The 57,671-nt window shown below is 57.8% G+C and carries 47 protein-coding genes and 4 pseudogenes (1 of these 51 running past the window's edge); 32 read left to right on the forward strand and 19 right to left on the reverse strand.

Annotated features, from left to right (window positions below; genetic code table 11):
• Nucleotides 1-468: 468 nt before the first annotated feature.
• From EQV90_RS18040 to cfaB, 11 genes and pseudogenes are all read left to right on the forward strand, one after another.
• Entirely contained in the window at nt 469-714 is a 246-nt protein-coding gene (locus EQV90_RS18040) for a hypothetical protein (RefSeq protein ID WP_127196945.1), read from the forward strand.
• Between the two features lie 390 nt (nt 715-1,104).
• On the forward strand, nt 1,105-2,019 hold the full coding sequence (locus EQV90_RS18045) for a LysR family transcriptional regulator (RefSeq protein ID WP_003438040.1): 915 nt from the start codon (nt 1,105-1,107) through the stop codon (nt 2,017-2,019).
• 162 nt (nt 2,020-2,181) lie between these two features.
• Nucleotides 2,182-3,516 (forward strand): annotated as a pseudogene (locus EQV90_RS18050) (serine hydrolase).
• Nucleotides 3,517-3,620: 104 nt separating this feature from the next.
• Nucleotides 3,621-5,558 (forward strand): protease modulator HflK, encoded by a 1,938-nt coding sequence (locus tag EQV90_RS18055; protein ID WP_240878510.1) that lies wholly within the window; start codon nt 3,621-3,623, stop codon nt 5,556-5,558.
• An 11-nt stretch (nt 5,559-5,569) separates the two neighbouring features.
• A pseudogene (locus EQV90_RS18060) lies at nt 5,570-6,596 on the forward strand (protease modulator HflC).
• A complete protein-coding gene (locus EQV90_RS18065) occupies nt 6,593-7,651 on the forward strand; it encodes an SPFH domain-containing protein (protein ID WP_240878511.1) in 1,059 nt (352 codons plus the stop codon). Before EQV90_RS18060 ends, EQV90_RS18065 begins: the two are co-directional and overlap by 4 nt.
• Nucleotides 7,648-9,561 (forward strand): annotated as a pseudogene (locus tag EQV90_RS18070) (cation-translocating P-type ATPase). Before EQV90_RS18065 ends, EQV90_RS18070 begins: the two are co-directional and overlap by 4 nt.
• A 110-nt stretch (nt 9,562-9,671) precedes the next feature.
• Nucleotides 9,672-9,923, forward strand: a complete 252-nt coding sequence (locus tag EQV90_RS18075) for a hypothetical protein (protein ID WP_003438056.1) — start codon at nt 9,672-9,674, stop codon at nt 9,921-9,923.
• Between the two features lie 65 nt (nt 9,924-9,988).
• Nucleotides 9,989-10,834 carry a DUF692 domain-containing protein gene (locus EQV90_RS18080; RefSeq protein ID WP_161720146.1) on the forward strand — a complete coding sequence of 282 codons (846 nt, stop codon included), beginning with the start codon at nt 9,989-9,991 and terminating at the stop codon, nt 10,832-10,834.
• Nucleotides 10,825-11,610 (forward strand): DNA-binding domain-containing protein, encoded by a 786-nt coding sequence (locus tag EQV90_RS18085; RefSeq protein WP_240878512.1) that lies wholly within the window; start codon nt 10,825-10,827, stop codon nt 11,608-11,610. Before EQV90_RS18080 ends, EQV90_RS18085 begins: the two co-directional genes overlap by 10 nt.
• Nucleotides 11,611-11,695: 85 nt before the next feature.
• Complete coding sequence (gene cfaB / locus EQV90_RS18090) at nt 11,696-12,877, forward strand: C17 cyclopropane fatty acid synthase CfaB (RefSeq protein WP_003438061.1); 1,182 nt, start codon at nt 11,696-11,698, stop codon at nt 12,875-12,877.
• Nucleotides 12,878-12,928: 51 nt separating this feature from the next.
• On the opposite strand, the gene cls is transcribed toward cfaB, so the two are convergent.
• The gene (gene cls / locus EQV90_RS18095; protein ID WP_127196936.1) at nt 12,929-14,368 is read right to left on the reverse strand and encodes a cardiolipin synthase; all 1,440 of its coding nucleotides are present in this window, start codon (nt 14,366-14,368) and stop codon (nt 12,929-12,931) included.
• A gap of 138 nt (nt 14,369-14,506) precedes the next feature.
• Between cls and EQV90_RS18100 the strand changes: the two genes are divergently transcribed.
• Entirely contained in the window at nt 14,507-15,031 is a 525-nt protein-coding gene (locus EQV90_RS18100; protein WP_003438065.1) for a DUF3617 domain-containing protein, read from the forward strand.
• Here the strand turns inward: EQV90_RS18100 and EQV90_RS18105 are convergent.
• Together EQV90_RS18105 and folE2 are read right to left on the reverse strand one after the other, a co-directional pair.
• On the reverse strand, nt 15,028-15,588 hold the full coding sequence (locus EQV90_RS18105) for a DapH/DapD/GlmU-related protein (protein ID WP_240878513.1): 561 nt from the start codon (nt 15,586-15,588) through the stop codon (nt 15,028-15,030). The genes EQV90_RS18100 and EQV90_RS18105 overlap by 4 nt on opposite strands.
• Nucleotides 15,588-16,483: pseudogene (folE2, locus tag EQV90_RS18110) on the reverse strand (GTP cyclohydrolase FolE2). Before folE2 ends, EQV90_RS18105 begins: the two are co-directional and overlap by 1 nt.
• 145 nt (nt 16,484-16,628) lie before the next feature.
• On the opposite strand from folE2, the gene zigA reads away from it, so the two are divergent.
• The 3 genes from zigA to EQV90_RS18125 are packed head-to-tail and all read left to right on the forward strand — an operon-like array spanning nt 16,629 to nt 19,490.
• A complete protein-coding gene (zigA, locus tag EQV90_RS18115) occupies nt 16,629-17,837 on the forward strand; it encodes a zinc metallochaperone GTPase ZigA (protein ID WP_003438071.1) in 1,209 nt (402 codons plus the stop codon).
• A complete protein-coding gene (locus EQV90_RS18120) occupies nt 17,834-18,487 on the forward strand; it encodes a DUF1826 domain-containing protein (protein ID WP_240878514.1) in 654 nt (217 codons plus the stop codon). The genes zigA and EQV90_RS18120 overlap by 4 nt, the downstream gene beginning before the upstream one ends.
• A gap of 40 nt (nt 18,488-18,527) precedes the next feature.
• Nucleotides 18,528-19,490, forward strand: coding sequence for a GTP-binding protein (locus tag EQV90_RS18125; protein WP_240878515.1), 963 nt, complete (start codon nt 18,528-18,530; stop codon nt 19,488-19,490).
• A gap of 265 nt (nt 19,491-19,755) precedes the next feature.
• Here EQV90_RS18125 and EQV90_RS18130 read toward each other — a convergent pair whose 3' ends face one another.
• Nucleotides 19,756-20,157, reverse strand: coding sequence for a DUF3301 domain-containing protein (locus EQV90_RS18130; RefSeq protein ID WP_003438076.1), 402 nt, complete (start codon nt 20,155-20,157; stop codon nt 19,756-19,758).
• A 113-nt stretch (nt 20,158-20,270) separates the two neighbouring features.
• Between EQV90_RS18130 and pdxY the strand changes: the two genes are divergently transcribed.
• Nucleotides 20,271-21,143, forward strand: a complete 873-nt coding sequence (gene pdxY / locus EQV90_RS18135; protein ID WP_003438078.1) for a pyridoxal kinase PdxY — start codon at nt 20,271-20,273, stop codon at nt 21,141-21,143.
• A 60-nt stretch (nt 21,144-21,203) separates the two neighbouring features.
• On the opposite strand, the gene EQV90_RS18140 is transcribed toward pdxY, so the two are convergent.
• The gene (locus EQV90_RS18140; RefSeq protein WP_003438079.1) at nt 21,204-21,689 is read right to left on the reverse strand and encodes an acyl-CoA thioesterase; all 486 of its coding nucleotides are present in this window, start codon (nt 21,687-21,689) and stop codon (nt 21,204-21,206) included.
• A gap of 286 nt (nt 21,690-21,975) precedes the next feature.
• Here EQV90_RS18140 and EQV90_RS18145 point away from each other — a divergent pair, with 286 nt between their 5' ends.
• Nucleotides 21,976-23,736, forward strand: coding sequence for a cation:proton antiporter (locus EQV90_RS18145; protein ID WP_003438081.1), 1,761 nt, complete (start codon nt 21,976-21,978; stop codon nt 23,734-23,736).
• Nucleotides 23,737-23,852: 116 nt separating this feature from the next.
• On the opposite strand, the gene EQV90_RS18150 is transcribed toward EQV90_RS18145, so the two are convergent.
• The 3 genes from EQV90_RS18150 to uvrD all read right to left on the reverse strand — a co-directional run bounded on the left by EQV90_RS18150 (nt 23,853) and on the right by uvrD (nt 27,699).
• A complete protein-coding gene (locus tag EQV90_RS18150) occupies nt 23,853-24,260 on the reverse strand; it encodes an SMI1/KNR4 family protein (RefSeq protein ID WP_003438083.1) in 408 nt (135 codons plus the stop codon).
• 134 nt (nt 24,261-24,394) lie between these two features.
• Complete coding sequence (locus EQV90_RS18155; protein WP_127196930.1) at nt 24,395-25,240, reverse strand: Tim44 domain-containing protein; 846 nt, start codon at nt 25,238-25,240, stop codon at nt 24,395-24,397.
• Between the two features lie 275 nt (nt 25,241-25,515).
• Complete coding sequence (uvrD, locus tag EQV90_RS18160; protein WP_003438087.1) at nt 25,516-27,699, reverse strand: DNA helicase II; 2,184 nt, start codon at nt 27,697-27,699, stop codon at nt 25,516-25,518.
• Between the two features lie 206 nt (nt 27,700-27,905).
• On the opposite strand from uvrD, the gene EQV90_RS18165 reads away from it, so the two are divergent.
• The 3 genes from EQV90_RS18165 (at nt 27,906) to EQV90_RS18175 (ending at nt 31,170) form a co-directional block, all read left to right on the forward strand.
• The gene (locus tag EQV90_RS18165) at nt 27,906-29,780 is read left to right on the forward strand and encodes an EAL domain-containing protein (protein ID WP_003438089.1); all 1,875 of its coding nucleotides are present in this window, start codon (nt 27,906-27,908) and stop codon (nt 29,778-29,780) included.
• A 135-nt stretch (nt 29,781-29,915) separates the two neighbouring features.
• On the forward strand, nt 29,916-30,782 hold the full coding sequence (gene hexR, locus EQV90_RS18170) for a transcriptional regulator HexR (RefSeq protein WP_003438091.1): 867 nt from the start codon (nt 29,916-29,918) through the stop codon (nt 30,780-30,782).
• Nucleotides 30,783-30,957: 175 nt separating this feature from the next.
• The gene (locus EQV90_RS18175; RefSeq protein ID WP_003438094.1) at nt 30,958-31,170 is read left to right on the forward strand and encodes a hypothetical protein; all 213 of its coding nucleotides are present in this window, start codon (nt 30,958-30,960) and stop codon (nt 31,168-31,170) included.
• Here the strand turns inward: EQV90_RS18175 and EQV90_RS18180 are convergent.
• Nucleotides 31,127-32,074 carry a LysR family transcriptional regulator gene (locus tag EQV90_RS18180; protein WP_003438097.1) on the reverse strand — a complete coding sequence of 316 codons (948 nt, stop codon included), beginning with the start codon at nt 32,072-32,074 and terminating at the stop codon, nt 31,127-31,129. The genes EQV90_RS18175 and EQV90_RS18180 overlap by 44 nt on opposite strands.
• A gap of 190 nt (nt 32,075-32,264) precedes the next feature.
• On the opposite strand from EQV90_RS18180, the gene EQV90_RS18185 reads away from it, so the two are divergent.
• Together EQV90_RS18185 and oadA are read left to right on the forward strand one after the other, a co-directional pair.
• Nucleotides 32,265-33,680, forward strand: coding sequence for an acetyl-CoA carboxylase biotin carboxylase subunit (locus EQV90_RS18185; RefSeq protein ID WP_003438098.1), 1,416 nt, complete (start codon nt 32,265-32,267; stop codon nt 33,678-33,680).
• 11 nt (nt 33,681-33,691) lie between these two features.
• Entirely contained in the window at nt 33,692-35,500 is a 1,809-nt protein-coding gene (gene oadA / locus EQV90_RS18190) for a sodium-extruding oxaloacetate decarboxylase subunit alpha (protein WP_003438100.1), read from the forward strand.
• A gap of 240 nt (nt 35,501-35,740) precedes the next feature.
• Here oadA and EQV90_RS18195 read toward each other — a convergent pair whose 3' ends face one another.
• Genes EQV90_RS18195 through EQV90_RS18205 form a run of 3 tightly spaced genes read right to left on the reverse strand, consistent with a single transcriptional unit; the run spans nt 35,741 to nt 37,520 of the window.
• Nucleotides 35,741-36,421, reverse strand: coding sequence for a GNAT family protein (locus EQV90_RS18195; protein WP_003438102.1), 681 nt, complete (start codon nt 36,419-36,421; stop codon nt 35,741-35,743).
• A 12-nt stretch (nt 36,422-36,433) separates the two neighbouring features.
• The gene (locus EQV90_RS18200; RefSeq protein WP_240878516.1) at nt 36,434-36,886 is read right to left on the reverse strand and encodes a GNAT family N-acetyltransferase; all 453 of its coding nucleotides are present in this window, start codon (nt 36,884-36,886) and stop codon (nt 36,434-36,436) included.
• 4 nt (nt 36,887-36,890) lie between these two features.
• A complete protein-coding gene (locus tag EQV90_RS18205) occupies nt 36,891-37,520 on the reverse strand; it encodes an FMN-binding negative transcriptional regulator (protein WP_003438106.1) in 630 nt (209 codons plus the stop codon).
• An 89-nt stretch (nt 37,521-37,609) separates the two neighbouring features.
• Between EQV90_RS18205 and EQV90_RS18210 the strand changes: the two genes are divergently transcribed.
• Nucleotides 37,610-39,157 carry a PLP-dependent aminotransferase family protein gene (locus EQV90_RS18210; RefSeq protein WP_240878517.1) on the forward strand — a complete coding sequence of 516 codons (1,548 nt, stop codon included), beginning with the start codon at nt 37,610-37,612 and terminating at the stop codon, nt 39,155-39,157.
• A gap of 53 nt (nt 39,158-39,210) precedes the next feature.
• On the opposite strand, the gene EQV90_RS18215 is transcribed toward EQV90_RS18210, so the two are convergent.
• The 5 genes from EQV90_RS18215 to aspA form a co-directional block, all read right to left on the reverse strand.
• The gene (locus EQV90_RS18215; RefSeq protein ID WP_003438110.1) at nt 39,211-40,242 is read right to left on the reverse strand and encodes a histone deacetylase family protein; all 1,032 of its coding nucleotides are present in this window, start codon (nt 40,240-40,242) and stop codon (nt 39,211-39,213) included.
• 205 nt (nt 40,243-40,447) lie between these two features.
• Nucleotides 40,448-41,431, reverse strand: coding sequence for an AraC family transcriptional regulator (locus tag EQV90_RS18220; RefSeq protein WP_240878518.1), 984 nt, complete (start codon nt 41,429-41,431; stop codon nt 40,448-40,450).
• 172 nt (nt 41,432-41,603) lie between these two features.
• Entirely contained in the window at nt 41,604-42,608 is a 1,005-nt protein-coding gene (locus tag EQV90_RS18225) for an asparaginase (protein WP_003438114.1), read from the reverse strand.
• Between the two features lie 57 nt (nt 42,609-42,665).
• On the reverse strand, nt 42,666-44,087 hold the full coding sequence (locus EQV90_RS18230) for an alanine/glycine:cation symporter family protein (RefSeq protein WP_003438116.1): 1,422 nt from the start codon (nt 44,085-44,087) through the stop codon (nt 42,666-42,668).
• 493 nt (nt 44,088-44,580) lie between these two features.
• Nucleotides 44,581-46,005, reverse strand: coding sequence for an aspartate ammonia-lyase (aspA, locus tag EQV90_RS18235; protein ID WP_003438118.1), 1,425 nt, complete (start codon nt 46,003-46,005; stop codon nt 44,581-44,583).
• Nucleotides 46,006-46,185: 180 nt separating this feature from the next.
• On the opposite strand from aspA, the gene EQV90_RS18240 reads away from it, so the two are divergent.
• The 5 genes from EQV90_RS18240 to EQV90_RS18260 all read left to right on the forward strand — a co-directional run bounded on the left by EQV90_RS18240 (nt 46,186) and on the right by EQV90_RS18260 (nt 49,905).
• Complete coding sequence (locus EQV90_RS18240) at nt 46,186-47,103, forward strand: LysR substrate-binding domain-containing protein (RefSeq protein WP_003438119.1); 918 nt, start codon at nt 46,186-46,188, stop codon at nt 47,101-47,103.
• Between the two features lie 239 nt (nt 47,104-47,342).
• A complete protein-coding gene (gene purE, locus EQV90_RS18245) occupies nt 47,343-47,834 on the forward strand; it encodes a 5-(carboxyamino)imidazole ribonucleotide mutase (protein ID WP_003438120.1) in 492 nt (163 codons plus the stop codon).
• Between the two features lie 11 nt (nt 47,835-47,845).
• A complete protein-coding gene (locus tag EQV90_RS18250; RefSeq protein WP_003438122.1) occupies nt 47,846-48,931 on the forward strand; it encodes a 5-(carboxyamino)imidazole ribonucleotide synthase in 1,086 nt (361 codons plus the stop codon).
• A 105-nt stretch (nt 48,932-49,036) separates the two neighbouring features.
• Nucleotides 49,037-49,285: a GlsB/YeaQ/YmgE family stress response membrane protein gene (locus EQV90_RS18255; protein WP_003438124.1), complete on the forward strand. Its 249-nt coding sequence runs from the start codon at nt 49,037-49,039 to the stop codon at nt 49,283-49,285.
• Between the two features lie 83 nt (nt 49,286-49,368).
• Nucleotides 49,369-49,905, forward strand: coding sequence for a DUF3299 domain-containing protein (locus EQV90_RS18260; RefSeq protein WP_240878519.1), 537 nt, complete (start codon nt 49,369-49,371; stop codon nt 49,903-49,905).
• Nucleotides 49,906-49,988: 83 nt separating this feature from the next.
• On the opposite strand, the gene EQV90_RS18265 is transcribed toward EQV90_RS18260, so the two are convergent.
• Together EQV90_RS18265 and EQV90_RS18270 are read right to left on the reverse strand one after the other, a co-directional pair.
• Entirely contained in the window at nt 49,989-50,888 is a 900-nt protein-coding gene (locus EQV90_RS18265; protein WP_003438128.1) for a D-hexose-6-phosphate mutarotase, read from the reverse strand.
• Between the two features lie 58 nt (nt 50,889-50,946).
• Nucleotides 50,947-51,348, reverse strand: coding sequence for an acyl-CoA thioesterase (locus EQV90_RS18270; RefSeq protein WP_003438129.1), 402 nt, complete (start codon nt 51,346-51,348; stop codon nt 50,947-50,949).
• Between the two features lie 376 nt (nt 51,349-51,724).
• On the opposite strand from EQV90_RS18270, the gene EQV90_RS18275 reads away from it, so the two are divergent.
• From EQV90_RS18275 to pstA, 4 genes are all read left to right on the forward strand, one after another.
• Nucleotides 51,725-53,014: an MFS transporter gene (locus tag EQV90_RS18275; protein ID WP_240878520.1), complete on the forward strand. Its 1,290-nt coding sequence runs from the start codon at nt 51,725-51,727 to the stop codon at nt 53,012-53,014.
• A gap of 165 nt (nt 53,015-53,179) precedes the next feature.
• On the forward strand, nt 53,180-54,166 hold the full coding sequence (locus EQV90_RS18280) for a phosphate ABC transporter substrate-binding protein PstS (RefSeq protein ID WP_003438133.1): 987 nt from the start codon (nt 53,180-53,182) through the stop codon (nt 54,164-54,166).
• A gap of 215 nt (nt 54,167-54,381) precedes the next feature.
• On the forward strand, nt 54,382-56,667 hold the full coding sequence (locus EQV90_RS18285; RefSeq protein ID WP_161720132.1) for an ABC transporter permease subunit: 2,286 nt from the start codon (nt 54,382-54,384) through the stop codon (nt 56,665-56,667).
• Nucleotides 56,668-56,682: 15 nt separating this feature from the next.
• On the forward strand, nt 56,683-57,671 hold the 5' portion of the coding sequence (gene pstA, locus EQV90_RS18290; protein ID WP_003438137.1) for a phosphate ABC transporter permease PstA. 682 nt of this gene lie beyond the right edge of the window; the window shows 989 of its 1,671 coding nt (coding positions 1-989); its start codon is at nt 56,683-56,685; its stop codon lies beyond the right edge, outside the window.

Here is a 57,671-nt window from a genome sequence, read left to right on the forward strand (position 1 = left end):
GGTCTGCTTACGTTTGCCTGCGTACTCGGCATCAGCGAAAGACATTTGCTTCATCGGGGCTCAACCGTTCAGTTCGTGGGACAGGCGTATTTCACCAGATTTGGAAGTCCTTTTCAGAGTTTCCTTAAGGATTTTCAAAAACAAGTCCTGAGCTGTGCTGAATCCTGGCCTCACCCTCCCGGCCAGCCATGCTCCGGATGACGCTTTTCTGTCATCGAATACGCCAGCCCGCACTAACCCGGGGTGGCGAACGGTTCCTCGTCGAGGCGGATCCGGTCGTGCCGTTCCTTGCCAAGGCCGCCGGGAAGCGAAAACCTGAGCAACTGCAAACCAGTCTGCACCTTCACCCGTTGCAGCACGGGTTCTGCCTGCGTCATCCGACGGCTGGCAAGTGCTCCAGAAGATTGTCGCCATGGCTCCATGCCCGCGCCCGGGGCTGTTCGCATCGATCGCGAAGACAGGGCCTGCATGGATATCCAGCCGCCGCTGGAGACAGTTGTTTTGGGCCAGGAATCCCGCATCAATTATTCTGGCCTTCGTGATACAGGAACACGCGGTCGTTACTTTATTGACAACACTCATCCTCTTGGCACAGGCGCCAGTTATCTGGATCGATCGATTGAAGCCACAACTAAAAACGAAGACCTGCTTCAAGAGCCCGCAAACAGTTTTCAAAGTACAGGGCTCTTCGGGGGCGAGGGTATCGATCAATAACTTGAACAATCTTTGTATACAGCGCCTGCTAATAGTTGCCTTGCCATCATGCTCGGCCTGCTCTAATGAGTAGTTATAGGGGGGGCTGAAGTTTATTATAAACTTGCCAGCTTAAAGGCTTGGAGGAACAGCTCTATTATGTGCATCTCTAGAACTCACGTTTCTCCGGGTTATCGCAGGTGCCGGAAAAAGAAATATATGAATTATCGCGACTGTCTTTTATTCGGGCAACAAAGGCAGGCATCAATCAGGTTGATTTCTTTCACCGCCGGCAGTTGCACGCCACAAGCGATCCGGCACTTTATTGTGTAATAATTGGTATAGCCCACTTGACCGGCAATACGGGTTGAGTTGTTTTTGGCACGAGGATTACACCGTCAGGGAGTCGACATGCTTTATACCAACGCACTGAAGCAATTGGATATGCAGGACATTTCGATTGTTTTGTTGCTGATTGAAAACCGCAGCGCCAAGCGGGTCTCGGAAATACTCAACTTGAGTCAGTCGAGCATCAGTTACAGCCTGAAAAAACTGCGCAATTGTTTCGACGACAAATTATTTGAAAGCTGCGAAGGCGCCATGCAGCCCACCGCACGGGTATTGGCCATGCAGCCTTACCTGCAAAATATTGTCCAGTGCATTAACCAGTGCGCCAAAGAGGGGGTTGCCCAGACATCGGCGACCCGGCAGTGGAACATCACTGCCCCCGAGTATTTCGAAATATTGATGCTGCCCGCGCTCTTGCAGTCAGTCCGTTCGGCAGGGCGTAACTGGTCATTGGGTGTGAGCCGCCTGGGTGAAGATTTACCGATCAATGGGGTACTGGAAGGGGAGACCGATGTATGTTTCGGTTTCGGCGCGGGCTATCACCAGCGTCATCCGCTTTTGGACTATCGAAGCATCAGTGAAGATTCTTTTGTGTGCTTATCCAGTGTGCAAAAGCATCAGCCGAAAACGACACTGAATATTGATGAATTCTGTGAAACACCCCAGGTATTTCCAACGCCATGGTTATCGGAAAAAAACATGGTGGATGATTGGCTGGGCAAGCAGGCACGCAGCAGAAAAATAGTTACCCGCGCCAATTCCTACCACGCCGGGGTCAATATTTTATTGTCGGTTCCGTCACTGATCGCGATTCCGAAAAAAATATTGCCGACGTTGCCCATACCGCCGCAGATAAAAATTCTTAACCCCCCTGCAGGTTTTCCGACCTTTACGCTGGATATGATCTGGCGCAAAAAAAGAAATATCCATAGCGACTTTCACCAACTGGAAGCTCTGATCGGGGAAATAAAAATATAAATTGCCCATGCCGACCCAGGACCTGTAGCTGCCGGCTCCCGGATCAGATTCAAGCTATGCAAAGTAGCCGGCATGCCGCAAGGTGATGCGCGGCCAGGAATTGAAAAGGAACATTCAGTTCTGTCGTTGGCCCGAGTCTCGTTCCTTTACTGAGGCGTATGCATGTTTAAGCATCTTCTGAATCCCGCCCGCACCGGTGCGGTTTTTTTACTCTCGTGCCTGGCAGCTTCCATTGCCTGCGCAGCCGACAAAACCACTTACCCCGATGCCGCCGCCAGTGATCCCAAGACCATGGGCTGGATGGTCGGCGCGCCACCACCGGCCGATCGTATCGTGCGTTTTGCCGATGGCAGTTATTTCAATTTTCCGGCAATGCGCTGGAGCGTTTCCAACTTCCGCCAACTGATGCCTACCACCAATGTATCCCGTGGCCTGGGAGCACCGGTGCCGCTGGCTCGGGCGTTGCGCAGTGATATCGACAAGCTGACCTTTGTGCCCCTGGGCAGCCAACAGCCAATGACCTGGGAACAGTCCCTGGCGGCCAATTACACCGATGGCATCGTGGTACTGCATCGCGGGCAAGTGGTCTACGAGCGTTACTTCGGTGTGCTCAACCCCGAGGGTCAGCATGGCGCCATGTCGGTCACCAAATCGGTGGTCGGGACCATGGGTGCCATGCTGGTGGCCGATGGCACTCTGGATGCCAATAAAAAAGTCGCGGACTATGTTCCGGAACTGGCCACATCTGCTTTTGGCAACGCCACCCTGCGCCAGGTGCTGGACATGACCACCGGGCTTAAATACAGCGAAGACTATGCCGACCCGAATGCTGAAGTCTGGCAACACTCGGCAGCGGGCAGCCCACTGCCAAAACCCAAGGACTAAACCGGCCCGCGCACGTATATGGAGTTTTTGCTGACCGTCAAACCGCTGGGCGAACACGGCCAGGCCTTTGCTTATAAAACCGTCAATACCGATGTCCTGGGCTGGGTAATTGCCCGGGTGACAGGGCGTAACGTTGCGCAACTGATGTCTGAAAGAATCTGGCAACGCCTGGGTGCTGAACAGGATGCCTACTTCACCGTCGACTCCATCGGTACTCCATTTGCTGGCGGCGGGTTGAACACCGGGTTGCGTGATCTGGCGCGGTTTGGCGAGATGATCCGCAATGATGGCCAGTACCTGGGCCAGCAGATTGTGCCCAAGGCCGTGGTCGATGATATCCGTGCCGGTGGTGATAAAGCCGCCTTCGCCAAGGCCGGTTATGACCTGCTCAAGGGCGGCAGCTATCGCAACATGTGGTGGGTCACCCATAACGCGGACGGTGCCTTTATGGCGCGTGGGGTATACGGCCAGCGGATCTATATCGATCCCAAAGCCGAGATGGTGATCGTACGTTATGCCTCCAATCCGATCGCCGGCAATGCGGCCAACGATCCGGTAACCATTCCGGCATTTGAAGCCCTGGCCAAGCAGTTGATCGCACACCCGGAGTAACGCTACGAGCGGTCTTTGTAGAAAGATGAAGATCGCCTCCGGCCGACAGAAGTTTCACTGATTTTGTTTTATCGTAACTAGATATTTCAAAATATGGAGCTTCCATGCGTGTCGATTTAGATGCCGAGGAGGGCGGTCTTGAGTCTTTGTCTCGTTTTCAAAGTGCCTCTGCTCAGGCTCGTCAGCTTTTTCAATTAGGGGTCGTACTGGCGGCTTTGGCATTGATGGCGTGGGCAGTGGCTTTTTTTATCAGCCTGTTTTCGTCAGAGTCTTTATGGCCGGTATTGCTCAACAACAATGCGGCGGCGTTGCTGGTTCTGGCGGCAGGTGCGCAATCCGCGTTCTGGGTCGCCAGTTGGCGCAATAGCGCATTACACCCCGTACCACCCGAGGCCATTGAGGCTCAACCCGACGAAGAGTTGAGTGCCTACGAGCGCTTTTGCCAGGGCCTGAGCCGCGAGTCGTACCGCTTGATAGTCAATATCGGTGCGCCTGCGCTGTGGCTGGCAGGCCTCGGCGGGTTGGCATGGTGGAGTGTGCAACACACCTGGAACCTTGGATTGCCGGGTGTTGCCCTGGGTACTTGGGGCAGTATCGCGGCAGGTTGTGCGGTGCTATTGGCATTTGCCCTGTTGGTGCTGGAACGCTACCTGGCACAACAAAAACCCGCACAATGGCCTGAGGCCCGGTCTTTGGCGCCGCTGGTGCGGGTACCGATCATCACCTTTTTGCTCAGTGCGCTGTGTTTGCTGTTCAGCAGCGCCGAGGCCCTGTGGCCGGCGCGATTCGCGGTATTGATCGGCCTGTTGCCTGCGGCGGTTGCGATTGAACTGATGTTGCGGGCAGTGGCGGCATTGTTCAGTCCGCGGCGTGACAAGCTTGAGCCGCGCATGATTGCGCAAAGTTTTATCGCCGGCATGCTGCGCTGGCCGCCGCAACCATTGCTGGCCCTGCAGCATGAATTGCACAACCGGTTTGGCATCGATCTGCGCCAGATCTGGGCGTTCACCTACATGCGCAAAGCATTCTTACCGGTATTGGCCCTGGTGGTTGTCGTCGGTTGGGTGCTGAGTGGCGTGAATGAAATCCCCCTGCAGGGGCGTGGGATCTATGAGCGCTTTGGCAAGCCGGTGGCCGTATTGGCACCGGGCCTGCACGCCGGTTTGCCCTGGCCGCTGGGCCGGGTGCTGGCGGTGGAAAACGGCGTCGTGCATGAACTGGCCACCGCTACCGAATCGGCTGGCGAGCCAGTACTGACTCCCGCAGACGGGGCGCCGCCGGTCACGGCCAACCGGTTGTGGGATGCCACCCATGTCAATGACAAGTCCCAGGTCATTGCCAGCGACAACCACGATAAACAGGGCTTTCAGATCGTCAACATGGACGTGCGTTTCGTGTACCGCATTGGTTTGAGCGACCAGGCGGCGATTGCCGCCACCTATCACAGCGACGATGTGCCGACCTTGATCCGCAGTACTGCCAGCCGAATTCTGGTGCATGACTTTGCCTCGCGCACCCTGGACGGCGTGCTTGGCGAGCAACGCATCGCACTGGCCGCCGACATCGGGCGTGCAGTGCAAAAGGATCTGGATACCCTCGACAGCGGGGTGGAAATTCTCGCCACCGTGGTTGAGGCCATCCATCCGCCTGCCGGTGCCGCCAACGCTTATCACGGGGTACAGGCCGCGCAAATCAGCGCGCAGGCCCTGATTGCCCGCGAACGCGGGGCGGCCAGTGAGCAAAGCAACGTTGCGCAAATGCTTGCCAGCGCCGCTCTGGATCAGGCCCATGCCAGCGCCCATGAAGTGAATGCCACGGCACAGACTGCCGACCTGCGTTTTGATGCTGAACAAAAAGCCTATGCCCGTGCCGGATACGCCTTTGTCCTGGAGCAGTACCTGGGCCAGTTGAGCACGGGCCTGAACAACGCAAAATTGCTGATCCTCGACCATCGCCTTGGGGGCAGCAGCGCGCCGACCCTCGATCTGCGTTCTTTCACGCTGCCGGCCGATCCTGTCGCGCCGCGTAAAGCTGTTCAGTAAGGAGCCCTCTTTTGACTCAGTCACATTCACCCGAGCAACACGATCACAGCGGCCATCACCATGGCTGTTCACATCACGGCCATCATCATGGCGCGGGCCATGAACCGGGCCCGTTTCCGTGGCGGCGCATGGGTTGGGCGACATTGCTGGTGCTGTTTGCCGTAGCCGCGGCAAGTCTGGTGCAAGTGCGATCCGGCGAAGCGACGGTAATCACCCGCTTTGGCAACCCGGCACGGGTGCTGCTCGAACCCGGGCTAGGCTGGCGCTGGCCGGCTCCGTTTGAAATCAGCGTGCCGGTGGATTTACGTCTGCGCACTACCTCCAGCGGCTTGCAGGACGTTGGCACCCGGGATGGTCTGCGGATTATCGTTCAGGCCTATGTGGCCTGGCAGGTACAGCCCGATACCGAAAACGTGCAGCGTTTTATGCGTGCAGTGCAGAATCAGCCAGACGAAGCGGCCCCGGCAAATCCGTACGTTTGTGGGCTCGGCGCTGGAAACCACCGCCGCCAGTTTTGATCTCTCAAGCCTGGTGAATACGGATGCCAGCCAAGTCAAAATCGCCGATTTTGAAGCGCAGTTGCGCCAGCAGATCGAACAGCAATTGCTCAGTACCTACGGGGTTCGTGTGCTCCAGGTAGGTGTCGAGCGGTTGACACTGCCCTCGGTCACGCTCACCGCCACGGTTGACCGGATGCGCGCCGAGCGCGAAACCATCGCCACAGAACGTACCGCGGCAGGCAAGCGTGAAGCGGCGCAAATCCGTTCCGCCGCCGAGCGTGATGCGCGGATTCTGCAAGCGGATGCCAGTGTTAAAGCAGCCGCTATCGAGGCCCAGTCGCGGGTGGAAGCAGCGCAGATTTATGGCCGGGCTTATGCCAGCTCGCCGCAGCTGTACAACTTGCTGCGTTCGCTCGATACCTTGGGAACCATGGTTAATCCGGGCACAAAAATTATTTTGCGCACCGACGCCGCTCCCTTCCGGGTGCTGGTGGATGGCCCACCGACCCTGGACCCCAAGGCTGGATCGACGCCATGAGCCAGACACCTGATGAGATTCCGGGGCGCAGCAGCCCGTGGCAGCAGGCCGGGCGCCTGGCTTTTCTGGGGCTGTACGCGGTCACTGTGTTTGCAGCCATCGCCTGGGGCGTTTCCAACGTACGCCAGATCGATCCGCAAAATCGTGCGGTGGTGTTACGCATGGGCGCACTGGACCGGATTCAAAATGCCGGGCTGCTGCTGGCCTGGCAAAGGCCTTTCGAACAAGTGGTCATCGTGCCTGCGGCAGATCGGGTGAGCGAGCGCCGCATCGAAAACCTGTTGCGCTCGGATGTGGCGCAGCAGGCCGATCGCGTGGCCTCGTTTGCCACACCGATCAATGATGCCCTGGCTGGCTCCGGGTATTTATTGACCGGCGACGCAGGGGTGGTGCAACTGGATGTGCGGGTGTTTTACAACGTCACCCAACCCTATGGGTTTGTGCTGCAGGGCGAACACGTTTTGCCGGCGCTGGACCGATTGGTGACCCGCAGCGCGGTAGCCCTTACGGCGGCGCGGGACCTGGACACTATTCTGGTGGCGCGCCCTGAACTGATCGGCAGTGACAGCCAGGCCGCAGAAAGACGCGAGCGCTTGCGTGGCGATTTGGTCCAGGGCATCAACCAGCAACTCGCGGCATTGAGTGCCACCGGGCAGGGGCTGGGACTGGAAGTGGTACGGGTTGATGTGCAATCGAGTTTGCCGGGCCCTGCGGTGAATGCGTTCAACGCGGTACTGACGGCCAGCCAACAAGCGCAAAAGGCCGTGGCCAATGCCCGCAACGATGCCGCCAAACTTTCCCAGGCCGCGACCCAGCAAGCCGATCGCACCGTCGAGCAAGCCCGGGCTCAAGCCAGTGAGCGCTTGGCCAAGGCGCAGGCCGACACGTCGGCCATTGCCAGTCTGGCCAAGGTGCAACAGGCCGGGAGTGATCCGGGTTTGCTGTTACGTCTGTACCGCGAGCGCTTGCCGAACATTCTGGGGCAGGCGGGTTCTGTCACCAGCGTTGACCCGAAAGATGATTCCCGTCTGATTATTCAGGGAGCCGGACAATGAGTACCTCTGCCACACAGCCCGCCGTCGGTATGCTGACCAGCGCTGAACAACGCAGCGCCGCCCGCCAGCTCACTCTGGCCATGCTGGCGCTGGGTCTGTTGGGGCTGGGCCTGGTCTGGCGCTGGTTCATGCCACTGCAAGTCGGTACCAGTCAGTTGCTGCTGGGGTTTGCATCGCTGCTGGTCGCGGTGCCGGTCATGCGTTCGGCGTGGTACAGCCTGCGCTATCCGAGCCTGCACGGGATCACCGATCAGCTGATTGCACTGGCGATGCTCGGTGCATGGGCCACCGGCGATTTGCTGACTGCGGCATTGCTGCCGATCATCATGATTTTTGGCCACGTACTCGAAGAGCGCAGTGTCATCGGCTCCCAGTAAGCGATTCACGCCCTAGGCAAATTAACCCGCAGCCAGGCGCGTTTATTTCAAGCAGACGGCAGTTTGCAGGAAGTCGACAACGCCAGTCTGAAGCGCGGCGATCAGGTTGAAGTGCGCGCCGGTGACCGGGTCCCGGCCGATGGCGTGGTGCTGTCGGGCCAGGCCAGTCTGGACACCGCTTCGATTACCGGTGAGTCAGTACCCCTGGAAGTGAGCGCGGGGATGCCGATCTTTGGCGGGGCGATCAACCTGGATGGGTTGTTACGGGTAGAGGTCACGCGAACCGGCGATGAATCGACCCTGGGCAAAGTGATCGCTCTGATGCAAAACGCCGAGCGCTCGAAACCGCCCATCACCCGGTTGCTGGAGCGGTATGCCGGTGGCTACATGGTGTTGGTGTTGATGATCGCGGCGGTCACATGGTTTATCACCAACGATGCACAAGCGATGCTCGCCGTGCTGGTCGCGGCGTGTCCCTGCGCTTTGGTGTTGTCGGCACCGGCGACGGCCATTGCCGGGATTGCGGTGGCGGCGCGCCACGGGATATTGATCCGCAGCTCGGCGTTTCTTGAAGAGCTGGCCGACCTCACGTCGCTGGTGGTGGATAAGACCGGCACCCTGACGTACGGCACCTTGCGCCTGCAAACCATTGAATCTGATCTGACCGGGCACCAGCCTCTGCTGCAACTTGCCGCCAGTTTGGGCGCGGCCAGCAGTCATCCGGTAAGCCGGGCGCTGGCCGGGTTGGTGAGTCACGAGCAGATGCTGGCGCTAACCGAGGTTCGTGAGCGCCAGGGGTTGGGCGTTGTCGCCAGTACCGGGCAGGGTGAGGCTGCGTTGGGGCGCCCCGAGTTGTTCAAGCAATTGGGCATCGTCACTACCCCGGTACCCGGGCACGACGGACCCATTGCCGGCCTGTCCCTGGGCGGGGAATTTCTGGGCTGGTTGTTGCTCGCCGACAGCGTCAAGCCTGAGGCCCGGCAAGCCTTGAGCGAGTTGCGTGAACTGGGGCTCGGGCGCCAGGTGTTGCTGACCGGTGACCGTCAGAGTGTCGCAGAGCATTTGGCCCGGGTGGTGGGCATCAGCGAGGTTCAGGCCCAGGCTTTGCCTGAAGATAAATTGACCCGGGTGTTGAGCGAAATCGAGCGGGGCTTTCGTCCGATGGTGGTGGGCGATGGCATCAACGATTCACTGGCACTCAAGGCTGGTGTGGTGGGTGTGGCCATGGGCGCGGGCGGCGCCGACATCGCTCTGGCCTCATCCGACATTGTGCTGATTGGCAGTGATTTACGGCGCCTGGGCACGTGCGTGCGGTTGAGCCGTGCATGCCGGCACACTCTGCAGGTCAATGTGGTCATAGGTCTGGGCTGGACCCTGGCCATCGTTGCCGCTGCTGCGTTTGGTTGGCTGGGCGTGGCGGGGGCAATGATTGCCGCGCTGTTGCATAACCTCAGTACGTTGTTGGTATTGGGCAATGCAGGGCGATTGTTGAGGTTCCACGAGCCTTTGCAGGCATTGGTCGATGAGCGTTGAAATATTTCGGGTGGCCGCTGTAACAAGTTTGCCCGGTGGATCTCTAGTGGTACGTCGCAGCTGACATTGTGTTTGCCCGACGTACCATGACGCTCATCGAGGATACAAAAATGACTATCAAATCCGCAGCGGCGGGTGCCGCTCTTGCTCTTGCCGCCGCCTCCCTGTTTGCCGGTGTTGCCACTCAAGTGTCAGCCGCCGATGCGCAAGTGCATTGCTATGGTGTGACCTCGTGCAAAGGCATGAACGATTGTAAAACCGCCGACAATGCCTGCAAGGGGCAGGGTGCCTGCAAAGGCCAGGGCTTCAAGGCCATGACTCAATCAGCGTGTATGGAAGCAGGTGGCACGGTCGGAAAATAATCCAACAGCCATGTGCCCGCGGCAGTACTGATGGTTGCTGCGGGTACTTCAGCGAGAATGCCGTGATGCAAAAAAACCTTCCCCGCCCGGGCTACGGCCTCGGATTACGCAGTGAGTACTATCAACCGATACTTGAACAGTCGCCGGCGGTGGACTGGTTCGAAATAATTTCCGAAAACTATATGGTCGAGGGTGGCAAAGCGCTGTTTTATCTCGAGGCGATTGCCGAGCAATACCCTGTGGTCATGCACGGTGTATCGCTATCGATCGGCGGCCCCCATGGGTTGGACTTCGAGTATTTACGCCAGCTCAAAAAGCTCGCCGAACGGGTGCAGCCGGTCTGGATTTCAGATCATTTGTGCTGGAGCCGGGGCAATGCGCATCAGCTCCATGACTTGCTGCCTTTGCCCTATACCGAAGAAAGTCTGCATTACATCGCCGGGCGAGTACGCCAGGTTCAGGATTTTTTGGGCCGGCCGTTGATCCTGGAAAATGTCTCCAGTTACGTGCGTTCGAGTGCTGATGAATTTACCGAGTGGGCATTTCTTGACGCTCTGACTCAACTCAGCGGCTGCGAGTTATTGCTGGACGTGAACAACGTGTATGTCAGCGCGCGCAACCATGGCTTTGATCCCTGGGAATTTATCAGCAGCTTGCCCGCTGAAAAAATCCGCCAGTTGCATCTGGCCGGCCACAGTGATTATGGCGACTACGTGATCGATACCCATGATCAGCCCATAAGCGACCCGGTCTGGGCGCTGTATCAAAAAACCCTGGAGCGCCTGGGCCCGGTTGCGACTTTAATTGAGCGCGATGACCATTACCCGCCCTTTGAAACCTTGATGGCCGAGCTGATCAAGGCTCGCCAATTGGGGCAACAGGTTGTAGAGCGAAGATCGCTATGCGCCTGAATGAATGGCAACTGGCGTTTGAAAATTACCTGCTGAGTGAAGCCGTAGAGGCGCCTTCGTCATGGGTGACCAGCTTGCAGGGGGGGCCGACGCTGGACGTATCCGGCGGGCTGGCGATTTATCACAATGCTTATCGCGGGCGATTGCTTGAAGCCCTGCGGGGCGACTATCCGGCGCTGGTGTATTGGGTTGGCGACGCGGAGTTCGAGCAATGGGCGGTTGCTTACATCCGACAGTGTCCTTCTGCGCATTTCAGCCTGCGCTGGTTCGGTGCAGGTTTCGCCGGGTTTTTATCGGGGTATCTGGATCAACAACAGGCAGCACCTCTGGTTGAAATGGCGACTCTGGAATGGGCCTTCACCCTGGCCTTCGATGCACCCTCCCGGCAGCCTCTAACCTGTGAAGAGATGACTGCTTTGCCCGCGAGTGCCTGGCCCGACTTACAGGTTGAGCTGGTCCCGAGTGCGCAGTGGGTAGAGTGCCGGTTCAACACGTTGATGCTCTGGCAGGCGTACAAAACCGGTGAATCTTTTGTGCCCAGCGAGCGGATTGAAGCCATGGAAGTGTGTCTGATCTGGCGCTCCGGGCAGGTCTGTCAATATCGCAGCCTCGGCGTTGAAGAGGCCAGTGCTTTGCAAGGCATGAACCGCGGGTGGTCTTTTGCCCAACTGTGCTCAGCACTCGAAGTCACCCATGAAGAAGGGGCGGCACTGCAGGCCGTGACCTGGTTCAAGGATTGGTTGAGCTTGGGGTTTCTAAATCGTCGCACGCTCTAGCTTCAACCTTCTGGCCCATGGGGCTGAAAGTTTCTGTTAATCAACTACCCTGTAATCTTACGTCTGAAATGTAGGAGGATTACAGATGCTCGCGCAACTTCCACCGGCCTTACAGAAACTTCAGCTTCCATTACGCCTAAGGCTTTGGGACGGTCACGAGTTCAGTTTTGGCCTGACGCCCAGCGTTACGATTGTGGTCAAGGATCCGGCTCTGGTGGCTGAGTTTACTCACCCGAGCCTTGATCTTTTGGGGAGTGCATTTGTTGAAGGACGACTCGAACTGGAGGGGTCCATCAGTGAAGTCATACGGGTGTGTGATGAATTGAGTCAGGCGCTTATCGAGGAAGAAGACACGGCGCCATCTCGTGTTCACCACGACAAAGCCACAGACGCTGCATCCATTTCCTATCACTACGATCTATCCAACGACTTCTACCAGCTGTGGCTTGACCGTGACATGGCCTATTCCTGTGGCTATTTCGAAACCGGTGAAGAGAGCCTGGACGAAGCACAGCAAGCCAAGTTCCGGCTGCTGTGTCGCAAGTTGCGGCTAAAGCCTGGCGAGTACTTGCTCGATGTTGGCTGTGGTTGGGGTGGCCTGGCGCGATTTGCCGCCCGTGAGTTCGGGGTCAAGGTGTTTGGAATTACCCTGAGCAAAGAGCAATTGAAGCTGGCACGAGAACGGGTCAACGCCGAAGGCCTGCAAGATAAAGTCGACCTGCAACTGCTGGATTATCGGGATCTGCCACAGGATGGCCGGTTCGACAAAATTGTCAGTGTCGGGATGTTTGAACACGTAGGGCATGCCAACCTGCGAGAGTATTGCGAGATTCTGTCCAAAGCCGTACGTGAAGGTGGCCTGGTGATGAACCACGGGATTACCGCCAAACACACGGATGGACGACCTGTCGGCCGTGGAGCCGGGGATTTTATCGAGCGCTATGTCTTTCCCAATGGCGAGCTGCCGCACCTGTCAATGATGACTGCCGAGATCAGTGAGGCCGGGCTGGAAGTGGTCGATGTTGAAAGCCTGCGCCTGCATTACGCGCGCACGCTGGAGCATTGGAGTCAGCGCCTGGAGAGCAATCTTGAAGTAGCAGCAAAAATGGTTCCTGAGCAAATCTTGCGTATCTGGCGCCTGTATCTTGCGGGCTGTGCCTACGCCTTTGCCCATGGCTGGATCAACATAGACCAGATACTGGCGACCAAACCCCGTGCGGATGGCTCGCTGGAATTGCCACCTACCCGTGCGGATATTTATCGCTAAGAGTCTTCGCCGGGCGAAAAGGCCGTGCCGCGCAAAGCGACACGGCCTTTTTTATAGTACGGGGGAAACCAGCCGGGCAACGCGCATGGCCAGTTGCTGGAGACGGTGGGTGGCCTTGATGTCGGCTTCGGTGATCTCCCGGGCCAGGGCGAAGTCATCGAGCAACATGTTCTCCACCTGGCTGGCGAACCCTTGGTCGACGGTGAGCAGCATGACTTCAAAATTGAGGCGGAACGAACGGTTGTCCATATTGGCACTGCCGATGGCGCTGATTTCGTTGTCTACCAACACCACTTTTTGATGCACAAAGCCGGGCTGGTAACGGAAGATCCGCACGCCTGCGCGCACTGCTTCAAAGGCATACAGACTGGAAGCCGCGTAGACAATTTTGTGGTCTGGACGTGACGGTATCAGGATGCGGACATCGACCCCGCGTAGGACTGCGAGGCGCAATGCCGAGAACACCGCTTCATCAGGTACGAAGTAGGGCGTGGTTATCCACACCCGTTGGTTGGCTGCGTGAATGGCTTCGACAAAAAACAGCGAGCAGGTTTCGTAAGGATCTGCCGGGCCGCTGGCCAGGAACTGGCAGAGCACCCCACCGTCCGGATAACTCTGCGGCAGGATCAGGGGCGGTAATTTGCGTGCGGCCCAGAACCAGTCTTCGGCAAATGATTCCTGCAGGCAGGCCACCACCGGACCGCTGACTTCGACATGGGTATCGCGCCACGGCGATAACGGCGGTTTGGCCCCCAGGTATTCGTCGCCGACGTTATGCCCGCCAACGAACCCCGTCACACCATCCACCACCACCACTTTGCGATGGTTGCGGAAGTTTACCTGGAAGCGGCTGATCCATCCGCCACGGGTAGCGAAGGCATAGGTTTGTACACCGCCAGCGCGCAGGCTTTCGCCGTAACTTTTGGGCAAGGAGTGGCTACCAATGCTGTCGTAGAGCAAATAGACAGCAACCCCTTGGGCAGCCTTTTCCAACAGCAGAGCGTGCAACTTCATGCCGATGTCGTCGTCATGGACAATAAAAAACTGAACCAGTACGACCTGTTTCGCCTCGCGTATGGCCTTGAAAATCGCCTCGAACGTGGCGGTGCCATTTATCAGCAAACGCACGCTGTTGTTCGCCAGGCAGGGCATGCGGCCCAACTTGGGCATGGCCCGCAACGAGGTATAAGCTTTGGAACTGCGGGCTGCCAGTGCTTCCTCAACCCAGGGGCGCCAGTTGAGATCGGTGATGGCTTCACGCATTTCCTGATTGGCTTCGCGTCGGGCGCGAATGTAATCGTCGAACGTACTGCGGCCAAATATCAGATAGGGAATAAGTGTGAAGTAGGGGATGAAGAATAATGACATGGCCCAGGCAATCGAGCCCTGCGCCGTTCTCACAGTCAGTACGGCATGCACTGCGGCAATCAAGCCCAGGCTGTGGATTAATAAAATCAGGTATCCGAAAACGTGTGGGCCTAGATAATCCATGCGTATCCTTGCTCCTCAATGTCCGACGTTGTAACTACTAACAGACCATGTTCTGTTATGAATGTCCCTATTTAGTTGCGCGTGCAACGCCCTTCAGTTTTTGACGTCTAATGCGGACAATTCCGTAGGAGTTTCTTGATGAATGTTCGTCTGCTTGGGTTATTTATGGCCTGTGGTTTGTCGATCCCCGTAGCTGCACAGGCCCAGATGCTGCAACCGGGTCTGTGGGAACTTACCTCCAGCAACATGCAGGTAGATGGTCAGCAACTGCCTGACTTGCAGGTAATGCTAGGCCAATTACAGAACATGCTGACCCCGGAACAAAAAGCCCAATTGGAGAATCAGGGACTGACCATGGGAGGCAAGGGGGTTCGGGTTTGTCTCACGCCCGATCAGGTTAAATCGGATGAGATTCCACTGACCGATCCCAAGTCAGGATGTAATCAGCAGATCACTGAGCGTAGTGGAAATAAATGGAAGTTCCGCTTTAGTTGCCCAAAAGCCCAGGGTGCCGGGATAGCAACTTTCGTCAGCGATCGTGAATTCACTACCCAGGTCAATGGCACCTTCAACGCGACGGGCATCCAGCAAAAAGGCAGCATGGATACCCGCGCGGTCTGGCTCGGACAGAACTGTGGAACAGTCAAACCACGCGCTGATTAAAATTCGTTTTGCAGCGCTTTATAGCCGCGCACCAGATCTACGTTGGTGCGCGCTACATCCTCTGAAAACTCCGAGGCACTGACACTGACGGGAGAAAACTGGCTCAGGTCAGTGTTGGGTCCGATACGTGTCGTTGACGGCACATAAAAATTATCCGGCAGGTCGCGGCCATCGACGACCGAGTTATGCCGGACCACGCAACCATCCCCCAGCTCGCAATTGAACAGCACACTGTTGAAACCGATGAACACCCGGTCGCCAACACGGTATGGCCCGTGGACGATGGAGCGGTGGGCAATCGAAGTGTATTCACCAATGGTCACTGCCGCCCCGGACTTTGAATGTATGACTACGCCATCCTGAATATTGGAATTGGCGCCAATGCTGATGGGCTGCATACCGCCGTCATTGTCGACTTCGTCGGCGCGGATAACGGCATATGGCCCGACGAATACGTTCTCGCCAATCACCACCTTGCCGCAGATGATGGCGGTTCTGTCGACGTATGCGGACTCTGCAATTTGCGGTAAATCGCCGGACGGATTTTTGCGGATCATCAGACTCTCCAGTTCCAGCGGCTTTCAGCGACGGCATCATGGCTGTGCAGACTTTCGGCGTGAACCACTTTCAGCATGAAGCCTTTCACCCCGGGAGCTGTCTTCAGTGCCACATTCAAGCGCCGCGCGGCATCTTCACAAAACATTAAATTCTGCCCATTGGCCAGAGCGAAGGCTTGTTCATCTGCGCGCTTCACCGCAGTTTGTACCGCAGTCCCCAGCGCTCGTTCTGCCTCATCAATGATCATTTCGATCGGCAAAGACTGTAGCTCGGAGCTCAGGTTGAGCTGCAGGCAAGCGGTGCTTCTTTGGCTATGGGGTGTTGCGACTATGCCTTGTGAACTGCCAAGCCAGGTTAATACATCGGCGTGATGCAGCGGCTGGTTGGCAAAGTCACTGACGAATTGTTGCTGAATTAACTGCCGGGGGCCAATGCCGCCGAGCACGGGCAGGTGGATGAATAGGTCACCTCAATTTTTAGTTCCACGTGGAACATTCCGTTTTTCAGAGATGCATCGATGCTCACCGGGTAACTCTTCCAGCCGCTTAAAGGGCTGACCAGTGCCGGCCGCTTTAGCAGCAATTGGGTGTGAATTCTCAGGTAGGCACAGATCGATAAATCATTGTGACTGTCGAGAAATCGCTGCAAAATTGTTTTCAAAAGTAGAGGGTTCAGCTCCTGCGACTCTAGAACTTCTAGCGCGAGATAAAGGCGCGACATGTGGATCCCGCGAGCTTCTCCATCATCCAGGCTAACGCCTGCATCGGCTGTTGCGGTGTGTCGCTGAGCGTTAATCAGCACGGGCAATGCGATCCCGCACATGCCGACCCATTCGAGGGGTAGAGATTGTCGGGCGTTTTGCGAGGCGATGTCCGGAAGGGTCAGGGCGTTCATTAGGGCTTCCATCGAGTGAATGGCGAAACGTTACAAGATAACAATTCTAATGCTTTGTATTGTTATAATGTATCATTATCGATGATCGGAAACGGTCGGCCTTAAAGCGGGCGCTTTGACCTGCTAACCCTGGTGAGGAACTCCCATGTCAAAACGTTTGCCGGTGACTGTGCTGTCCGGATTTCTCGGAGCAGGAAAAAGTACCCTACTCAATTACATTTTGCGCAATCGCGACAACTTGCGCGTGGCCGTCATCGTCAATGACATGAGCGAAATCAATATTGATGGTGGTGAGGTTCAGCGCGATGTGAGCCTCAATCGGGCCGAAGAAAAACTGGTCGAAATGAGCAATGGCTGCATCTGTTGCACCCTGCGTGAAGACCTTCTTGAAGAAGTCAGCAAGTTAGCCAAAGAGGGGCGGTTTGATTATTTATTGATCGAATCAACCGGTATTTCGGAACCCCTGCCGGTGGCAGAAACTTTCACTTTTCGCGACGATTCAGGCCAAAGCCTGGCCGATATCGCTCGCCTGGACACCATGGTCACTGTGGTCGATGGCCTGAATTTTTTGCAGGATTACCAGGACTCGGAGAGCCTGGCATCCCGTGGAGAGACCCTGGGTGAAGACGATGAACGCTCAATAACCGATCTGCTAATAGAACAAATTGAGTTCGCAGACGTTATCTTGATCAGCAAAAGTGATCTCATCAGTAGCGCCGACCGCCTGGAATTAATCGCCATTCTTGAGCGCCTGAATGCCCAGGCCGAAATAATTCCGATGGTGATGGGTGAAGTCCCTCTGAAAAAAATCCTCAATACCGGCCGTTTTGACTTCGAGCGGGCAGCCCAGGCACCGGGCTGGTTACAAGAGTTACGCGGCGCGCATGTGCCGGAAACTGCGGAATACGGCATCGCTTCCACGGCTTATCGCGCGCGCCGGCCGTTTCACCCCGAGCGTTTTTTTAATTTTATTGATCGGCCCTGGACCAACGGCAAACTGCTGCGTTCAAAGGGCTTTTTCTGGCTGGCCAGCAAGTACCAGGAAGCAGGCAGTTGGTCCCAGGCCGGGGGCCTGATGCGCTATGGATTCGCCGGACGCTGGTGGCGTTTCGTGCCCCGCGATCAATGGCCAGAAGATGCACAAACCAGGGCTGAAATCCTGCAAAAGTGGTTGCCGGACACCGCAGACTGCCGTCAGGAGCTGGTGTTTATCGGTCAGCACATAGACTTTTTGCTGCTGACGGCGGAACTCGATGCCTGTTTGCTCTCGGATGCAGAAATGAGCTTGGGGGTCGAGGTGTGGAAGCAGCTGAACGATCCGTTTGGGCAATGGCACGAAGAGGTGGCCGGATGATGCAAACGCTCGCTCAAATTGCCCGCCCGGCGGTCGGTGACGTGCGGGGAACAAGCCCGGATGTGATGGCGAAAATTCTTCAGGATGACGTCAATATGACCATTTGGCAGCGTCAGTTGCCGGTCCAGATCACCGATTTTTCAGCTTTGTTACTTTCGCTGGATGAGCCTCTGGCGGACGCATTGGTGCTTGAAATGGCCGATGAAAAGGCCCGGCCGAACCTCAGCGGCCTTGCTTCAAGGTTCAACGATCTGGAGGGCTATGAGAGCTTTATTGCCGACATTTCCTGGCTCGTCAGTGCCTATGCCTGTTTGTTGGGCGCAAAACGCATTGGGCTGCGTCTGAGGGCTCTGGATAAAGCGATGTGCCCAAGATTTCATGTGGATCACGTGCCTGTACGACTTATTACCACTTACGCGGGGATAGGCAGCCAGTGGTTGAAGGAGGGCGTGATGGAGCGCTGTCAGCTAGGACACCCCCAGGCCGAACCACTGGACTGTTGGTTAATTGAGCAAATAAATACCGGCGAGGTGGCATTGCTCAAGGGCGAAAAATGGCAGGGCAATGAGGGGGCTGGCCTGATCCATCGTTCGCCGGCATTGGCTCCGGGAGAGCGGCGGCTGATTTTGACCCTCGATTGGCTGGCCTGAGGCATATTGTTTACTTCGATCAATACAGAAGCCGGCAAAAATGTTGCACAACATTCCCACCCACCTGATTGCCGGTCCCCTGGGGGCCGGCAAAACCAGTCTGCTCCAGCACCTGATGACGCAAAAGCCTGAACACGAACGCTGGGCTGTACTGGTCAATGAGTTCGGTCAAATTGGCCTGGACGCGGCTTTAATGAGCCAGCAGGACGGTGCTGTCGCCATTGCCGAAGTGGCGGGTGGCTGCGTGTGTTGCGTCAATGGCGCGCCGTTTCAGATCGGTTTGAGCCGTCTTTTACGCAAGGCTCGTCCCGATCGATTGTTTATTGAGCCTTCCGGTCTGGGGCATCCGGCCCAAATCATCAAGCAACTCAGCGAGGCTCCGTGGCTGGGGGTTTTGGCGTTGCAGCCCTGTGTCATGGTGCTGGATGCACAAGCACTGGCCCAGGGAAAACCCCTGCCTCAAACCCAGAAAACGGCCCTGGAAATCGCCGGTTTAGTGGTCATGAATAAATCTAATAGTGTGCAAAATGAGCAACGTGAGCGAATTGCATATGACCTGCCAAAGTGCCCGATTGTATGGACCGAACATGGCCGAATCCCTTTAAATACGCTGCCTGCAGCCAATATGAATGTTATTCATGCTGTGGATAACTCGTTGATTTATAAGGATATTAATCAAATTGGCAGGGTGTTTTCCAGTCCCGATACCCCGGTTGTAATGACCCGGCTTGACCCTGAAGGGTGGAGTGCGGGGTGGTGCTGGCATCCGTCCCGGCAATTTGATCTGGGGCGGTTGCAGCAGTGGCTGGAAAGTCTGGATTGGCGTCGCGCCAAGCTGGTTATCCATGGCTCTACGGGCTGGTTTTCAACAAATTCTGTGGATAACTGTGTTGCAGACTGGAAACCAAGTGAGTGGCGCAAGGATTCACGCATTGAACTGATTTTCGATCAGCCACAGGACGTGAATTCATTGCTGTTCGGGCTGAAAAACTGCATCGATTAGTCTTTTGCCCAGGCATGGCTGCCTGTTTGGGTCGAAAACAGGGCGTTTCGGGCACATTTTGTGCTGGTAAAGTTGTCCTACAATCTTCGGCGCGAGCATGAATTATTCCCGGCTAAAATCCGGATCAAGCGTCTATTTCGGGGGTTCAGGGCTGTTTTTTGAAAAGTTATCCACAGGCATTTTGCCTGCGATGTCTTGAAGGTATTGGCTAACGGCAGGAGCAGTTTTCGGCAGCTCTTGCGGGCGCTTCGTCAGCCATCCGGGGTCAGTGACGGGTCTTGCTGTGGTCCTGGCGCCATTGGCTGAGTTCAATCACCTGGGCGCTGGGGATCTCGCTCGGTTCAGGTTCAGTTTTGAACGGGTAGGGCGGCAGTTCGATTTTTGCGCTATGGGCACCGAATTGCGTGATGGTCCCGGTGTGGCGTTGCTCGCCGGTTACCGTGAATTCAAAGTTATACACGCGCGCCAGGCGCTTGCGGCCGTTGGCATCGGCTACCAGACCGATTTTTTTAAGCGCGACGTTCTCATCCAGTAAATCGATATCAAGGTTTTTGCAGTGTTGTTTGACCCGCTCCAGCGCCCGTTCGCGCAGGCCGTGGTTGTGCCACAGCCAGGCAGCGCCAGTTGCCAGCAGCATCAGCACAAACATATTTCCAAGGGTCAGCATTAAGTGCGCTCCAACAGATTAGGTTCAGCTTAACTGCGTCTTCAGCCTGTCGTACAGGCTGCATTTAGCCGCATACTGCGTGGCTTGAATCCACCCGTAGTCTGGAATCCGGCATGAAACGTACACCTCATTTACTCGCCATCCAATCCCACGTGGTTTTCGGCCATGCCGGCAACAGCGCTGCTGTATTTCCCATGCAGCGCGTCGGGGTGAACGTATGGCCTTTGAACACGGTGCAGTTCTCCAATCACACCCAGTATGGTCAGTGGACGGGGGAAGTGCTGGCTCCTGAACAAATTCCTGCACTGGTCGAGGGTATTGCGGCAATCGGTGAGTTGGGCAATTGCGATGCGGTCCTGTCCGGCTATCTGGGCAGTGCCGCGCAAGGGAGGGCGATCCTCAGTGGTGTGGCGCGCATTAAAGCGGTTAACCCGAATGCGCTGTACCTCTGCGACCCGGTAATGGGGCACCCTGAAAAGGGCTGCATCGTGCCCGAGGAAGTCAGTAGCTTCCTGCTCGAAGAAGCTGCCGCGATGGCGGATTTTTTATGTCCGAACCAGTTGGAGCTCGACAGCTTCTGCGGTCGTCATCCGCAATCACTGCTCGACTGTCTGGCGATGGCGCGCAGTTTGCTGGCACGCGGCCCGAAGGCCGTGCTGGTCAAGCACTTGTCATATCCCGGCAAGCCGGCAGAGAGCTTCGAGATGCTGCTGGTGACCGCTGAGGGTAACTGGCACTTGCGCCGCCCGTTGCTGGCCTTCCCGCGTCAGCCTGTGGGGGTTGGCGACCTGACGTCCGGATTGTTCCTGGCGCGAGTGCTGCTGGGCGACAGCCTGGTGGCTGCGTTTGAGTTCACGGCAGCGGCAGTGCATGAGGTGTTGCTCGAAACCCAGGCGTGCACCAGCTATGAGCTGCAACTGGTCAGGGCCCAGGACCGCATAGCCCATCCGCGCGTGCGGTTTGAAGCTGTGCCGATCAATCTGTAGGCACATCACAGATAATTTGTGGGAGCTGGCAAGCCAGCCCCCACCGCGTTCTGTAGCGCGTTATACCCCTTCGTGTTTCAACTCTCTGTAGCGCTGTTCCAGCTCCTGACGGATCTGGCGACGTTGCTTGCCCTGGATAAAACGGCGCCTGTCTTCGCTGTTCACCGGTTGCAACGGCGGTACGGCCGCGGGTTTGCGGTCGTCGTCCACGGCTACCATGGTGAAGAAACAGCTGTTGGTATGGCGCACTGAGCGTTCACGGATATTTTCGGTGACCACCTTGATCCCGACTTCCATCGAGGTGTTGCCGGTGTAGTTGACCGATGCGAGGAAGGTGACCAACTCGCCGACGTGGATCGGCTCGCGAAAAATCACCTGATCCACCGACAGGGTGACTACATAACGACCCGCATAGCGGCTGGCGCACGCGTAAGCGACTTCATCGAGGTACTTGAGCAGGGTTCCGCCGTGAACATTGCCAGAAAAGTTGGCCATATCCGGGGTCATCAGGACCGTCATCGACAGTTGGGCGTTTCCGGGTTCCATAGCAGCAGGCTCGCGGTAGTGTTGCAGCAGTGAAATGGGTATCTCTGTGGATACTTGTCGATTTTTGAAACAGTAAATAACGGGACGCTACGGTTTTGGCTGCCGTCACGCTTATGTCCATCTGTTTCCATATATTGCACTGCCTTTCAGCTCGAAGTCGCAGTGTTAACCTGCAAAAACCCGTCAATCGGGAAATTCCTACATTTAAAACGGTGATTTGCACAGCTTAAGTAGCTGCGTCTGTCGTCTTGTTGCCTGGTGATAATTAAACAAGGAGCGTCAAGCCATGCATGCCATCAGTTTTATTCAGGATTTGGCAGTCATCATGCTGGTTGCAGGCGTGGTGACCATCCTTTTCCACCGCTTCAAGCAGCCCGTAGTTCTGGGGTACATCGTTGCAGGTTTTATTATCGGGCCGCACACCCCGCCATTTGGTTTGATCCACGACGAAGAGACGATCCGGATCCTGGCCGAACTGGGCGTGATTTTTTTGATGTTTTGCCTGGGGCTGGAATTTAGCCTGCGCAAACTGTTCAAGGTGGGGGCCACGGCTTTTATCGCAGCGTTTATGGAAATAACGCTGATGATCTGGATCGGTTACGAAATTGGTCGCTGGTTTGACTGGAACACCATGGACTCGCTGTTTCTGGGGGCCATTCTGGCAATTTCCTCGACCACCATCATCGTTAAGGCGCTTAACGACCTGAAGATGAAAAATGAGCGCTTCGCGCAGCTTATTTTTGGCGTACTGATCGTTGAGGATATTTTAGGTATCGGGATTATCGCGCTGCTTTCCAGTATTGCGGTCAGCGGCAGCGTCAGCCCCGAAGAGGTGTTTTCGACCGTAGGCAAACTGTCGTTGTTTATGATCGTGGCCCTGGTCATCGGGATTTTGTTGGTGCCGCGAGTGCTGGCCTATGTCGCCAGGTTTGAAAGTAATGAGATGTTGCTGATCACTGTGCTCGGGCTGTGTTTTGGCTTCTGCCTGCTGGTGGTCAAGCTGGAATACAGCATGGTACTCGGGGCCTTCCTGATCGGCGCGATCATGGCCGAATCTCGTCAGTTGCTAAAAATCGAGCGCTTGATCGAACCCGTGCGTGATTTGTTCAGCGCCATCTTTTTCGTCGCCATAGGGCTGATGCTCGACCCGGCGATTCTTTTGGAATACGCACTGCCGATCGTGGTGATTACCATCGCGGTGGTACTGGGCAAGATGCTTTCTTGCGGCTTGGGCGCGTTTATCGCAGGTAACGACGGACGGACGTCATTGCGGGTCGGGATGGGGCTGTCGCAGATTGGGGAATTCTCTTTCATCATCGCGGCGCTGGGGATGACATTGCAGGTCACCAGCAGCTTCTTGTACCCCGTAGCGGTCGCTGTGTCGGTGCTCACTACCCTGATGACGCCTTACCTGATTCGCGCCGCAGATCCGCTCTCGCACAAGCTGGCGCAGGTCATGCCGAATCGCCTGTCCCGGGTTTTTGGGCTGTATGGCGAATGGCTGCGCAGTATTCAGCCACAGGGAGAGGGTGCGTTACTGGCGGCCATGATCCGGAAAATACTGCTTCAGGTGGGGGTGAATCTGGCTTTGGTCATTGCCATTTTCTTTGCTGGCGGATATTTCGCTCCGCGAATCGGGCGCTATCTACAGGGCTGGATTCTGGAGCCAAGCTGGCAAAAAGGCATGATCTGGGGGGCGGCCTTATTGCTCTCGCTGCCGTTTTTGATCGCGGCCTATCGCAAGCTTAAAGCGCTGTCGATGTTGCTGGCGGAGATGGGCGTCAAGCCTGAAATGGCCGGGCGGCACACCCAGCGCCTGCGTCGGGTGATCTCTGAAGTGATCCCGATTTTATCGTTGCTGGTGATTTTTCTGCTGTTGTCAGCACTGTCGGCGAGCATCTTGCCGACCAATGAATTGCTGATGGTGATTGCGGTAGTGGCGGCGGGGGTTGCAGCAGTATTGTGGCGCTGGTTTATCCGGATTCATACGCGCATGCAGGTGGCGCTGCTGGAAACTCTGGATAATCACAAGGAGGGGGGGCACTAGACAGTCGGTCTCTGCAGGAGCGAGCTTGCCTCGCGGTGCTGGCGACGCACTGAATTCAGTGCGGATGCCTTCGCGAGCAAGCCTGCTCCTGCAAAATAACCCGGGGCGGACAGCTATCAGCTTTCCAGCCAGACGTCCCGCGCCCAGTGCCAGACGGATTCCCACGTCTCTTCGGTAACCAGTTCTTCTTCGCCGGACCACAGCACCACGGTGCCGTCTTCCTCAACGCAGTAGTAGTCGTCACCGTCCTGACAAATCGGGATCAGGCTGCGATCTACACCGGCATCCCAAGCGGTCGCGGCTACATCAGGCAGATAGGTGTGGGACTGAGGATCGGTTACGGTGACCGGCTCCAGGCTGCCATACACCACGTCACTGACAGTCAGCAAAAACTCTCTGAATACGAACGGGATATCGATGAACAGTTGTTCTTCGATTTCCACCAATTGGTCTTCATCTGGCAGTTCCAGGGGCACTGGCACTGGCTCATTTTGTTCACGTAGTTGTTCGATGATCTCTTCCACGACCTCAATCCTCATGCTCTATGGCGCGGTTTATATGACGCGCTTTATACAGTAGCTCGTTATAAGTGCAATCGTGAAATGCAAAACCCCGGACAAGTCCGGGGTTTTGGTTACAGCGTGCAATGCCTGATGGATTAGCCGTTCTGGCGAATACCGGCAACCAGCCAAGGCTGGTTATCACCTTGCTGACGTTCCATGTTCCAGCTTTCGCTGAACGCTTCGCCCTGGTCAAAGCGCGAAGACTTCGACAGACCGCTGAAGGTCAGGGTCGCGATGGTTTTGTCAGCGCGATCATCCAGGCCGTCCAGTTGAACGGTCAGGTTGTCGATGTAGGTCGACTGGAAGCCGTCACCCAGATCCGCACGTTCACGCTTGAGGAAGTCGAGCATTTGCGGGGTTACGAACTCGGCAATCTTGTCCATTTCGTTGGCATCCCAGTGCTGTTGCAGGGATTGGAAATGGTTGCGCGCAGCTTCCAGGAAGTTCTGTTCGTTGAACCAGGCCGGAGCGTTGATCACCGGACGTGCTGCAGGTGCAGCCGAGCCGCCACCGAAGATCGAGGCTGCAGGCTTGGCATCGAACGCTTCGCGTTGCATTGGCGCGTGGCCAGCCGGGGCCATCATTTCAGACTGTTGCTTGCGGCGACGGGCGGCAATAAAGCGGAAGATCAGGAAGGCGATGACCGCCATGATCAGAATGTCGAAGAATTGCATGCCCTGGAAGCCGCCGCCCATGAACATGGAGGCCAGCAGGCCGCCAGCAGCGAGGCCGGCCAGAGGGCCGAGCCAGCGCGAAGCACCGCCGGCTTTGGCAGCTGCGCCCGCAGCAGCAGGGGCTGCGGCGGCTGGAGCGGCCTGACGCGTTTGATGGCTAGGGGCCGAACCAAAGCTCTTGCCGCCGCCGAAGCGTTTGGCGTTTGCGTCGAGACTCATCGTCAAACCGATGCACAGCGCCATGGCGATGCTAAGAAAACGTTTCATAAGGGGTTCCCATTTGTGGATGACACGCGCGCCATGTTGCACAGGTGAGGTATGGCTGGCTAGCGGTGAAGTGTTTCGGGCTTTTGCCTGTTTGGATGTAAGAGTTGGATTTTTTCAAAGCAGGAAGGCGGGAAATATCTTGTGGGAGTTGGCTTGCCAGCGATTACATGAACGCGGTGCATCAGGTGACCGCATTCGTTGTATCGCTGGCAATTCAGCTCCCGCAAGCGTCCAGGGCCAACCTATCTTATTCCTGAATAGCTGTAGGCCAGCTGTCAGACGGCTTCAAGTTTGGCGTAGCCCATCATCAGCCACTTGCTGCCCTCGGAGAAGTTCACCTGCACCCGCGCCTGTGCGCCTGCGCCCTCGAAGTTGAGGATGACACCTTCGCCGAACACCGCATGCTTGACCAACTGGCCGAGTTTGAATTCGGTTTCCGGGATCTCCGAGCCACCGAACAGACTGCTGGCACTCTGCTTTTGACCGCCGCCGAAAGGACGACTGACACTGTTGGAAAGTCGAACTTCCTGAATCAGTCCTTTCGGCACCTCACGCACGAAACGTGAAACCTTGTTGTAAGTTTCGGCGCCGTACAGGCGACGGGTTTCGGCGTAGGTCATCACCAGGTTATGCATCGCCCGGGTGATGCCCACGTAGGCCAGACGACGCTCTTCTTCAAGGCGGCCGGGCTCCTCCAGGCTCATCTTGTGCGGGAACAGACCTTCTTCCATACCCACCAGGAAGACGTACGGGAACTCCAGGCCTTTGGCGCTGTGCAGCGTCATCAGCTGGATGCCGTCTTCGTGCTCTTCGGCCTGGGTGTCGCCCGCTTCCAGCGACGCGTGCCCGAGGAAGGCGGCCAATGGCGACAGTTCTTCATCTTCGTCATTGTTTTCGAAGTTGCGTGCCGCGCTCACCAGTTCCTCAAGGTTTTCTACCCGGGCCTGGCCTTTTTCGCCTTTCTCCGCCTGGTGGTAGGCAATCAGTCCGCTTTGCTCGATGACGGTCTGGGTCATCAGATGCAGCGGCATCTCCATGACTTTTGCCGAAAGATTTTCGATCAGCTCGATAAAGCCGGTGATGGCGCCAGAAGCGCGACCGGGCAAAGCCTTGTTGGCGATGAGCTGGCGCATGGCTTCCCACATCGACACATCGCTGTGGCGTGCGTGCTCACGAATGGCCTCGACGGTTTTTTCGCCAATGCCGCGAGCCGGGACGTTAATTACCCGCTCCAGTGCTGCATCATTGCCACGGCCTTCAAGCAGGCGCATGTAGGCCATGGCGTTTTTAATTTCGGCGCGTTCGAAGAAGCGCTGACCGCCATAAATACGGTAGGGAATACGCTCGCGCAGCAACGCTTCCTCAAGCACCCGGGACTGGGCGTTGGAGCGGTACAGAATGGCGATATCGCTGTGGGAAAGACCGGTTTTCAGGGCGCTTTCGATGGTTTCGACTACATACCGTGCTTCGTCGTGCTCATTGAAGGCCGCGTACAAATTGATCGCTTCGCCTTCGCCGCCGTCGGTCCACAGTTCTTTGCCCATGCGCCCGGTGTTGTTGGCAATCAGGGCGTTGGCCGCTTTGAGGATGCCGGCACTGGAGCGATAGTTTTGTTCCAAACGAATGGTTTCGGCGTCCGGGAAGTCGGTTGAATACTGATAGATGTTTTCAATCTTGGCGCCGCGCCAGCCGTAAATCGACTGGTCGTCATCGCCCACCACCATCAAGCTGTCGCCGCCCTGGGCCAGGAGTCTGAGCCAGGCGTACTGAACGGCGTTGGTGTCCTGGAATTCGTCCACCAGAATGTGCCGGAAACGCTTCTGGTAATGCGCCAGCAGCCCCGGGTTGTCGCGCCACAGGTCGAGGGCGCGCAACAGCAGCTCGGAGAAGTCGATCACACCGGCGCGCTGGCACGCGGCTTCATAGGCTTCGTAAATATTGCGCATGGTGGCCAGGAACAAATCGCCGCTGGCCTGAATGTGTTTGGGGCGCAGGCCTTCATCTTTCTGGCCGTTGATAAACCATTGCGCCTGACGCACCGGCCAGCGCTGTTCATCGAGGCCCAGCTCGCGAATCACCCGTTTGACCAAGCGTTGCTGGTCATCGCTGTCGAGAATCTGGAAGGTCTGGCTCAGCCCGGCTTCTTGCCAGTGAGCACGCAACAGGCGGTGAGCCAGGCCGTGGAAGGTGCCTACCCACATGCCGGCCGGGTTGATACCCATCAACTGTTCGATGCGATGACGCATCTCGGCAGCGGCCTTGTTGGTGAACGTCACCGACAGTACGGAGTGGGGCGACGCGTTTTCGACCTGGATCAACCAGGCGATACGGTGCACCAGCACACGGGTTTTGCCGGAACCTGCGCCGGCCAGAACCAACTGACGCCCGACACTGGCCGTGACGGCCTGACGTTGGGCATCGTTGAGAGAATTTAATAATAGAGAGAGATCATCGCGCATCGGGCCATTCTAGGGGGAGCAGGCAAACCGGGCAAACCCCAATCCGTGTCGGGCATTGCTTTGCCGGTTGTGATGAAAAGCAGGGCCGGCAGTGAACGGAGTGTGCGGATGAATTCGTGCCGCTGTTTTCGTCTATTTGGTAGCAGGCGTTGCTTGTGTATGCTCGGGAAACTTTTTGGCTCATCCACTAATTAAGAATTTTGCCAATGATTCAGGGTTTTAGCTCGCTGGGTGGTGTTATTGGCATAGGGTCCGGTATTTTTCTGGCGCTGGTGGGTGTGCTCGGCTGGAAAATCAATCAGGACCGACACATACGTCGTCGGCATCACCAGAAGGTGTTTGAAGACCTGCAGCAAGCCAACGTCCTGAGTAAACAGCTCAACATCGAACTGGCGCGTGAAGTGGAGCAGCGGCGATTGGCCGCAACCGTGTTTGAAGCGGCCGGCGAAGGTATCGTGATTCTCGACCCGGCTTACAAAATGCTGGCGGTCAATCAGGCGTTCAGTCATATCAGTGGCTATGCGGTTGCAGAGCTGACCGGGCGCCGGGTCGATGAGCTGGCCTGCAGCCGCGATGCCTGTCGTCATTTTCCAGCCATTCAGGCCTTGCTTGGCCTGCATGACAGCTGGCAAGGGGAGTTGGTTGAAACCCGCAAAAACGGCGAACTCTATCCTCAGTGGCTGCAACTCAAAGTGGTGCGCGACGGGGCCGGGAGTGTCAGTCATATCGTGGCCTTTATCAGCGACCTTTCAGCGCGCCGCATTTCTGAGGTGCGGGTGCGCCACCTGACCCATTTTGATGAGCTCACCGGTCTGGCCAATCGCCTTTTATTCAAGGAGCGTCTGGAGGAGGCCAGCCAGCGGGTGCGTCAAGGTTCACGCAACCTGGCGCTGCTGCACATCGATCTCGACCGTTTCAAGCTGCTCAACGACAGTCTTGGGCATGAACTGGCAGACCAGGTGCTGCAGCAAGTGGCAGAGCGCCTCACCAAGGCCTTGCCCGAGGCCGACACCATTGCGCGCCTGTCGGGCGATGAGTTTGCTGTCCTGTTCGATACCTATGCCAGCCTGACCAGCCTGGCGCGGGTGGCCACCCGCTTGTTGAGCAAACTCAGCCGCCCGTTGCTGATTGATGGCCATGAACTGGTGATCAGTGCGTCGATGGGGATCAGCCTGTTGCCCGACAGCGCCCGAGACATTGCGACCCTGGTCAATCAGGCAAGCCAGGCCATGCAGCAAGCCAAGCACGTGGGCGGCGGTACTTTTCAGTTTTTTAGTCACAGTCTGCAACACAGTACCCTTGAGCGTTTTCAGCTGGAAAACCAACTGCGTAAAGCCATCGCCGAAGGCCAGCTCAACGTTTTCTATCAACCCAAGCTGTGCCTGCGTACGGGACGTCTGCATGCGGCCGAAGCGTTGGTGCGTTGGGACCATCCCCAGTTGGGCAGCGTGCCACCGAGCGACTTTATTGCCCTGGCTGAAGAGACCGGCCTGATCGGTGCCATCGGCGAGTTTGTGCTGCGCGAAGCCTGTCGTCAGGCCTGTGAGTGGCAACGTGCGGGGCTGGCTGCGATACGGGTTTCGGTCAACCTTTCGGGGCATCAGTTGCGCCAGGGCAAGCTGGTCAGCCTGGTGCGTCAGGTGCTCGAAGAAACCGGGCTGGCGCCGCACTGCCTGGAGCTCGAATTGACTGAAAGCCAGCTGCTGGACAATGTTGAACACGTCATCACGACCTTCCAGCTGCTCCATGAGTTGGGGGTGAAGCTGGCGATCGATGACTTCGGCACCGGTTACTCATCCCTCAGCTACCTCAAGCGGTTTGCCGTGGATTACGTGAAGATCGATCAAGTATTTATTCGCGGTGTCGGACGCTGCAGCGAAGACGATGCCATTACCATTGCGATTATTGCCATGGCCCACAGCCTGGAGCTCAAGGTGGTGGCTGAAGGTGTTGAAGATGAGGTGCAACTTGGGTTTCTCAGGAGCCAGGGATGCGACGAGGTTCAGGGTTACTTGATCAGTCGTCCGGTAAACGCCACGGCTTTAGGCGATTTGCTGCGCACCGGTGTCGTTGTTATGTAGTGCCAAAAAGAGCTACATGGCGGGAAGTACTGGAGCAGGACGATGTATTGGTTGGGCAGAAAGCGATTTCTTGTAGTATAACTACAAGATTGCTACATCCCCGGCGCCCGCCGCTTACAGACCGAGTCCTGCCCTTTGAACCTGCTGCAACATATCGCCCAGTCACGCCACCTGTTACGTAAATCGGAACTCAAGGTCGCCGATCACGTGCTGCTTGATCCTGCGGCTGTAATGCACAGTTCCATGGCTGATCTGGCTCACAGCGTCGGCATCAGTGAGCCCACGATCGTGCGTTTTTGCCGCGCGATTGGCTGCTCCGGGTTTCAGGACCTGAAACTCAAGCTGGCCCAAAGCCTGGCCGCTGGCGCCAGCTTTGGTCAGTTCGCGATTCATGAAGACGACTCGGTTGCCGATTACAGCCTGAAAATTTTCGACACCACGCTGCACACCTTGATGGACGTGCGCGAAAAGCTCGACCCGGTAGCGTTGCAGCAAGCCGTGACGGCCATGTCCCAGGCGCAGCGGGTCGAGTTCTATGGTTTTGGTGCCTCTGGCGCTGTAGCGGCGGATGCCCAGCACAAGTTTTTCCGCCTGCTGCTGACCGCTGCTGCCTACTCTGACCCGCACATGCAGGCGATGTCGGCCGTAACCCTGAAGCCTACTGACGTGGCGATTTGCATCTCACAGTCCGGCCGCTCCAAAGACCTGCTGATCACTGCCAACCTGGTGCGCGAAAGTGGCGCCACCCTGATCACGTTGTGTCCAAGCCAAACGCCCCTGGCCGAGCTTTCGACCATCAACCTGGCGATCGATGTTCACGAAGACACCGAAATCTATACCCCGCTGACGTCGCGTATTGCCCACCTGGTGGTGATTGACGTGCTGGCGATGGGGGTTGCCATGGCCCGCGGTCCAAGCCTGGTCAACCACCTCAAAAGCGTTAAACGCAGCCTTCGCAGTCTGCGCCTGTCACCCAAGTCGCTAAAAAGCCACGACGATTAAGCGCCGTACAATCACTGCAGGAGCGAGCTTTTGATCTTTAAAAGATCGCGAGGCAAGCTCGCTCATGCAGATAAGGCACTTTGTCAGCCTTCATTTTCCTGTCATCCTCCTTTCGCCAAGTCGTCATAAACAAAGTCCATCGTGAAACTCCCGTACACGCCTTGGGAGACTCGAAATGGCCCAGCCTTACGAAGAACGCAACAGCGCCGTCAAAACCCGTCGTCAACAAGAAGACCAGCGGCGCATGGCCTTCCGTCGTGCGATTGAAGACCGTACGAATCAGCGTCAGTTGAGTATGGAAACTGCCGATTATCCCGACCTCAACTCGCTTAACTACTGGCAGGCTATTTCGGCAAGTGACCGTCGAAACGCTCAACCAGTGCGCTGATTTGCAGGCGTTCACTGCGAATAAAGTCCAGAAAAGCATGGGCCACCGGTGACAGGCGCTTGGCTTTGGCCTGCACCACGCACCAGCTGCGATACAGCGGCAACTCCTCGACCGGCAGCTCGCGCAGCAGTCCGGTCGCCAGCTCCAGGCTGACGGCGTGGCGCGTCAACAGCGCCACTCCCAGCCCGGCCACTGCGCATTCACGCTGGGATTCGTTCGATGCCACTTCCAGTGTGTGATTGAAGTGCACGCGCTTTTCCTTGAAATATTCTTCGCAGGCCATGCGCGTGCCCGATCCCTGCTCGCGCATCAGCAGGGTGTAAGGCTCCAGATCCTGTAAACGTAACGGGCCCAGAGCGCACAGCGGGTGGTCCGCCGGGACCACGGCAACAATCGGGTTATTCAAAAACGGCAAAAATTCCAGGCCCATGTCTTGCGGCACCATCGACATGATCACCAGGTCGTCGCGGTTGTCCGACAGCCTGCGCACGGCCTGTGCGCGATTGACCACGGTGAGCTGCAAATTGACTTCCGGATGCTGGCGCTTGAATGCGGCAAACAAGTGCGGGACGAAATACTTGGCGCTCGATTCAACCGCCAGTTTCAGCTGCCCCTGCAGTGACCCCAGCATGTCGGAGAGCTGCATATCGAGATTTTCCAGGCGCCCGAAAATATCTCGACTGGCCAGCTGAAGCGCTTCAGCGGCCTCGGTCATGTACAGCTTTTTACCGACGTAATCGAATAAAGGCTGCCCGATCAGCTCTTCCAGCTGCCGAATTTGCAGACTGACGGCGGGTTGAGTGAGAGACATTTCTTCAGCTGCACGGCTGTAAGAGCGCAGATCGCAGACTTCGTTAAAAACTTGAAGCTGCCTAAAAGTGATACGCATCAATGACTTACGCATTTTTTGTAAGTTATCCGGCTGAGCAAGTCATTCAACTATAAGTCTTTGCTTATGCATCACCCAAGAAATATTGATTTTTGTTTATCTCTGCGTGGGTCTAGTGTGAGCCCACAACGGTTCAGACACATTTGGACACGTGCCGACCTGGTCTAGCAGGTCGTTTGTTCCATAGGCTTTAGGAAAACTCCAAGTGATAAAAAAGATCCTGATCGCCAACCGCGGAGAAATTGCCGTCCGCATCGTGCGTGCATGCGCCGAGATGGGTATCCGCTCTGTTGCGGTCTATTCCGAAGCTGACCGGCATGCCTTGCACGTCAAGCGCGCCGATGAAGCGCACAGCATTGGCGAAGACCCGCTGGCCGGCTATCTCAACCCGCGCAAGCTGGTGAACCTGGCCGTTGAAACCGGTTGTGATGCCTTGCATCCCGGTTACGGTTTTCTGTCAGAAAATGCCGAACTGGCTGACATTTGCGCCGAGCGCGGAATCAAGTTCATTGGTCCGTCCGCTGAAGTCATTCGCCGCATGGGCGACAAGACCGAAGCGCGCCGCAGCATGATCAAGGCCGGTGTGCCGGTTACTCCGGGCACTGAAGGCAACGTTGCCGATATCCACGAAGCACTGATCGAAGGCGAGCGCATCGGTTACCCGGTGATGCTTAAAGCCACATCGGGTGGCGGCGGTCGCGGGATTCGTCGTTGCAACAGCCGCGAAGAGCTTGAACAGGCATTCCCCCGGGTTATCTCCGAAGCCACCAAAGCCTTTGGCTCGGCTGAAGTGTTTCTCGAAAAATGCATCGTTAACCCCAAGCACATCGAGGCGCAGATTCTCGGCGACAGTTTCGGCAACGTGGTGCATCTGTTCGAGCGTGATTGCTCGATCCAGCGCCGCAACCAGAAGCTGATTGAAATCGCCCCAAGCCCGCAGTTGACCCCGGAGCAGCGCGCCTACATCGGCGACCTGTCCGTGCGCGCAGCCAAGGCGGTGGGTTACGAGAACGCCGGTACCGTGGAGTTCCTGCTCGCCGAGGGCGAGGTGTACTTCATGGAGATGAATACCCGGGTGCAGGTCGAACACACCATCACCGAAGAAATCACCGGTATCGACATTGTTCGCGAACAAATTCGCATCGCCTCCGGCCTGGCCCTGTCGATCAAGCAGGAAGACATTCATCACCGCGGATTTGCCCTGCAATTCCGGATCAATGCCGAAGACCCGAAAAACAATTTCCTGCCCAGCTTCGGCAAGATCACCCGTTACTACGCGCCCGGCGGGCCTGGCGTGCGTACTGACACGGCGATCTATACCGGTTACACCATTCCCCCGTATTACGACTCCATGTGTCTGAAACTGGTGGTGTGGGCGCTGACCTGGGAAGAAGCGATGGACCGTGGTTTGCGCGCCCTCGACGATATGCGTCTGCAGGGGGTCAAAACCACCGCCGCCTATTACCAGGAAATTCTGCGTAACCCGGAATTCCGTAGTGGCCAGTTCAATACCAGCTTCGTAGAAAGCCACCCTGAACTGACCAACTATTCGATCAAGCGCAAACCCGAAGAGCTGGCCCTGGCCATCGCCGCCGCCATTGCCGCCCACGCAGGCCTGTGAGGAATATTTTCATGTCCAATAAGATCTTTGTAACTGACACCATCCTGCGTGATGCTCACCAGTCGCTGCTGGCCACCCGCATGCGCACTGAAGACATGCTGCCGATTTGCGACAAGCTCGACAAAGTCGGCTACTGGTCGCTGGAAGTCTGGGGCGGCGCCACCTTTGATGCCTGCGTACGCTTCCTTAAAGAAGACCCGTGGGAGCGTCTGCGCCAGTTGCGCGCAGCCTTGCCTAACACGCGCCTGCAAATGCTGTTGCGTGGCCAGAACCTGCTCGGCTACCGCCACTACAGCGATGATGTGGTCAAAGCCTTCGTTGCCAAGGCGGCGGTTAACGGCATCGACGTATTCCGTATCTTTGACGCCATGAATGACGTGCGCAACCTGCGCGTCGCCATCGAGGCGGTCAAGGCGGCTGGCAAGCATGCCCAGGGCACCATCGCCTACACCACCAGCCCGGTGCACACCACCGAGGCCTTTGTGGCCCAGGCCAAACAGATGGAAGCCATGGGTTGCGACTCGGTGGCGATCAAGGACATGGCCGGCCTGCTGACCCCGTACGCCACGGGCGAGCTGGTCAAAGCGCTGAAGGCTGAAATCGGCCTGCCGATCTTTATCCACTCCCATGACACTGCCGGTCTGGCCGCCATGTGCCAGCTCAAGGCCATCGAAAACGGTGCCAGTCATATCGACACCGCGATCTCCAGCTTCGCATGGGGCACCAGCCACCCGGGTACCGAGTCGATGGTTGCCGCCCTTAAAGGCAGCGAATACGACACTGGCCTCGACCTGGCGCTGCTGCAGGAAATCGGTCTGTACTTCTACGCCGTGCGCAAAAAATACCACCAGTTTGAAAGCGAATTCACCGCGGTCGACACCCGGGTTCAGGTCAATCAGGTGCCGGGCGGGATGATCTCCAACCTCGCCAACCAGCTCAAAGAGCAGGGCGCGCTGAACCGCATGAGCGAAGTGCTGGCCGAAATCCCGCGTGTGCGTGAAGACCTGGGCTTCCCGCCGCTGGTCACCCCGACCTCGCAGATCGTCGGCACCCAGGCGTTTTTCAACGTACTGGCCGGCGAGCGCTACAAAACCATCACCAACGAAGTGAAGCTCTACCTGCAGGGCGGCTACGGCAAAGCGCCGGGCGTGGTCAACGAGCAGTTGCGTCGTCAGGCCATCGGCAACGAAGAGCTGATCGACGTGCGTCCAGCGGACCTGCTCAAGCCGGAAATGGTCAAGTTGCGTGGCGAAATCGGCGCGCTGGCCAAGTCCGAAGAGGACGTGCTGACCTACGCCATGTTCCCGGATATCGGTCGCAAGTTCCTCGAGGAGCGTGCTGCTGGCACCCTGGCGCCGGAAGTGCTGCTGCCTATTCCTGAAGCGGGCGGCGTGAGCAGCGCCGGTGGCGAAGGCGTACCGACCGAGTTCGTGATCGACGTCCACGGTGAAAGCTATCGCGTCGACATCACCGGTGTGGGCGTCAAGGCTGAGGGCAAGCGCCACTTCTACCTGTCCATCGACGGCATGCCCGAAGAAGTGGTGTTCGAGCCGCTCAACCAGTTCGTCGGCGGTGCATCCAGCAAACGCAAGCAGGCCAGCGAGCCGGGGCACGTCAGCACTGCCATGCCGGGCAACATTGTCGATGTACTGGTCAAGGTGGGCGACACCGTCAAGGCTGGCCAATCGGTACTGATTACCGAAGCGATGAAAATGGAGACCGAAGTACAGGCCGCCATCGCTGGCAAGATCCTCCTCATCCATGTGATCAAAGGCGATCGCGTCAACCCGGGCGAAATCCTGATCGAAATCGAAGCCTGATACCGCCTTTGATCCAAACGCTTTAAACCTCGGGGGAGCATGTGCTCCCCTTTTTTTTGCCTGCAATTTGAGGTACGTACAGACCTGCAGGAACGAGATTGCTCGCGGGGTTTGTCAGCTCATCACCCATAAGGGCTGAATGGCGGGTGCAGAAATGACCCGGTTAAACCCCCGTAAAGTTTTAACCCCTTCCAGACACAAAAACGCCCGACAGTCCTTGTCGGGCGCATTGATCAAATTTTATACAGTTGCTGCCCTGCATTCTTCCAGAGACTTGATCTGGCCACTTTCTGGTTGGTTATCCAGTGCCAGCCATTTTTCAAAGCCTGCCGCTATAGCGGGCCATTCCGTACCGATAATGCTGTACCACGTGGTATCACGATTTTTGCCTTTGACCACCATATGCTGGCGGAAGACGCCTTCGTATGTGTACCCGAGTCGTACTGCAGTACGTTTCGATCTGGCGTTGTCATTGTTGCACTTCCACTCCAGACGTCGATTGCCCAGGGCGAAAGCCTCCTTCGCCAGCAAGTAGACCGCCTCGGTACTTTTCGGCGAGCGCTGCATCGGCGCGCCGAACGTGACGTGGCCGATCTCTATGCGTCCGTGTTCGGCAACAATGCACATCAGGCTGATGGTGCCCTGGGCCTGGCCACTGGCCTGATCGACGACGGTATAGAAGTGCGGGTCGCGGCTGGCCGCGTTGTTCTGCAGCCAGGCATCAAATGCCGGGCGTTCATTGAAAGGCCCGTACGGCAAGTAATCCCACAGCTTGGGATCGCCCTCGGGGCCTTGTAAGGCTAGCCATAATTCATCGCCATGACGGGCCGGGTCGAGCTTTTCCAGACGAATGAAGCGTCCTTCGAGTGTTCGCGTATCCGGGGTTCTGGCTGGCTGCCAATGTTGTAGATCTTCAGGCATTGCGCGTTCCTTTCATGACAAGGCTTTGCGAAATTGAATAAAGCCGGGGCGCTCGGCTATTCGCTCATAGAGCTGAATGGCGGTAGTGTTGGTCTCGTGGGTCAGCCAGTGCACCTTGGCGCACTGATTGTCTTTGGCGGTGGCGTATACATGCTCGATCAACAAGCGCCCGGCACCGGTGCCGCGCACCTGGGGGCTGACAAACAGGTCTTGAAGGTAGCAGGAGTTTCCAATGCTCCAGTTGGAGCGGTGATAAATGAACTGCACCATGCCTACAGCTTCGTTGCCCTTCCAGGCGAGCGCCAGGTGGGTCGGTTCGGCCGGGTCGAGAAAACGCTCCCAGGTCGACTGGCTGACTGCGGCGGGCAGTTCGGTTTTATAGAAACTCAAATACGCCTGCCAGAGCGGCAGCCATTGATCGTGATCGGCGGCGCTGGCGGGTTTGATCTGCAGTGGCTGAGCCATGTTGCTATTCCTTAGCAATTAATTGAGCGAGGGCGTGGTCTTGCGGGTTGTTGCTGGCCAGCAGTCCATTGCGCACACCGGTCTGGTCGGCGGCGCTGCGGTTCTGGCTGAGTTTGCGTTTACCGTTGAGGCGGGTGATCGGCAGGCTGAAACCCACAATCGCCTTGAGCATGCTGTCGATGTAATCCCGGGGGGCGTCGCTGACGGACCACGGCTCGGCGCGACCGGCTTCGTGCTTGTTGCTCAGGCGACTGACCAGGGCCAGCAGGCGCTCGGCATCATCGAACACCTGGGCCTGGCCGTAGGCGTGAACGGCAAGGTAGTTCCAGGTGGGTACGGATTTGCCGTCTTCAGCTTTGCTGGGGTAGAAGGACGGACTGACATAAGCCTGCTCCCCGGCAAAAATAACCAGCGCCTCGGCGCCTTGCGCAAGTGCCTGCCAATGCGGGTTGGCACGGGCAAGGTGGCCATACAGCGTGCCGTTGGGGCCTTCGTCCGGGTTCAGCAGCAGTGGTACATGGCTGGCGACCAGTCCCTGGCTGCCATGGGTCACAAGCACGGGCAACGGGGTGGCCTGCATCTGCTGATGCAAGAGGTGAATGTCACTTTCTGCGAAGGCGCGGGGCACGTACATAGAAATTTTCCTTGGCGAATGACTGCATCCTAGGCAGGCTATTGGCTCGTTGTAAGAGCCATTAATGGTCATTTTTATAGGTCCAATCCATGCCGGATTCAGCGCTGTCCATCGCCTTCAACCCTGCCGGTATCGAGCTTGATCCAAAAAAAGGCCTGACCCGCCAGCTCTATCAGGCATTGCGCCAGCGGGTACTGGATGGCCGCCTTGGCAGTGGCTCGCGGTTGCCGGCGAGTCGCGATCTGGCGCTGGCGCTCGGCATCTCCCGAAACAGCGTGGTGCGGGCCTATGACCAGTTGTATGCCGAGGGCTTTCTCGAGGGGCGAATCGGTGATGGCACTTATGTCGCGCAGTTGCCGGAAAAAGCCCTCCCGCGAAAAAAGTTGTCCACCAACTTGTCCACAGGGTTTTCAACAGGCTTATCCCCAGGGTTATCCACAAAAAAGACCGGTTTACCTGTAATTACGTCCAGTAAAGTTATCCACAGCACTGCTTTGGACAGGGTTGGCCAGCACTCGCTTGACCTTCCTCCGAGCGGAGTTCCGCGAGCTTTCCGGGTGGGGGTGCCAGCCTTTGACTTATTCCCTTTCGAGGTCTGGAGCAAGCTGCAGGCGGCTTTTTGGCGTAAGCCGGACTTGCAGCAGCTGTGTTATGGCAATCCGGCAGGGGATGAGCGGCTGCGTGAATTAATTGCCGTCTATTTGCGCACATCCCGTGGTTTATCGTGCTCGGCCGATCAAATTTTGATCACCAGTGGCGCGCAGCAAGGAATTAGCCTTTGTGCACAGCTGCTGGTTGAGCCTGGCGACGGGGTGGCGGTCGAGAATCCCGGCTACCGCGCAGCGGCCCATGCCTTTGCGATTGCAGGGGCAAAAATGCAGGGCATAGCGGTCGATCAGGAGGGTATGGATTGCTCGGCACTCAAGCAGTTGAATAACTGCCGGCTGGCCTATGTGACGCCGTCCCACCAGTACCCGACGGGTGTCACCATGAGTCTGGCCAGGCGCCTTGAGTTGCTGGACTGGGCCGAGCGCAACCAGGGCTGGATCATCGAAGACGACTACGACGGCGAGTACCGTTACTGCGGGGCCCCGCTGGCCCCGTTGGCGGCACTGGACCGTCAGGGGCGGGTGATCTATGTCGGCACCTTCGGCAAAGTGGTGTTCCCGGCCTTGCGTCTGGGGTACCTGGTCTTGCCCAAGGGTTTGATTGAGCCTTTCGCCCGGCGGCGCTCCCTGGATATGCGGCATTCGGAGGTCAGTACCCAGGCCGTGATGGCGGAATTCATGGCTGCCGGGCACTTTCAGCGGCATATCCGGCGCATGCGGCGTGCGGCCTTGAGCCGGCGTAATGCATTGTTGGCAGATTGGCCCCAGGGAATAGCAGGGATGGGGCCGGTGCCGAGCATTGCAGCGGGGCTGCATGTGACGGTGCCGGTCATAAGTTTCGAGCGCGAACAGCAATTGCTGGCTCAGGCCAAAGCGGCCGAGGTGGAGATCAACGGTTTGAGTGGCTACTGGCTGCAAGACTCGAGCGTGCCTGTGGATAAACGTGCAGGGCTGGTGCTGGGTTTTGCCGCGGTGCCTGAGGCCGATATCAAGGCAGCGCTGGCCCGCCTGGGCAAGGTCTGGGTGTAGGAGCGAGCTGTTGGTTGCTGCGCGGTAAAGCTCGCTCCTGAAGGTTCGGGGGCTTATCGGGCGCTTTCGAACCCCTCGAGCACATTGACCGCATTGATCCCGATTTCTTCTACCGCGTAGCCACCCTCCATCACGAACAGCGTCGGTTTGCCCAGGCGTGCAATACGTTCGCCCATGCGCAGATAGTCCGGGCTATCGAGTTTGAACTGGGAGATAGGGTCGTTCTTGAAGGTGTCCACGCCCAGAGAAACCACCAGCACATCAGCGTCGTAACCTTCGATTTCGCCACAGGCCAGTTCCAGCGCCGCGCTCCAGCGCTCCCATGCCGACCCGGCCGCCAGCGGATAGTTGAAGTTGAAGCCTGCACCCGGACCTTCGCCCAGTTCGTCTTCATAGCCCAAAAAGAACGGGAATTCGGCTTCGGGATGGCCGTGGATCGAAGTGAACAGCACGTCGTTGCGTTCATAGAAAATCGACTGCGTACCGTTGCCGTGGTGATAGTCCACGTCGAGGATCGCCACTTTTTTACCACCCTGGTCCAGGAAGGCCTGAGCGGCAATCGCGGCATTGTTGAGGTAGCAATAACCGCCCATCAAATCGCCTGCGGCGTGGTGCCCCGGTGGACGGCACAGGGCGAAAGCACTGGGGGCGCCGTTCTGGATGGCGGCCTGGGCGGTGAGTGCAACCTGGGCTGCGCTATAGGCTGCGCGCCAGGTGCCCGCTGTAATCGGGGCGCCGCCATCGAAACTGTAATAGCCTAGTTGGCCGTGCAAGCTGGCAGGCACTATGGCGCGCAGGGTGCGGGCAGGCCAGGTGTAGGGCATCAAGTCGCCGTCAAGACCCTGTTCGGCCCAGCGCGCCCAGGCGCCCTCGAAAAAATCCAGATATGCCGCGCTGTGCACACGCAGGATCGGATCGCGTCCGAAGTCTTGCGGGGCTTGCACCGGCCCCAGCTCACGGGTTTGAACGCGCTGCAGAATATGGTCGGCGCGGGAGGGCATTTCAAAGCAGGGCATCAGTTGCCCGTCTATCAATTCACAACGGCCATGATGCAGATGGTGATCGTCCGAGTAGATAGTCAGCATTTTTCTTGTTCTCCGTAGGCTAGAGCGTTGGCCTACAGTCTTGCGGCAGCGGTTGTTTCAGAGAACGGCAGGAGCGGCCAAAAGGGGATAAATATGGCCGAAATCATTGACCGAAATTCGCCCCCTCAACCACTGAAACCTGTAGCAGCGAGCTCTTCCATGTCGCGATCAAGAGCTCGCGAGCAAGCTCGCCCCTACGGTTTTATTACGCGCGGAACTGGCTGGGTGCGACACCGCTCCAGCGTACAAACGCGTGGCGAAAACTCGCGGTTTCGCTAAAGCCCAGGGTTTCGGCAATCCGATAAATCGGCCATTCGGTTTCGTGGAGCAACAGCTTGGCGCGCTCGAAGCGCAATTCGTCGAGCAGCCCCTGATAGCTGCATCCGGCGTCACGCAGGTGCCGGCGCAAAGTGCGTGGCGAGCAGGTCATCTGCTCGGCCAGGCCCTCCAGCCCCGGTGCTGCATGCAGTTGGCCCTGGCGGATGCGTGACAGCCAGGTCTGACGGCCGGTGAACTCCAGGTTTTGTTTGCGGCAGCGCACGGCCATCGCCTGGTGGGTGATGGCATCGGCCAGCGGCAGAGGGTGATCGAGCCAGTGTCTGGCAAAGGCAAAGCCGTTGTCCTGAGCCTCGAACGTGCGTGTGCAGTCGAAGGTGCTGTTATAGCTTGCGTGATAGTCCGGCTTGCTATGGGCGAAGCGGGCGGCCAGCAGGGGTAACGGCTGCCCCAGCAGGTCCTGGCAAATAACGGTCAATGACACCAGGCAAAGTTGTGCATTGAACACGGCCAGCTGCGGATTTTCGTGATAGTGGTCAGCGCAGAACCACACGTGTTCGCCTTCGACCCTGAGGCTGAGCTCGAAAAGTGTTCCCAGTAGCGCCGGATAGCGCAAGGCCAGGCGTAAAGCGTCACCTAAGGTGGCACTGGTGAGCATGGCATAGCCGAGCATGCCGTAGGACGACACATGCATGCGTCGCCCCAGCTCAAGGCCTATTTCGCGGCGCAAGGCCACGGCGTTGGCGCACACCTGCATTTCCTGGCTGGCGGTAATGCGCGTGTCGGCGCGGCTCAGATCGGCGGCCCGAATGCCGCTGCCGGCCAGCAATGCTTCGCAGGACAGGCCTTCGGCCTCGAAGGTGCTGAGTACCAGCGATACAGCGTTGAGGGTAGTGAGGTGGGAGTGCAGCATGTTGGCTTCCTGCATGAGGGTGCAGGAAGCGAGCAAGTTGTGTGCCGGGGTGTGAAATAGATCCCGATGTAGCTCTGTACCCTGACGCTGTAGGAGCTAGCTTGTCTCGCGATCTTTTGATTTTTTAAAGATCGCGAGGCAAGCTCGCTCCTATAGATGGAAGGGGAGCTGGTTACGCCAGCTCGCCGCACAGATCCAGCTCGACCAGCTGACGCACTTCTGCCAGGGGCAAATCGGCCCCCAGTAATGCGTGCAGTTTGCCGAACGCCGCTTCCCGGGTCATGCCGCCGCCCGAGAGCACGCCGGCTTCACGCAAGCGGCTGCCCGCTTCGTACACGTCCAGTTCCACGCCACCTTCATGGCATTGGGTAATGGCGACCACCACTATGCCGTTTTGCTGCGCCCGTTGCAGGCTGGCGAGGAAGGCCGGATTGTCGCTGGGGCCGGTGCCGCTGCCGAAGCACTCCAGCACCAGCGCCTCAATCCCGCTATTGAGCAGGGCATCCAGTTGCGCCGCGCCAATCCCCGGGACCAGTGGCAGTACGCCGACACTGGCTTCGTGCCGGGGCTGGCGATACATCAGCTCACCCGGCAAGGTATTGGCCTTGGGGGTACCGCCATTGCGCTTGAGCGCGACAAACGGGTTGCGTCCGAAGCTGCGCACTTTGGCGCAGCGTGTCGGTGCCAGCAACGCGCCGTGGAAGTACAGCTGCACGCCGTGGGGCTGGCCTTGCCCCAGTGCGCTCAATGCACCGCTGACGTTTTCCCAGGCATCGCTGTCGGGCACACCCGCAGGCAGCATGGAGCCGGTGAACACTACCGGCGCCGGCAACCCCAGCAGTTGAAAGCACATCGCCGCTGCGCTGTAGGCCAGGGTGTCGGTGCCATGCAGGACCAATACCGAATCGCAGTCATCCTGTTCAACGGCTTCGATGATCGCGGTGCGCAGGCGCAACCAGTAGGCGGGCGTCATGTTGGCGCTGTCGATCAGTGGGCTCATCTCGCGAAAGCGCCACTGCGGTACTTGCAGCTGTGGCTGGCTGGCGAGGTAATCAGCCATGCGCGCTTCAAAGCCCGATGCCGGGGCCAGGCCGTTGGCGCTGGCTTGCATGCCGATGGTGCCGCCGGTGTAGAGCACCATGACGCGCTGGGCTGGGTGATGGGTGGCTGCAGTCATTTATGAGTCTCCATAAGCAAAAACGCGGCGGTTCTGATTAGAACCGCCGCGTGAGTGTCAGCGTTTTGTTTCTTCGCTCGTGACGGCCGGTCGTGGCGGCCAGGCCTTGAGGTCCAGATCCAGATCCGGGAATTTACTGGAATCGAACACCGGTGTCTTGATCCCTGCGCGACGTTGGTCGTCGTAGTCCTTGAGCACGCGCATGCAGACCTTGAACAGCATCGCCAGGGCGACCAGGTTGACGAACGCCAGCATGGTCATGGCGATATCGGCGAAGGCGAAGACGGTTTGCAGGTTTTCAATCGAACCCCAAAAAATCAGCACCAGTACCAGCACGCGATAACCGATCAGTGCCTTGCGGCTCTCACCGACCAGGAAACGCAGGTTGTTTTCACCCAGATAGTAGTTGTAGAGCATCGAGGTGAAGACAAACAGCGCCAGGGCCACGCTGATAAACACACGGCCCCATTCGCCGACGACGGCCGCCAGGGAGTTCTGGGTCAGGGCGATGCCGTCCCCTTCGAAGCCCGGGGTGTAGAAGCCGGACAGCAGGATCAGCAGCGCGGTGCAGGTGCAGATCACAAAGGTGTCGAGGAATACGCTGAACGCCTGAACCACGCCCTGGGCGATAGGGTGCTCGACATCGGCCACGGCGGCTACGTTCGGAGCACTGCCCAGGCCGGCTTCGTTGGCAAATACGCCACGCTTGACGCCCATCACGATCGCGCTGCCGATCAGCCCGCCAAACACCGGATCGAGGCCGAAGGCGCTCTTGACGATGTGGCCCAGCATGGCCGGCACGTGGTCGAATTGCAGCACGATCACGTAGAGGGTGACTGCGATGTAGGCCAGGGTTTTGACCGGTACCAGCAGGTCGGCAACCGAAGCGATACGTTTGATGCCGCCGATAAACACCAGCCCCAGCAGGATGGCGATGGCCAGGCCGGAGTAGTTGACCTCAAAGCCGAAGGCGTCTTGCAGCGAGTGGGTTACGGCGTGGGCTTGCAGGCCCATAAAGGCAAAACCGAAGGTGATCAGCAGCAGCACGGCCATCAGCTTGCCCATCCAGATTTTGCCCAGGCCGTACTTCATGTAGAAGGACGGGCCGCCGCGCAGTTGGCCTTCAGCGTCGCGACGCTTGTACAGCTGGCCCAGGGAACATTCGATCAGACTGCTGGACATGCCGACCAGTGCGGTCACCCACATCCAGAACACGGCACCGGGGCCGCCCAAGGTCACGGCAATGCCGACGCCGGCGATGTTGCCCGCACCCACACGGCCCGCCAGGCTCAGCATCAATGCCTGAAACGAGCTAAGTTCGCCGGCGCTGCTGCGCAGGCTGTCTTTGAAGACCGAAAACATGTGCAGGAAGTAGCGAAACTGTACGAAACGCGAGCGGATCGTGAAGTAGCCACCGAGCCCGACCATGAGCACGATTAGCACTTTCCCTGAGAGGAAGTCATTGATGACTTCAAGCATGGATTATTCCTCGCTGTTTTTATCTGATGGCAACACGGCCGAATCAGGATCGCTCATTACGCCCGGCAAGACAGGGCATAAAAGTAGGCGATCAAGGGAATCCCGGCCATGTTGCTGCTTGGTTTACGATGCTGTTTCCGCACTGTCGGTGGCCGCTGTTGCAGGGCCCACGCACGGGAAGAGGGCCGGCACTATACCTAGGAGTGTTGGAAGCGTCTGCATAAGTGATTGATTTTTCATGTGCGAGTCGTCTGAAAAGGCCTTGAATCCTGTCGTGTTTGCCCTCTTTGTTTGTCCTTTGTGGGAGCCGGTTCCCACAAAATTTGCGCAAAAAAAAGGGCCTGCAGACGTATCTGCAAGCCCTCAAAAGGTGAGAGGTGTCTAGTCCCTCGACCTGGTGAGCGTTGAGTTCTGTCGCAAAGTGCCTGGGCTTCGGTGATGCGGCGTTAAAAACACCCTCGGCAACTTTGCATTCAGAACTTTGTTACATGCATCAGGCCTTGAGAGGCACCAGACGCGGAGCAATCATGTTTTCCGGGCGCAGGATGTCGTCGAGCATGGCGTCGTCGAGCAAGCCTTCTTCGCGCACCAGTTCCAGCACGCCGCGGCCGCTTTCGAGGGCGATACGGGCGATGCGGGTGGCGTTTTCATAGCCGATGTAAGGGTTCAGCGCAGTCACCAGACCAATCGAATGTTCGACCAGTTCACGGCAACGTGCTTCGTTGGCGGTGATGCCAACGATGCAATGTTCGCGCAGCATGTCCATGGCGCGTTGCAGCAGGCGGATCGAGTCGAAGATCTTGAACGCGATCAGCGGCTCCATCACGTTCAGTTGCAGTTGGCCGCCTTCAGCCGCGATGGTCAGTGCCAGGTCGTTACCGATGATCTGGAATGCCACCTGGTTGACGGCTTCCGGGATTACCGGATTGACCTTGCCTGGCATGATCGAGCTGCCCGGCTGACGCGCTGGCAAGTTGATTTCGTTGATGCCGGTGCGTGGGCCGCTGGACAGCAGGCGCAGGTCGTTGCAAATCTTCGACAGTTTGACCGCGGTACGCTTGAGCATGCCGGAGAACAGGACGAAGGCGCCCATGTCTGAAGTGGCTTCGATCAAGTCGGCAGCAGGTACCAGCGGCTGGCCGCTGATGGTCGCCAGACGGGTCACGGCCAGGTGCTGGTAGCGCGGGTCGGCGTTGATGCCGGTACCAATCGCAGTACCGCCCAGGTTCACTTCGGTCAGCAACTCTGGCGCCAGAGTTTTCAGGCGGGCCAGATCTTCACCCAGAGTGGTGGCAAATGCGCGGAACTCTTGACCCAAAGTCATGGGTACCGCGTCTTGCAGCTGGGTCCGGCCCATCTTCAATACGTGGTTGAACTCGACGCCCTTGGCTGCGAATGCCTGAATCAGGCTATCGAGGCTGGCCAGCAGTGCATCGTGACCCAACAGCAGGCCCAGACGGATAGCCGTCGGGTAAGCGTCGTTGGTCGACTGAGCCATGTTCACGTCGTTGTTCGGGTGCAGGTACTGGTACTCGCCCTTCTGATGGCCCATGGCCTCCAGCGCGATGTTGGCGATGACTTCGTTGGCATTCATGTTGGTTGAAGTGCCAGCGCCGCCTTGAATCATGTCGACCACGAATTCATCGTGGAAATCACCGCGCACCAGACGTGCACAGGCTTCGCTGATGGCTGCGTGTTTGGCGTCGCTCAGATGGCCCAGCTCGCGGTTCGCGTCAGCTGCGGCTTGCTTGACCATGGCCAGGGCCACGACCAGCTTCGGGTAGTGCGAGATCGGAACGCCGGAGAGACGGAAGTTGTTCACCGCTCGCAGGGTCTGGATGCCGTAATACGCTTGAGCGGGTACTTCGAGTACGCCAAGCAGGTCTTTTTCAGTGCGGAAAGATGCAGCGGAGGACATGATAGAAATCATCTCGATAAGGACCCGGTCTGAGCCGGAACGCTGCGAATGCTAGGCCTGCAGACAAAATTGGGCCAATGCCTTTAAACACTATCCTATGCATAAACGGCATAATGACGACGTGACGCGACGGCCGCGTCGAACGTGTGACCCAATTTGGTGCGCGTCCGGGAGGACTCGATGAATCTCGAAAGTAAATGGTTAGAGGACTTCAGTGCCCTGGCCGCCACTCGCAGTTTTTCCCAGGCGGCAGAGCGTCGCTTTGTGACTCAGCCGGCCTTCAGCCGACGTATTCGCAGCCTTGAAGCGGCGCTGGGGCTGACCCTGGTGAATCGTTCCCGCACCCCGGTGGAGTTGACCGCGGCCGGCCAGCTGTTTTTGGTCACGGCGCGCACCGTGGTCGAACAGCTCGGCGAAGTCTTGCGTCACTTGCATCACCTGGAAGGCGGGCAGGGCGAGGTCATGCAAGTGGCTGCGGCACACTCCCTGGCGCTGGGTTTTTTCCCGCGCTGGATCGCTCAGTTGCGTAACGAAGGGCTGAACATCGCGACACGTCTTGTTGCGACTAACGTCGGAGACGCGGTGCATGCTTTGCGTGAGGGCGGCTGCGATTTGATGCTGGCCTTTTACGATCCGGATGCGGCATTGCAGATGGACCCGGAAATTTTCCCGTCCTTGCACCTGGGTAATACCGAAATGTTGCCGGTGTGTGCTGCCGACGCTGACGGCAATCCGCTGTTTGATCTGGAAGGCGATGCCAGTGTGCCGTTGCTGGCCTACAGCGCCGGGGCATTTTTGGGCCGTTCGGTGAATTTGTTACTGCGCCAGCGCAGCCTGCGCTTCACCACTATTTATGAGACCGCCATGGCCGACAGCCTTAAAAGCATGGCGCTTGAAGGGCTGGGCATCGCCTGGGTGCCGCGGTTAAGCGTGCGGGCGGAGCTTGAGCGCGGTGAGTTGGTGATCTGTGGCGGGCCCCAATGGCACGTGCCGCTGGAAATTCGCTTGTACCGCTGCGCCCTGGTGCGCAAGGCCAACGTGCGCTTGCTGTGGCGCAAGCTGGAAAATCCTTCAGCACCAGCCCAGGCGCCGGTGTAGTCGCTGCCCGGAGGTTTTCTGGCCTGACCTTGAAGTCAATAAAACCGGGCGTCGAAGCAGATTTCAGGATCAAAGACAGATGGTCGGGGAATATGCGTTTTGTTTACCTTTTTGGGTATACTGCGCGGCCTTCGGCTGGCTTGACCGGCCTTAATTTCTATAACAAGCCACGTCGGTTTCCCCACGTGGCTTGTTGTTTTTTGACGCGCCTGCGGGCGCCCAAGAGAAGAGGCGCGACGATGAGTGCACTGGTAGGCGTGATCATGGGCTCCAAGTCCGATTGGTCCACCCTCAGCCACACCGCCGATATGCTGGAAAAACTCGGCATTCCTTACGAAGTTAAAGTGGTCTCTGCCCACCGCACTCCGGACTTGCTGTTCCAGTATGCCGAAGAGGCCGAAGGCCGCGGGATCGAGGTGATCATCGCAGGTGCCGGTGGCGCTGCTCACCTGCCAGGCATGTGTGCGGCCAAAACCCACTTGCCGGTACTGGGTGTACCGGTGCAGTCGGCGATGCTGTCGGGCGTTGATTCGCTGCTGTCGATCGTGCAAATGCCTGCAGGCATCCCGGTTGCCACCCTGGCCATCGGCAAGGCGGGTGCGATCAACGCAGCGCTATTGTCGGCCAGCATCCTGGGCGCCAAGCACCCGCAGTTCCATACCGTATTGAAAGCATTCCGTGCTGAGCAGACAGACAGCGTTCTGGACAATCCAGACCCGCGCGAAGCCTGAGGTTTTTGACGATGAAAATCGGTGTAATCGGTGGCGGCCAACTGGGCCGCATGCTGGCCCTGGCGGGCACTCCGCTGGGCATGAACTTCGCTTTCCTTGATCCGGCGCCTGATGCCTGCGCAGCTGCGCTGGGTGAACACCTGCGTGCGGACTACAGCGACCCGGATCATTTGCGCCAACTGGCCGATGAAGTCGATCTGGTGACGTTTGAGTTCGAAAGCGTTCCTGCTGAAACCGTGGCCTTCCTGTCGCAATTCGTACCTGTTTATCCGAGTGCCGAAGCGCTGCGTATCGCCCGTGATCGCTGGTTCGAAAAAAGCATGTTCAAGGACCTGGGGATTCCGACGCCGGACTTTGCCGACATCCAGTCCCAGGCGGATCTGGATGCAGCGGTAGCCAGCATCGGGTTGCCGGCCGTGCTCAAGACCCGCACCCTGGGTTATGACGGCAAGGGCCAGAAAGTGCTGCGCACTGCGGCCGATGTCGAAGGTACCTTTGCCGAGCTGGGTAGCGTCGCCTGCCTGCTGGAAGGTTTTGTACCCTTCACTGGTGAAGTGTCGCTGATCGCCGTGCGCGGTCGTGATGGCGAGACCCGGTTCTACCCGCTGGTGCACAACACCCATGACCGCGGCATTCTCAAGCTGTCGGTTGCCAGCACCGATCACCCGTTGCAAGCGCTGGCCGAGGACTACTCGAGCCGTGTACTCAAGCAACTCGACTACGTCGGCGTGATGGCGTTCGAGTTCTTTGAAGTCGACGGTGGCCTCAAGGCCAATGAAATTGCCCCGCGAGTGCACAACTCCGGGCACTGGACCACTGAAGGCGCCGAGTGCAGCCAGTTCGAAAACCATTTGCGCGCCATTGCCGGTTTGCCGCTGGGTTCGACGGCCAAGGTCGGTGAGAGCGCAATGCTCAACTTCATTGGCAGCGTGCCGCCGGTAGAGCAGGTGATCGCGATTGCCGACTGCCATTTGCATCACTACGGCAAGGCCTTCAAGGTCGGCCGCAAAGTGGGTCATGCCAATCTGCGTTGTGCAGACCTGGCGACGCTCAAAGCGCAAATCCAGCGTGTTGAAGCGTTGATCGATCAAGCGTAAATCGTTAATTGGCGGGAACCATTCAGTGACCGCCACTCTCTGATGGCGTGATCCCAAAGTGCTGACTAGGCTTGGGTTTACGCCATCTACAGAGAGGAAGCGTCCATGGGCATCATCGGAACCATTTTTATCGGCTTGATCGTTGGCCTGCTGGCCCGTTTCCTGAAACCGGGCGACGACAGCATGGGCTGGATCATGACTATCCTGCTGGGTATCGGCGGTTCGCTGGCGGCAACATACGGCGGACAGGCACTGGGTATCTATAAGGCAGGCGAGGGTGCCGGCTTTATTGGTGCGGTGATCGGGGCGGTTATCCTGCTGGTGATCTACAACATGGTGTCGAAAAAGAGCTGATTGAATGGTCTGGCCCTCTCTGCGCTCGCCGCAGAGAAGGCTAGAATGCGCGGCGTCAGAAGCCCTCTTTGATTGAGACTGCCATGCGTCGTTTTGCTTTTATCTTTCTTTTACTGGGCTGTGGCCTGGTACACGCGGCGCAATTGCCCGAAACCGACTGGCTCGACCTGATGCCAAAGTCGGATCAAAAAGCCCTCGAACAAATGCCCGAAATCGACCATGACTCGCCCGAGGCCAATGGTACGTTTACTGCCAAGGGTGGTTTGAAGCAGAGCAAAGGCCTGCCGGGGGTCATGTATTCCAGTAAAACTGTGCCTGCCATGAACGGGAAAAATATCCGTTTGGGCGGCTATCCCGTGCCTTTGGAAACCGATGCCAAGGGGCGCAGTACCCTGTTTTTCCTGGTGCCGTACCCTGGCGCCTGCATCCACGTGCCGCCACCGCCGCCCAATCAGTTGGTGCTGGTGCGCTACCCCAAAGGCTTGAAGCTGGACGACATCTACACGCCATTGTGGGTGGTGGGCACGCTGAAGGTTGAGACAGTCAGTAATGATCTGGCGGATGCGGCCTATGCGCTGGATGCGAGCAAGGTGCGGGTGGTGGTTGAGGCGGATTTGTAAGGGATACGCAACTTAACTACGCGCAATCTGACTGTAGGAGCGAGCTTGCTCGCGAGCTGTTTAAAAAGCTCGCTCCTACAGGTTCAGGGTTTCAGGCGTTTGCTCGCAATACTGACACCCAGGGTATGGCTCGCACCCGGTTCCAGGGTGACCACGTCGTCCATCACGTTGGCGGTTTCGATGCAGAGCATGCGTTGCCAGCCATCATCGGCCATGTCGTCAAACTGTTCGGCCCGCTCGATCCACGGGTTCCAGATCACCGCCGTACGTGAGCCGCGGCTGGTGAGCTGAATGCTGCGGTGCCAGTCGTTATCGACAATGCTCAGCTGCTGCGGGGCGTCGAGGTAGATGCGGTCGGTTTCGCCGCTGAAGGTCAAATCGCCGGTCTGGCGGATCTGTTTCCAGTCTTGCAGCGTGTCGATATACGTCAGTGCGTCCAGCCCTTCGACATGCACCCTGCGTACATCGCTGACCGCAAAATAGCTGTGCAGCGCCTGGCTGATGGTGACCGGAATATCACTGCGGTTATGGCTGGTGAGACTGATGTGCAGCTGCGTGTCCAGGCGAATGCTCAGGGTCAGTGCGACATCGTGTGGCCACCCGGGCAGGCCGCCTTCGACGTGGGGCAGGCCCAGTTCGATGTGCAGTGCTTCACCGGCATCGTCGAACTCAAGGAGCTCCCATTCGCGGGTGCGCACCAGCCCATGGGCCGTTGCCGGCTCGTCTGACTGACGCATGGCTTTTACGCTTTGCGGGTTGCGTTCAAAATTGCCAAACCACGGCCAGCAGACCGGGACGCCGGTGCGGATGCCTTTGCCTGCCTTGTACTGGGCCTTGTCGTTAAGCCAGATGATCGGCGGCTCATCGCCTACCTGATAACTGAGCACCTGGGCGCCCTGTTTGGCGACCAATAGTTGGGCCTGACCATGCTGGAAGTGCCAGCACTCCAGTTCATCCAGGGTGACTGACTCAATGTGGTGCATGGCAGGCTCTCTATATCAGGGACTAGGACAGCAGTAGACAGGCAAAGCGCGGCGAGGTTTAACGGCGCGGCGGAACGGAGCGCGTGCGGCCGCTGCCATCGATGGCAACGAACACAAATACAGCTTCGGTGACTTTGCGCCATTCGCTGGACAGCGGGTCGTCGCTCCACACTTCGACCATCATCTGGATCGAGCTGCGGCCGATTTCCAGGGCCTGGGTGTAAAACGATAACTGGGCCCCGACTGCCACGGGCACCAGAAATGCCATGCGATCAATGGCAACTGTAGCCACACGGCCCCCGGCGACCTTGCTGGCCATTGCGGTGCCAGCGAGGTCCATTTGTGATACCAGCCAGCCGCCGAAAATATCGCCGAAACCGTTGGTTTCGCGCGGTAATGCGGTGATTTGCAAGGCCAGGTCACCTTGCGGGATTGGATCTTCTTGTTCGAGCTCTAGCATGCCTAAGGGCCTCTGACCCGTGATTCATCATGTGTATTGCGGGTGAATAAGCGTCATTAGAAAAACGATTCAGCCCGAACATACTACGTTCGTCACGTTCTTCATAAGCCGCACCAAGGGAAACTCTGTGGAATCAGCTGGTGAATGCCCTGCGAACGTTTCGCACAGCATTTTCAGAAGTCTCCAAATGTTTCTTACAGCCAACGAGTATATCGATCACTGGCTTGGCCGACGACCTTCGGATTCTGCTTTTTAAGCGAGGCGTGCGTCTAGCTCTGTGCTTTTGTAAACAATTTGTTATCTTTCAAAACCTGCCCAGCCCCTGCCGGCGTAGTTGCAGCTTTTTGCCGAGCCCAAATAAGAGAAGCAATACTCCATGATCACAGAGCCTTCCAGTGCTGCACCGCCGTCGCGGCCGTTAACCCGTAATGACTATAAAACCTTGTCGCTGTCTGCTTTGGGCGGTGCGCTGGAGTTTTACGATTTCATCATCTTTGTATTTTTTGCCACCGTGGTCGGCAAGCTGTTCTTCCCGGCGGACATGCCGGAGTGGCTGCGCCTGATGCAAACCTTCGGCATTTTTGCTGCGGGTTATCTGGCACGGCCGCTGGGTGGCATTGTCATGGCGCACTTCGGCGACCTGCTGGGGCGCAAGAAGATGTTCACTTTGAGCATCTTCATGATGGCGGTGCCGACCCTGATCATGGGCTTGCTGCCGACTTATGCACAGATCGGCATGTGGGCGCCGATTCTGTTGCTGCTGATGCGCGTGATTCAGGGCGCGGCGATTGGCGGTGAAGTGCCGGGTGCCTGGGTGTTTGTGGCCGAGCATGTTCCGCCGCGTCACGTGGGCTATGCCTGCGGCACCCTGACCTGCGGCCTGACGGCGGGCATTTTGCTCGGTTCGTTGATGGCCACTGCGATCAATACGATCTACACCCCGGCGGAAGTGGCCGATTACGCGTGGCGAATCCCTTTCCTCATGGGGGGTGTGTTCGGACTGTTTTCGGTGTATCTGCGGCGCTGGTTGCACGAAACCCCGGTGTTCGCCGAGTTGCAGCTGCGCAAGGCCCTGGCTGCAGAAGTGCCGCTCAAGACCGTGTTGCGTGATCATCGCGGCGCAATTGTGATTTCGATGCTGCTGACCTGGTTGCTGTCTGCCGGGATCATCGTGGTCATATTGATGACGCCGACCGTGCTGCAAACCGTGTACGGTTTTTCTGCCACCACCTCATTGCAAGCCAACAGTCTGGCCATCGTCTTTTTGAGCTTTGGCTGTATTGCTTCGGGGGCACTGGCTGACCGCTTTGGTGCCGGCAAAGTCTTCGTGCTGGGTTGCGCCGGACTGCTGATCACCTCGTGGACCTTCTACCACAGCCTGTTGCAGCACCCGGACTGGTTGTTTCCCCTGTACGCCTTGAGCGGATTGTTTGTAGGCACCATCGGCGCTGTGCCCTATGTGATGGTCAAAGCCTTTCCGGCGGTGGTGCGTTTCAGTGGCCTGTCTTTTTCCTACAACCTGGCCTACGCCATCTTTGGTGGCCTGACCCCGATGGCCGTAACCCTGCTGCTTAAAGAAAGCCCGATGGGCCCGGCGTACTACGTGGCAATCATCTGCACCATGGGCTTGCTGGTCGGTGCCTACCTGTGGAAAAAGGGCCGCTGATCGAGCCGGCCTCGTCGTCACACATAATTAGCCTCTCCAGAAAGGCCATCATTTGTAAACAATGATGGCCTTTCATCCAATTGTCACAATCGGTTCATAGAGTGGTCACATGGCCTGAAGATACTGGCCCCCGATTCATCTAACCCCGTTTGTTAGGAGTAAGGCATGAAACTGAAGCGTGTGATGGCGGCCCTGACTTTTGTTGCCGCTGGCGTTGCGACTGCCAATGCGGTTGCCGTTGGTGTTGACCCGGCTATTCAGCCCTACGTGAAGACCACCGGTGTGTCGGGGAATCTGTCCAGCGTTGGTTCCGATACCCTGGCGAACCTGATGACCCTGTGGGCTGAGGCTTACAAAAAAGAATACCCGAACGTGAACATCCAGATTCAGGCTGCCGGTTCTTCGACCGCGCCACCTGCGATTACTGAAGGCACCGCCAACCTGGGCCCGATGAGCCGCAAGATGAAGGACAACGAACTGGCTGCCTTCGAGCAGAAGTTCGGCTACAAGCCGACCGCCATCCCGGTGGCTGTTGATGCCCTGGCGGTATTTGTCCACAAGGACAACCCGATCAAGCACCTGACCATGGAGCAGGTTGACGCGATTTTCTCGTCGACCCGTTTGTGCGGCGCCAAAGCTGACGTTAAAACCTGGGGCGACCTGGGTGTGACCGGCGATCTGGCGAACAAGCCGGTTCAACTGTTTGGTCGTAACTCGGTATCCGGCACTTATGGCTACTTCAAGGAAGAAGCCCTGTGCAAAGGCGACTACAAGCCAAACGTGAACGAACAGCCGGGTTCCGCTTCGGTGGTTCAGTCCATCAGCAGCTCGCTGAACGGCGTGGGCTACTCGGGCATCGGTTACAAAACCGCCAGCGTGAAAACAGTGCCTCTGGCTAAAAAGGGCAGCACCGAGTTCATTGAAGACACCGAAGAAAACGCACTGAACGGCAAATACCCGTTGTCGCGTTTCCTCTACGTGTATGTGAACAAGGCACCGAACAAGCCGCTGAACCCGCTGGAAGCCGAGTTCATCAAGCTGGTGTTGTCCAAGCAGGGCCAGGAAGTGGTCGTGAAAGACGGCTATATCCCGCTGCCAGCCAAAGTCGCTGCCAAAGCACTGGCTGACCTGGGCTTGAAAGAAGGCGCATAAACGAGAGCTCTGTAGTCGCTGACGAAGGCTGCGGCAAGGTCCGAAGGACCTTCAAAAACGGGTCTGCTACGCAGCCCGTCGTAGCCTCCGGCAGCCGCTACAGGCGCTCCTGATTCACCTCATTTTTCGCTCCGCTGCCAGCACCACTGGGCGGCGGATTTTCTGCGTCACTGCTTTGTCATCTTTCTGTCATACAGGATCGCTAGGGTGTGCGCATGAATGATCTGGCCAATTCCCCAATGACTACAACATCCGCTCCCAAGCGCATTGATTTCAATACCCCTGAACTCAAGCGCAAGCGTCGCATCCGCGCGCTAAAAGACCACCTGACCCGCTGGTATGTATTTATCGGCGGTCTTGCCGTGCTCGGCGCGATCACCCTGATTTTCTTCTTCCTCGGCTATGTCGTGTTCCCGCTGTTTCAGGGCGCAGACCTCAATGCCAAGCAGGCGCTGACTCCGGTATGGATGCAGGATGCCGGCAAGCCGCTGATGATTTCCGTAGAGGAGCAGAATCAGGTCGGTATGCGTGTGTCCGACAAGGGCATGGTGCTGTTCTTTAACGCCAAAACGGGCGACGAGTTGTCGCGGGTCAACTTGCCGTTGCCTGCGGGCACACAAGTGACGTCGATCGGTGAAGACCAGCCGGGTAATCCGGTGGTGGTCCTGGGCCTGTCCAACGGTCAGGCCCTGGTGTTCCGTCACAGCTACCGTGTCAGCTACCCGGATAACAAAAAGACCATCACCCCGGCCATTGAATACCCCTATGGCGAAACGCCGATTGTGCTCGACCCCCAGGGCCGTGCGCTGGATCACGTGAACCTCAGCGTGAACGATTCGACGCTGGTGTTGGCGGGTTCGAGCGGTGCGCAGTTGAACGTGCTGTCGATGGTCAGCGAAGAAAACATGATGACCGGCGAGGTCACGAATTCCGAGACCCGCATCGACCTGCCGCAAATGACCGAACAGGTCAAAGCGCTCTACGTCGACCCGCGCCAGCAGTGGCTGTATGTGGTTAACGGGCGGGCGCAAGCCGATGTGTTCAGCCTGCGCGACAAGAGCCTCAACGGGCGCTACAAGCTGGCTGATGACGCCACGACCGAGATCACCGCCAGTACCCAGTTGGTGGGTGGTATCTCGCTGATCTTCGGCGACTCCAGGGGTGGGCTGAGCCAATGGTTCATGGCGCGCGATCCGGATGGCGAGCAACGCTTCAAGCACATCCGCAGTTTCCAGATGGGCACCTCGCCGATTGTCGAGATCACCGCCGAACAACGTCGCAAAGGCTTCCTGGCCCTGGACGCTGCTGGTGAAATCGGTGTGTTCCACAGCACCGCGCATCGCACCCTGCTGGTCGAAAAAATTGCTGAAGGCCCCGGCATCATGGCGTTGTCGCCACGGGCCAACCGCATCATCGTGGAAGAGGGCGGCAAGCTGCTGCCACTGACCCTGAAAAACCCGCACCCGGAAGTGTCCTGGAGCGCGTTGTGGAGCAAGGTCTGGTACGAGAACTACGACGAACCTAAATACGTTTGGCAGTCGACGGCTGCCAACACCGACTTCGAACCGAAAATGAGCCTTGCGCCATTGACCTTCGGTACGTTGAAGGCGGCGTTCTACGCCATGTTGCTGGCCGCTCCGCTGGCTGTTGCTGCCGCGATCTACACCGCTTACTTCATGGCCCCGAGCCTGCGGCGCAAGGTCAAGCCGGTGATCGAGCTGATGGAAGCGATGCCCACGGTAATCCTGGGCTTCTTCGCCGGTCTGTTCCTGGCGCCTTATGTCGAGGGCCATCTCCCGGGGATTTTCAGCCTGCTGATGCTGATGCCCATCGGCATCCTGGTGGCGGGTTTCACCTGGAGCCGCCTGCCTGAGTCGATCCGCCTGCGGGTGCCGGACGGCTGGGAAAGCATGATCCTGATCCCGGTGATTCTGTTTGTGGGCTGGCTGTCGCTGTATATGAGCCCGTATATGGAAGCCTGGTTCTTCGGCGGCGACATGCGCCTGTGGATCTCCCACGACCTGGGCATCACTTACGACCAGCGCAATGCTCTGGTGGTGGGTCTGGCGATGGGCTTTGCGGTCATCCCGAACATCTACTCGATTGCCGAAGACGCCGTGTTCAGCGTGCCGCGTGGCCTGACCCTGGGCTCGCTGGCGCTGGGTGCCACACCGTGGCAGACCATGACCCGGGTGGTCATCCTGACCGCCAGCCCGGGGATTTTCTCGGCGCTGATGATCGGCATGGGCCGTGCGGTAGGCGAGACCATGATTGTGTTGATGGCCACCGGCAACACCCCGGTCATGGAAATGAACCTGTTCGAAGGCCTGCGCACATTGGCGGCGAACGTAGCGGTGGAAATGCCGGAGTCGGAAGTGGGCGGCAGTCATTACCGCGTGCTGTTCCTCTCGGCGCTGGTACTGCTGCTGTTCACCTTCGTCATGAACACCCTCGCCGAGCTGATTCGTCAGCGTCTGCGCAAGAAATATTCGTCGCTTTAAGGAAGGTAGAAGTCTGTGAAACAGAACTCCCTCAAAGGTTGGTTCAAGAGCGGCGCTCCCGGCGTCTGGATCAGCGGTGGTGCGGTTTCCATCGCGGTCATCATGACCATCGGTTTGCTGTCGGTCATCGCGGTGCGTGGTCTGGGTCACTTCTGGCCGGCAGACCTGGTGCACGCGCAGTACGACGTACCGGGTAATGCCAATCACGTGCTGATCGGCGAAGTGGTGCAAAAGGAAGAAGTACCGCGCGAGCGTCTGAAAAGCGCCGGCCTGCCGGTGCCCGATCAAGGCCCAGAGTTCATGACGCGGGAGCTGATCAAGGTCGGTAACCGTGACCTGAACGGCAACGACTTCACTTGGGTGGTCGGCGAGTGGCTGACCAACCAGTCCACGCCGCCGGAGCTGATGGCCATCGAGCGCCGCGAATGGGGCAATTTTTACGGCTATCTGGTCAACGTGAAAGAAAACGGCAAAGTGATCGCCGAAGGTGCTGCGGCCTGGCCTGAACTGCAAGCCCGGGTCAAACGTATCAATGAACTGGCGGCACAACTCAGCCAGCTGGAAAAGAAAGACATCGGTGCGATCAACTACGGGCTGGAGCGTATCCGCCTGCATGGTCGCAAGCTGGAGCTGGACGGCAAGCTCACCCCGCAAGCGCAAGCTGACATGGAGTCGGAACGGGCCGAACTGAACGCCCGCTACAAAGCCATCGAAGAGCGTTTGGGGGACTTGCACGCGCAGTTCAATCGCGACAGCCTCACGGCCCGCGACGCCAACGGTAAAGAGCTGGAAATCAGCATCGGCAAGGTGGTCAAGGCCTACCAGCCGAACGCGATGAACAGCTGGCAGAAGCTGGGGATGTATTTCAGCAATATCTGGGAGTTCCTCACTCAGGACCCCCGTGAAGCCAACACTGAAGGCGGGATCTTCCCGGCAATTTTCGGCACCGTGATGATGACCCTGATCATGGCCGTGATCGTCACGCCGTTCGGGGTGCTGGCGGC

The organism is Pseudomonas sp. TMW22089, assembly GCF_022496645.1.
In the GTDB taxonomy this organism is placed as follows: domain Bacteria; phylum Pseudomonadota; class Gammaproteobacteria; order Pseudomonadales; family Pseudomonadaceae; genus Aquipseudomonas; species Aquipseudomonas paraversuta.

Bases quoted from the DNA above. Each gene is read 5' to 3' on its own strand.
- EQV90_RS18165 (WP_003438089.1), top strand. From the start codon at position 27,906: ATGATTCAGGGTTTTAGCTCGCTGGGTGGTGTTATTGGCATAGGGTCC.
- EQV90_RS18280 (WP_003438133.1), top strand. From the start codon at position 53,180: ATGAAACTGAAGCGTGTGATGGCGGCCCTGACTTTTGTTGCCGCTGGC.
- EQV90_RS18105 (WP_240878513.1), bottom strand. From the start codon at position 15,588: ATGATCCGCAAAAATCCGTCCGGCGATTTACCGCAAATTGCAGAGTCC.
- pdxY (WP_003438078.1), top strand. From the start codon at position 20,271: ATGAAACGTACACCTCATTTACTCGCCATCCAATCCCACGTGGTTTTC.
- EQV90_RS18040 (WP_127196945.1), top strand. From the start codon at position 469: ATGGATATCCAGCCGCCGCTGGAGACAGTTGTTTTGGGCCAGGAATCC.
- cls (WP_127196936.1), bottom strand. From the start codon at position 14,368: ATGGATTATCTAGGCCCACACGTTTTCGGATACCTGATTTTATTAATC.
- EQV90_RS18175 (WP_003438094.1), top strand. From the start codon at position 30,958: ATGGCCCAGCCTTACGAAGAACGCAACAGCGCCGTCAAAACCCGTCGT.
- EQV90_RS18180 (WP_003438097.1), bottom strand. From the start codon at position 32,074: ATGCGTAAGTCATTGATGCGTATCACTTTTAGGCAGCTTCAAGTTTTT.
- EQV90_RS18140 (WP_003438079.1), bottom strand. From the start codon at position 21,689: ATGGAACCCGGAAACGCCCAACTGTCGATGACGGTCCTGATGACCCCG.
- EQV90_RS18270 (WP_003438129.1), bottom strand. From the start codon at position 51,348: ATGCTAGAGCTCGAACAAGAAGATCCAATCCCGCAAGGTGACCTGGCC.
- zigA (WP_003438071.1), top strand. From the start codon at position 16,629: ATGTCAAAACGTTTGCCGGTGACTGTGCTGTCCGGATTTCTCGGAGCA.
- EQV90_RS18240 (WP_003438119.1), top strand. From the start codon at position 46,186: ATGAATCTCGAAAGTAAATGGTTAGAGGACTTCAGTGCCCTGGCCGCC.
- EQV90_RS18260 (WP_240878519.1), top strand. From the start codon at position 49,369: ATGCGTCGTTTTGCTTTTATCTTTCTTTTACTGGGCTGTGGCCTGGTA.
- EQV90_RS18130 (WP_003438076.1), bottom strand. From the start codon at position 20,157: ATGCTGACCCTTGGAAATATGTTTGTGCTGATGCTGCTGGCAACTGGC.
- uvrD (WP_003438087.1), bottom strand. From the start codon at position 27,699: ATGCGCGATGATCTCTCTCTATTATTAAATTCTCTCAACGATGCCCAA.
- EQV90_RS18075 (WP_003438056.1), top strand. From the start codon at position 9,672: ATGACTATCAAATCCGCAGCGGCGGGTGCCGCTCTTGCTCTTGCCGCC.
- EQV90_RS18285 (WP_161720132.1), top strand. From the start codon at position 54,382: ATGAATGATCTGGCCAATTCCCCAATGACTACAACATCCGCTCCCAAG.
- EQV90_RS18145 (WP_003438081.1), top strand. From the start codon at position 21,976: ATGCATGCCATCAGTTTTATTCAGGATTTGGCAGTCATCATGCTGGTT.
- EQV90_RS18080 (WP_161720146.1), top strand. From the start codon at position 9,989: ATGCAAAAAAACCTTCCCCGCCCGGGCTACGGCCTCGGATTACGCAGT.
- cfaB (WP_003438061.1), top strand. From the start codon at position 11,696: ATGCTCGCGCAACTTCCACCGGCCTTACAGAAACTTCAGCTTCCATTA.
- aspA (WP_003438118.1), bottom strand. From the start codon at position 46,005: ATGTCCTCCGCTGCATCTTTCCGCACTGAAAAAGACCTGCTTGGCGTA.
- EQV90_RS18210 (WP_240878517.1), top strand. From the start codon at position 37,610: ATGCCGGATTCAGCGCTGTCCATCGCCTTCAACCCTGCCGGTATCGAG.
- EQV90_RS18255 (WP_003438124.1), top strand. From the start codon at position 49,037: ATGGGCATCATCGGAACCATTTTTATCGGCTTGATCGTTGGCCTGCTG.
- EQV90_RS18200 (WP_240878516.1), bottom strand. From the start codon at position 36,886: ATGGCTCAGCCACTGCAGATCAAACCCGCCAGCGCCGCCGATCACGAT.
- EQV90_RS18275 (WP_240878520.1), top strand. From the start codon at position 51,725: ATGATCACAGAGCCTTCCAGTGCTGCACCGCCGTCGCGGCCGTTAACC.
- EQV90_RS18205 (WP_003438106.1), bottom strand. From the start codon at position 37,520: ATGTACGTGCCCCGCGCCTTCGCAGAAAGTGACATTCACCTCTTGCAT.
- EQV90_RS18265 (WP_003438128.1), bottom strand. From the start codon at position 50,888: ATGCACCACATTGAGTCAGTCACCCTGGATGAACTGGAGTGCTGGCAC.
- EQV90_RS18230 (WP_003438116.1), bottom strand. From the start codon at position 44,087: ATGCTTGAAGTCATCAATGACTTCCTCTCAGGGAAAGTGCTAATCGTG.
- EQV90_RS18120 (WP_240878514.1), top strand. From the start codon at position 17,834: ATGATGCAAACGCTCGCTCAAATTGCCCGCCCGGCGGTCGGTGACGTG.
- purE (WP_003438120.1), top strand. From the start codon at position 47,343: ATGAGTGCACTGGTAGGCGTGATCATGGGCTCCAAGTCCGATTGGTCC.
- EQV90_RS18125 (WP_240878515.1), top strand. From the start codon at position 18,528: ATGTTGCACAACATTCCCACCCACCTGATTGCCGGTCCCCTGGGGGCC.
- EQV90_RS18225 (WP_003438114.1), bottom strand. From the start codon at position 42,608: ATGACTGCAGCCACCCATCACCCAGCCCAGCGCGTCATGGTGCTCTAC.
- EQV90_RS18250 (WP_003438122.1), top strand. From the start codon at position 47,846: ATGAAAATCGGTGTAATCGGTGGCGGCCAACTGGGCCGCATGCTGGCC.
- EQV90_RS18100 (WP_003438065.1), top strand. From the start codon at position 14,507: ATGAATGTTCGTCTGCTTGGGTTATTTATGGCCTGTGGTTTGTCGATC.
- EQV90_RS18215 (WP_003438110.1), bottom strand. From the start codon at position 40,242: ATGCTGACTATCTACTCGGACGATCACCATCTGCATCATGGCCGTTGT.
- EQV90_RS18045 (WP_003438040.1), top strand. From the start codon at position 1,105: ATGCTTTATACCAACGCACTGAAGCAATTGGATATGCAGGACATTTCG.
- oadA (WP_003438100.1), top strand. From the start codon at position 33,692: ATGTCCAATAAGATCTTTGTAACTGACACCATCCTGCGTGATGCTCAC.
- EQV90_RS18065 (WP_240878511.1), top strand. From the start codon at position 6,593: ATGAGCCAGACACCTGATGAGATTCCGGGGCGCAGCAGCCCGTGGCAG.
- EQV90_RS18055 (WP_240878510.1), top strand. From the start codon at position 3,621: ATGCGTGTCGATTTAGATGCCGAGGAGGGCGGTCTTGAGTCTTTGTCT.
- EQV90_RS18155 (WP_127196930.1), bottom strand. From the start codon at position 25,240: ATGAAACGTTTTCTTAGCATCGCCATGGCGCTGTGCATCGGTTTGACG.
- EQV90_RS18085 (WP_240878512.1), top strand. From the start codon at position 10,825: ATGCGCCTGAATGAATGGCAACTGGCGTTTGAAAATTACCTGCTGAGT.
- EQV90_RS18220 (WP_240878518.1), bottom strand. From the start codon at position 41,431: ATGCTGCACTCCCACCTCACTACCCTCAACGCTGTATCGCTGGTACTC.
- EQV90_RS18195 (WP_003438102.1), bottom strand. From the start codon at position 36,421: ATGCCTGAAGATCTACAACATTGGCAGCCAGCCAGAACCCCGGATACG.